Source organism: Salicola sp. AFF1 (assembly GCF_056783195.1).
Genome location: NZ_JBXAYL010000005.1, coordinates 112908 through 170578, shown reverse-complemented (window position 1 = coordinate 170578; position 57671 = coordinate 112908). Strand labels below are relative to the sequence as shown.

Below are 57671 nucleotides of genomic sequence, written 5' to 3'. Positions count from 1 at the left end.
GAGGGCATGAAGCTGGGTTATCAGGACGTTGGCTCCTGGACCTTCTTCGACTCCACGCCCAAGAAACGTCGCCTGGCGGCCTGGCTCTACGCCCAGTTCACCACCGCCAAGTCCGTTTCGCTTGAAAAGACCGTCGCGGGCCTGACACCCATTCGCGAGTCCGACATTGAATCCGATGTCATGACCGAAATGGCACCGCGGCTGGGTGGCCTGGTGGAATTCTACCGCAGCCCGGCCCGGGTTCAGTGGACGCCCACCGGCACCAATATCCCGGACTATCCCAAGATGGCCAACCTGTGGTGGCAGTATGTCTCGCAGGCGGCCAGTGGCGAGAAGACGCCCCAGCAGGCCCTGGACGGTCTGGCCAAGGCCCAGGACAGCATCATGAACCGCCTCGAGCGCGCCCAGGTTATGGAAACCTGTGGACCCAAGCTGAACGAGACGCGTGATCCCCAGTACTGGCTCGACCAGCCGGGCTCGCCCAAGCCCAAGCTCGAGAATGAAAAGGTGCAGGGCAAGACCGTTCCCTACAAGGAACTGCTGAAGACCTGGGAGCAGGCCCGCTAGGGCTGGCTTCCACGGGCCCGGCGTCGCGGCCCAACCCGTGACGGCCAGGGCCCGGTTTTCCGCTGGGTCTGGTTGCCGCCGGATTGCTCCCCCTTTCCCTCCCAACTAGGCTCCAGTACAGGCCAAGCGCCGCCCCTTTTCGCCAATGGCGCGCGTCACGCCTACTCCTGTCCACACGGAAAACGGGCCAGAACAATGACAAGAATCTCTGTAATCCATCGCCTGTACGCCGGTTTTGGGGTGCTTTGCCTGATCATTGTGGGATGGGGGCTGTTCAACCTGTCGGTGTTAACGGCCTTTTCGGACACCACAAACAGGCTGGCAACAGACGTCTTCCCCCTGGATGGCCTGATCAAGGATCTACGGACCAACCGAGGGGAAGCCAAGACCCAATCGCTGGCGGTTGTGGCGGCATCCAGTGAGGAGCAGCTCAGCCAAAGGCTGGCAAGCCTCAACAGCGCGATCGATAACCTCCAAGCCCGCACCAAGGCGCTCAACACCCGGTTTGAGGCGGACGGGACCGGTGACCTTCAAACCACCCTCGAGAAGCTCCGCGCCAGGGTTAAGCGCCTGAGCCAGGTTGCCGAGCGCATCGCCACCTCCAAAAAACGTGTGCTCGCGGTTTCCGGCGCAGTTGACGAGGGTCTCTCGGCCTTTCTTGCCAACAACGGCGAGATGAAGCGGTTACTGATCCGCGAGGGGACCGCGCCCGCCGGCGACGACATCTACATCCGTGACCTCTTTACCACCGTCATGAACGGGCTCACCAACATAGAGCTCCAGATTATGCGGCTGGTGCAGACCGAAGACCCGGAAGAACTGAAAAAAGTGGTGGAAGACCTGCGCTTCAGTACCAGCACCTGGGTTCCCGACATCAACGCACTGGTGGCCGAGGTGCCGAGGCTGGAACCGCTTCCGCCCCTGGTCACCACCTTCAAGCAGTCCGTTAATTCGCAAGACGGCGTCATCAGCCAGTACCAGAGTTTCCAAACCGCTCGCCAGCAGCTCAGGGACTCCACAGCGGAGGCCGACCAGTTGCTGGCCTCCATTGGCGAACAACTGGACCAACTCGACCAGTCTCTCAGCCAGGAGGCTACCGGCATTGTGGAGGCGCTGGCCCAGAGCGTGCGCCGGTCGGAGCAGCTCATCTACGTGCTGCTGCCGCTGGTCGTGCTGCTGTCCATCGCCGCCTCATTCTGGCTGGGCCGCATGATCAGCACCCCACTCCAGGCAACACTGAGACACCTGGCAACGATGGCGGCGGGTGACTATTCCAGAAGACTCGAATTCAGGGCCTCGGGGGAATTCACCGATCTCAAGTCATCGGTCAACCAGTTGGCGGACACGATGGCAACCGTACTCGACCAGCTCCAGGAATCGGGTCACGGCATGGCCGTTATTGCCTCGGACAATGCCAGGTTCGCACGGGATTTCAACGAGCGAATACAGAAGCAATCCGATGAGCTCAGCTCCATTGCCAGCTCCATGAGCGAAATGGAGGCGTCGGGACGGGAGGTAGCCGAGTCGGTGCGGGAAACCCACTCCCTTGTTGAGAATGCCAATCGCCAGATCAACGACAACCTCGAGTCTTCAGATCAGGCGCGACGCTGTGTCGATGACCTGGAAGCGCAAGCGAAACAAACCTCCGAAAAGCTGAAGCAGCTGGAAACCGCCTCCATGGACATCAGCCGGATCACCGAGACAATCGACGACATTGCTGGCCAGACCAACCTGCTGGCATTGAATGCGGCCATTGAATCCGCCAGGGCGGGGGAGGCAGGACGCGGTTTCGCTGTTGTCGCGGATGAGGTTCGTGGTCTCGCCCGCAAGACGACGGAGAGCACCGATACGATCCGGAACCTGGTGACCAGACTCCAAGCGGAGGCGTCGGAATCGGTGACTTCCATGGACGCCAGCTTCGAGCAACTGGCGTCGGTCAAGAACCTGATGATCAACCTCTCCGAGGGGGCCGGGCACATCCAGACCGCCATTTCGGAGATCCAGCAGCGCGCCGAGCAGGTCCGGGCGGGCATGGATGAGCAGGAAGGTGTCAGCCAGATGGTGTCAGGCCAAGTCAACGAGATCAGCTCCGCCGCCACGCAAAGCCGAGAGGCAATCAACCAGCTGGTCACAACCTGTGACCGTCTTTCAGAGTCGGTGAACGATATCGAGCAACTGATGGGCAAGTTCCAAACCCATTAATGCTGCCAGCGTGATTCGTTTGGGCTCTGGAGGCCTAACCAACAGAGGAGCAAAACAATGAGACAACCTGCCTTGATCGGCAACTGGAAAATGAATGGCAGCCTGCAGGCAAACCAGGAGTTGCTCCTGCGGATTATCCCGGGTCTGAGGCCCTTTGCGACCGGGATGGACATCGCGGTCTGTCCGCCTGCGCCCTACCTTTTCCAGATCCGGGAATCGCTCAGCCAAACCGGACTCCAGATGGGCGCCCAGAATGTCTCGGGTTTCCGCGCGGGCGCACACACCGGTGAAATGAGCGCGCCCATGCTCCAGGAGCTGGGCTGTCATTACGTACTGGTCGGGCACTCCGAGCGCCGCCTGGAGCACGCGGAATCCAATAGAGCGGTCGCCGCCAAGTTTGCCGCCGTCCTGGAGGCCGGCATGACCCCGGTTCTCTGTGTGGGCGAGACCCTGGAGGAACGGCAGGCGGGCAATACCGACCACGTGATCCAGCAGCAGCTCCAGGCAGCCGTCGACAAGGTAGCCCTGTCGGGCCTCGGTCAAGGGCTTGTCGCCTATGAACCAGTATGGGCCATCGGCACGGGCGAGGTTGCAACGCCGTCCCAGATTTCAGACGTACACCAGTCCATCCGCGCCTTCCTGGCTGCCAGCGACCCCACAGGCTCGGCGGGCAGCCAACTGCGGATCCTTTACGGGGGCAGCGTCAAGGCGGGCAATGCGCTTGAGATTTTCAGCCTGGCCGATGTGGATGGTGGGCTGATCGGTGGCGCGTCGCTACATGCGGACGACTTCGTCGCTATTGGCCGCTCACTGGCTGAATCGGCGGGTCTCCAGGCGAAGAAAGGATAACCCTGTCACGCCCATCCGCTCCCGGTGTTAAACTGCGAGCCCCGGATTATTCGCATCAGGACCTGGCATGGGCAGCACGGTTCCGCTTTACCTGAAAATTGAAAATCACCTTCTCGACAGGATCCGCAGTGGGGAATGGCCCCCCAGCCACCAGATCCCGCCGGAAGAACAGCTGGCCCGGGATTTCAATGTCAGCCGGATGACCGCCAACCGCGCGATCCGCAATCTCGTCCAGCAGGGCTACCTTACCCGCCAGATCGGGCTGGGGACCTTTGTGACCGATCCCCGGGCGGAATCGTCCCTGATGGAGGTGCACAACATCGCCACGGAGGTCACCAGCCGCGGCCATGCCTATGCCTGCCAGGTGCTGCGGGCGGAAGCAATCGAAGCGGGTGACGAGGTGTCCATGCGCCTGGGCGTGCGCCTGGGCGCGCGCGTGTTCCACACCCTGATCATCCACTACGAGGACGACGTGGCGATCCAGCTTGAGGACCGTTACGTGAACCCGCGCAGCGTCCCGGATTACCTGGATCACGACTTCCAGTCCCGGACCCCCCATGACGTCCTGGTCGCTGCCTGCCCCATCAGTGACGTGGAGCATGTCGTTGAGGCCGTCCTCGTGGACTCCGACACCGCCAAGCGGCTCCAGATCACGGAGCAGCAGCCCTGCCTGCGAATGATCCGCCGTACCTGGTCGGACGAACACCTGGTCAGTTACGCCCGGCTGATCCATCCCGGCCACCGCTACAAGCTGCGCTCCGCCCTTCACCGGGCCTGACGCCGGGCAGGCCGGGCTGCGCGGCTTTCGGCCTTTTTGTATAGACAATCAACTGAACCGCCCCGGAGAACCCCAGTGACCTGTTACAAATCCAATCCAACCCAATTTTTCTGCTGTAACAGGGGCCTGCAAAACAAACCCTGAAACCTCCGAATCCCCATACAGCTTCATTTCTTGACAGAGCCCCTATCGTCGGCCAACTTTTGAGCTAAATTGTATATACAAATAGCACAACAAGAGGGGGCCTATGACCAATACCGAAAGCCCCCGCCTTCTATGGCGGGATGTCACGGTCTTTGACGGGATCACGACCCGGGATGAGCCCATGGCCGTCCTGGTCGAGGGCAACCACGTTGCCCGCCTGCTTCCAATGCCAGAGCTGGACGGCATGGATACCACCGGCTGTCGTGAGATGGGGCGAGGCGGGGTGCTGACCCCCGGGCTGATTGACTGTCACACCCACCTGGTGTTCGGCGGTCAGCGGGCCGGCGAGTTCGAGGCACGCCTGGAAGGCGTGAGCTATGAAACCATCGCCCGCCAGGGCGGCGGCATCCTGAGTTCAGTGCGGGCCACGCGTGAAGCCGACGAGGACACCCTCTTCAATGCCGCCCAGCGTCGCCTGCAAGCAATGATGGCGGATGGCGTCACCTCGGTGGAAATCAAGTCCGGCTATGGCCTGAGCGTGGCGGACGAACTCAAGATGCTGCGCGTCGCGCGGCGGCTGGGCGAGACGCTGCCGGTGCGCGTGACCACGACACTGCTTGGCGCCCACGCCCTGCCAACAGAATACCGCGACGACAGCGATGCCTACATCGACCTGGTCTGCAACCAGATGATTCCCGAAGCCGCCGCCCAGGGCCTGGCCGATGCCGTCGACGTCTTCTGCGAGACCATCGCCTTCTCCGTGGCGCAATGCGAACGCGTCTTCCAGGCGGCACTGGACCATGGCCTGGCCATCAAGGCGCACGCCGAGCAGCTCTCCAACCAGGGCGGCGCGGCCCTGGCGGCCCGTTACGGTGCCTTGTCGGCCGACCACATCGAGTTCCTGGACCAGCCCGGCATCACCGCCATGAAAGACCATGGCACCGTGGGCGTACTCCTGCCCGGGGCCTTCCACACGTTGCGGGAGACTCAGCTGCCACCGGTACAGGCACTGCGGGACGCTGGCGTTCCCATGGCGGTCGCCACCGACGGCAATCCAGGCACCTCGCCGCTGTTCATGCCCACCCTCATGCTCAACATGGCCTGCACCCTGTTCCGGCTGACCCCCCGTGAGGCCCTGGCCGGAATGACGGCCCATGCCGCCGACGCGCTGGGCCGGAGTGACCTGGGCCGTATTGAGGAAGGCGCGCCAGCGGACCTGTGCCTCTGGGATGTGGCAACCCCCGCCGAGCTCAGCTATGCCGTACAGCCCGGCCGGCTGCGCCAGCGGATCTGCAACGGGGAGGTGCATCATGCCGACTGAACGCCCCTTCGACGCCGCCCTCTGGCAGGGCCGGACCGATCCGGAACCGGACAGCGACCGTTGGCACCAGCGGATCCAGCCACTTGAGGCCAGCTCGGCACCAGGGACCGCGCTCCTGGGTTTTGAAACCGACGCCGGCGTGGCCCGCAACAAGGGGCGCACGGGCGCCGCCCAGGGGCCGGATGCCATCCGCCAGGCCCTGGCACCACTGGCCTGGCACCGCGACGCCCCGGTCTATGACGGCGGCAACCTGGCCTGCGAGGGCGATGAGCTGGAAGCCGCCCAGGATGCCATGGCCGCACGGGTCGCAGGCACACTCGATGCCGGCCACCAACCGGTTGTCCTTGGCGGCGGCCATGAAATCGCCTACGCCAGCTGGTCTGGACTGGCGCAACACCTCGAAGGCAGCGAGCAACCGCCACGGGTCGGCATCATCAACCTGGACGCCCACTTCGACCTGCGCAATCCGGACCACGGCCGCTCTTCCGGCACCCCCTTCGCCCAGATGGCCCGGGACTGTCAGTCACGGGGCTGGTCCTTCCAGTACGCCTGCCTGGGTGTCAGCCGGGCATCCAACACCCGGGCCCTTTTCGATCAGGCACAGGCCCTGAATGTGCAGATCCACGAGGACCGGGCGTTCCAGGGCGCCAACATGGAACGGATCATCCGCGAACTGGAACGCTTCATCGTCCAGTGCCGCCACCTTTACCTGAGCATTGACCTGGATGTATTGCCGGCGGCGGAAGCCCCCGGCGTCAGTGCCCCGGCGGCGCGTGGCGTACCGCTGGCCATGCTGGAGCCCATCATTGATCGGGTGCGCGACAGCGGCCGGCTGCGGGTGGCCGACATTGCCGAGCTCAACCCTGCGTTCGACATCGATAAACGGACCGCCCGTGTTGCGGCACGGCTGGTCCATCAACTCACCCTGACTGGCGATGCCGCCGGCCACTGATCAAGCGAGGATTGACCGATGACCAACAACGACAAGCGTCACGACCCCGACCGGGCGATCGGTGCCCCCACCGGCAGCGAACGCTCCTGCAGGAGCTGGCTGACCGAGGCGCCGCTGCGCATGCTGATGAACAACCTCCACCCCGACGTGGCCGAACGCCCTGAAGACCTGGTGGTCTACGGCGGGATCGGTCGTGCCGCCCGGGACTGGGAATGCTACGACACGATCGTCGAGACCCTCCAGCGTCTGGAAGACAATCAGTCGCTGCTGATCCAGTCCGGCAAGCCGGTCGGAGTATTCGAGACCCATGAGAACGCCCCACGGGTTCTCATCGCCAACTCCAACCTGGTACCGGCCTGGGCGAACTGGGAACACTTCAACGAACTGGACCGCCAGGGACTGATGATGTTCGGCCAGATGACGGCCGGCTCCTGGATCTACATCGGCTCCCAGGGCATCGTCCAGGGCACCTATGAAACCTTTGTCGAGGCCGGCCGCCAGCACTACGAGGGCAAACTGGCCGGTCGCTGGATCCTGACCGCCGGTCTGGGCGGCATGGGCGGGGCCCAACCGCTGGCGGCCACCCTCGCCGGCGCCTGCTCGCTGACCATCGAGTGCCAGCAATCACGCATTGATTTCCGCCTGCGCACCCGCTACCTCGACGAGCAGGCGCAGGACCTGGACGACGCCCTGGCCCGCATCGACCACTACACCCAGCAAGGCCAGGCGGTTTCCATTGGTCTGTGCGCCAACGCCGCCGATGTACTGTCGGAGCTGGTGCGCCGTGGCGTGCGGCCGGACATGGTGACCGACCAGACCAGTGCCCACGACCCGCTTAACGGCTATCTGCCCTCGGGCTGGACCTGGGACGAGTACCGCCTGCGTGCCGACAGCGAGCCGGACACCACCAGCCGGGCAGCCAAGCAGTCCATGGCGACCCACGTCCGGGCCATGCTGGATTTCCAGGCAATGGGCGTCCCTACCTTCGACTATGGCAATAACATCCGCCAGATGGCCCAGGAGGAAGGCGTTGATAACGCCTTTGACTTCCCAGGCTTTGTCCCGGCCTATATCCGGCCCCTGTTCTGCCAGGGCATTGGCCCCTTCCGCTGGGCGGCGCTGTCCGGTGACCCGGAAGACATCTACAAGACCGATGCCAAGGTCAAGGAACTGATCCCGGACGATCCCCACCTGCACAACTGGCTCGACATGGCCCGGGAGCGCATCAGCTTCCAGGGGCTGCCGGCGCGCATCTGCTGGCTGGGCCTGAAGGACCGGGCGCGGCTGGGGCAGGCGTTCAACGAGATGGTCCACAACGGCGAGCTGAAGGCGCCGGTGGTCATCGGTCGCGATCACCTTGATTCCGGTTCAGTCGCCAGCCCCAACCGCGAAACCGAGTCCATGATGGATGGCAGCGATGCGGTATCCGACTGGCCCCTGCTCAACGCCCTTCTGAACACCGCGGGCGGTGCTACCTGGGTCTCCCTGCATCACGGCGGTGGTGTTGGCATGGGCTACTCCCAGCATGCCGGCGTGGTCATTGTGGCGGACGGAACCGACGAGGCCCACGCGCGCCTGGGCCGGGTCCTGCACAACGACCCGGGGAGCGGTGTCATGCGCCATGCCGATGCCGGCTATGACATCGCCCGGCGCTGCGCCGCCGACAACGGTCTCGATCTGCCGATGGTCGGCGATCATGAATCATCCAACCAGTGAGGTCCGCCATGAGTGAACTAACCATTCGCGCCGGGGAGATGACGCTGCAGCAGGCACGCCATCTGTACCAGTCGCCGGTCCGGGTAACCCTGCCCGACGCCGCCAATGCCAACGTCCAGGCAGCCGTGGACTGCGTGAACCGCGTGGTGGCCGAGGACCGGACCGTCTACGGCATCAACACAGGCTTCGGCCTGCTGGCCCAGACCCGCATCGAACGCGACCAGCTGGAGAACCTGCAGCGCTCACTCGTGCTGTCCCATGCCACCGGCGTGGGTGAGGCGCTGAGCGATGACCTGGTCCGGCTGATCATGGTCCTGAAGGTCAACTCGCTGGCCCGGGGCTATTCCGGCACCCGCCGGGAGGTACTGGATGCCCTGACCGCCCTGGTGAACGCCGGGGTCTACCCGCATATCCCGGTCAAGGGCTCGGTGGGTGCCTCCGGCGATCTCGCGCCGCTGGCCCATATGAGTGTGGTGCTTCTGGGCGAGGGCAGCGCCCGCCACCGTGGCGAATGGCTCTCCGGGGCCGAAGCATTGAAAGTGGCAGGGCTTGAGCCCCTGTCCCTGGCGCCCAAGGAGGGCCTGGCCCTGCTGAACGGCACCCAGGTCTCCACCGCCTACGCCCTGAAGGGGCTGTTCGAGGCCGAGGACCTCTTTGCCGCCGCCACGGTGTGCGGCTCACTGACGGTGGAGGCGACGCTGAGCTCGCGCGCGCCCTTTGATGCCCGCATCCACGAGGTGCGCGGCCAGCCGGGCCAGATTGACGCGGCGGCCGCCTACCGGGATCTGCTGGGCGAACGCAGCGCGGTGAGCGATTCGCACATCAACTGCGGCAAGGTCCAGGACCCCTACTCACTGCGCTGCCAGCCCCAGGTCATGGGCGCCGCCCTCACCCAGATCCGCCAGGCCGCCGAGGTACTGGCCATTGAGATCAACGCCGTCTCGGACAATCCCCTGGTGTTCGCCGCCGAGGACGACGTCATTTCCGGGGGGAACTTCCATGCCGAGCCGGTCGCCATGGCCGCGGATAACATCGCCCTCGCCATTGCCGAGATCGGGTCGCTCACCGAGCGCCGGATCTCGTTGATGATGGACCAGAACATGTCCCAGCTGCCGCCGTTTCTGGTGGAAAACGGGGGCATGAACTCCGGATTCATGATTGCCCAGGTGACAGCGGCGGGTCTGGCCAGCGAAAATAAGGCGCTTTCGCACCCCCACAGCGTGGACAGCCTGCCGACATCCGCCAATCAGGAGGATCACGTCTCCATGGCGCCCGCGGCCGGCAAGCGCTTGTGGGAAATGGCGGATAATGCCCGGTCCGTGCTGGCCATTGAATGGCTGGCCGCCTGCCAGGGCCTGGATTTCAGGGAGGGATTGACCACCACCGAGGTGCTGGAGAAGGCGCGCCATACGCTGCGTGCCAGGGTGACGTATTACGATCGTGACCGTTTCTTCGCCCCCGACATCCAGGCGGCAACCGAGCTGTTGCAACAACGCACGCTCAATGACCTCGTGGCAAGGAGGCTGTTGCCCAGCCTCTGAGCCAGATGCTGCCCCCGGTCACATTCCGGGGGCCCGGGGAAATACCAAAAACAAGTACTCACCTCCAGGAGCCTATCCAATGAACGCTGTTGTCCTGGCCATCCTCGTGATGGTTTCCCTCAGTCTTGCCCGTGTTTCCGTTGTCTTCGCCCTCATCGTGGCCACCCTGGTGGGCGGTCTCTGGGCCGGCATGCCCATTAACGATATCCTGAGCGCGTTCAATGACGGACTGGGCGGGGGCGCCAAGGTGGCCCTGTCCTACGCCGTGCTCGGGGCCTTCGCCGTGGCGCTGTCCCGTTCAGGGATCACCCAGCTGCTGTCGCGCAAGGCGATTGATAAACTGCATCTTGATGAAGGGATTCCGCACCGCCAACGCATCATCCTGATGGTGCTCGGGGTCCTGCTCGCCGCCGCCGTGAGCTCACAGAACCTGATCCCCGTGCATATTGCCTTCATCCCGGTCCTGGTCCCGCCCCTGCTGAAGTTCATGAACCACCTGCAGCTGGACCGCCGGGCCGTCGCCTGTGTCATCACCTTTGGCATTACAGCGCCCTATATGCTGCTGCCCGTGGGCTTCGGCTCCATCTTCCTCCACGACCTGCTGCTGGCGAACATCAACGAAAGCGGCGCGGACATGGGCCTGACGGTCACCGAGGACATGGTTCCCCTGGCTATGGGCATCCCCATCAGCGGCATGGCCATTGGTCTGATCGTGGCGGTGTTCTTCACTTATCGCGGCAAGCGTGACTACGAGGACCGGGACCTGGCCCATGGTGAGGAAACGCCGGAGGAAGCAGCCAGCCACCTGAAGCTGTGGCAGAAGGGGGTGTTGGCCCTATCACTGATCGGGACGGTCGCCGTCCAGCTGCTCAGTGGCTCCATGGTGGTTGGCGGAATCTTCGGCTTCGCGATCCTGTCTGTGAGCGGCGTGTTCCGCTGGCGCGAACAGGATACGGTCTTCACTGAGGGCATGCGCATGATGGCCCTGGTGGGCTTCATCATGATTTCCGCTTCCGGCTTTGCCAGCGTTATGGAAGCCAGTGGCGCCGTGGAATCGCTGGTCACCAGCTCCACCGAGGTCATTGGTGACAACCCCGGGCTGGCTGCCCTGGTGATGCTGGTGGTGGGCCTGTTCATCACCATGGGAATCGGGTCGTCGTTCTCAACGATCCCCATCATCGCCTCGCTCTACGTGCCCCTGGCGCTGAACTTCGGCTTCTCTCCCATGGCCACGGTGGCACTGGTGGGAACAGCAGCAGCCCTGGGGGATGCGGGGTCACCAGCATCCGACTCCACGCTGGGCCCTACTGCCGGGCTGAACGCCGACGGCCAGCACGACCACATCTGGGACAGCGTGGTTCCAACCTTTATCCACTATAACGTGCCGCTGATTGCGTTTGGCTGGATTGCCGCCATGACCCTCTAACGGCCGCTGAAGCGCGCCCCGGCCCTCCCTGCGGGCCGGGGCCACGGCCCCTACATCAGCAACTCACGCAGGTCCCCAAGAACCCGGGACAACAGGGTGGTAAAACGGGCGGCGTCCGCGCCGTTGATGGCCCGGTGGTCGTAGGACAGCGACAGCGGCAGCATCAGCCGCGGCTCAAACTGTGCGCCATCCCAGACCGGTTCCATGGCCGCCTTGGAAGCACCAAGGATCGCCACCTCAGGCGAATTCACAATGGGCGTAAACGCGGTTCCCCCAATACCTCCCAGGCTGGTGATGGTGAAACAGGCCCCGCTCATGTCGTTATTCGTGAGCTTTTTGTCCCGTGCCTTGCCAGCGAGCTCCTGGGCCTCTTCAGCCAACTGCCAGATGCTCTTGCGGTCCACATCCCGGACCACGGGCACCACCAGCCCATTGGGCGTATCCACCGCAATGCCGATATGGCAGTAGTGCTTCTGGATGATCTGCTCGTTCGCCATGTCCAGTGACACGTTGAACTGCGGATAGGTCCTCAGGGCGTGGGCGCAGGCCTTCATCAGGAAGGGCAGCATCGTCATCTTCACACCCCGCTTCTCGCCTTCCGTCTTGTGGCTCTTGCGGAAGTCTTCGAGGTCGGTGATGTCCGCCTTGTCGAACTGGGTCACGTGCGGCACGTTCAGCCAGCTCCGGTGCATGCCGTAAGCGGTCACCCGCTGGATCTTGGTCATCGACTGGCGCTCGATCTCGCCGAACTGGCTGAAATCGGGCAATGCCACCTCGGGGATGCCGGCCCCACCACTGGCGGGCTTAGTGCCACCGGATTGGAGCTGGCTGCGCACCCACGCCTGGACGTCTTCCTTGAGGATACGCCCCTTGGGCCCACTGCCCTGGATCCGCTGGAGGTCCGCGCCGAACTCGCGCGCGATGCGGCGCACGGCGGGCCCGGCGTGGACGCGCTTGGCCGGGGCCGGCTGGGTTGTTTCAGCCGGGACGCTGGCGGCACTGGCTGAGCTGGCCTGGCTCCGGGGCGAATCGCCAGCGGAACCCGCGCCTTCAGAAGCACCCTGCGCTTCGCCACTCGAACCTTGCGCCTCGTTCCCTACTCCTTGCGCCTCACTCCCCGTTGCCTGCTCCTTACCGCCTTCAGCTCCAGAGCCGCTGCCTGCGACTTCCAGCATTCCAACGACATCCCCTTCCTTGAGGGTATCGCCCTCCTTAACGTCGAGACGGGTAATTCTCCCTGCAGCCGGGGCCGGCATTTCCACGGTGGCTTTGTCGGACTCCAGCTCCAGCAGTGGATCCTCAGCGTTCACCGAATCACCAACACTGACGAGGACGCCGACGATTTCCACCGAATCGGCACCCCCCAGTTCGGGCACATGGATCGTCTGCTCACCACCGGACGGCGCCTGGTCCTGCTGCGGAGCCGTTTCCTCAGCGGGGGCATCCGGCGCCTGATCGTCATCACCAGCTGGCGCCGCTTCGTGCTCCTCGCTCCCTGCAGCTCCTTCCTGGCTTTCCCCAACCTCCATCATGCCCACGAGGTCGCCTTCCTTCAGCGCATCCCCCTCATTCACATCGAGTCGGGTGATCTTTCCGGTTGCCGGTGCCGGCAGTTCCACGGTGGCCTTGTCGGACTCCAGTTCCAGCAGCGGGTCCTCGGCATTCACCGAATCACCCACGCTGACCAGAACACCGACAATCTCAACCGAGTCCGCGCCACCCAGCTCGGGAACCCGGATCGCCTGTTCACTCATAATGCGGTATCTCCTTGTACTACCAGATCAGCTGGACGCCGGATTGGGTTTGTCGCGGTCAATGCCGTATTGGTTCATGGCTTCGATAACGGTGCCACGTTCCACGGTTCCCTCTTCGGCCAGCGCGTTCAGCGCGGCAGCGACCACGTGGTAGCGGTCCACCTCAAAGAAGGCCCTCAGGTTCCAGCGGGTATCCGAGCGCCCGAAACCGTCAGTCCCCAGCACATGGTAGGCTCCCGGCACATAGGCACGGATCTGCTCGGACTGAAGCCGGATGTAGTCCGTGGAGGCAATCACCGGCCCCACCTGTCCCTTGAGCTGATCGTGCACCCAGGAGGTCCGGGGCTTCTTGTCCGGGTGGAGACGGTTCCAGCGCGCCACATGCTGGCCATCACGGGCCAGTTCGCCGAAGCTGGTCACGCTCCACACGTCCGAACCGATCTTGAACTCCTCCTTCAACATCTGGGCCGCCGCCCTGACCTCATTGAGGATGGCGCCACTGCCCAGAAGCTGGACGCGCGGGGCCTTGTCCTTCGCCTTGCCCGCCACGTTCACGGACTCCAGCTGGTAGAGGCCCCGGATGATGCCCTCTTCAACCCCATTCGGCATGGGCGGGTGCTGGTAGTTCTCGTTCAGCAGGGTGATGTAGTAGTAAACGCTTTCGTTTTCCTGGTACATCCGCCGCATGCCGTCCTGGATGATCACGGCCACCTCGTAGGCATAGGTCGGATCATAGGTCAGGCAGTTGGGCACCACGTTGTGCAGGATCAGCCCATGGCCGTCCTGGTGCTGCAGCCCCTCGCCATTGAGGGTGGTCCGGCCGGAGGTGCCGCCGAGCAGGAAACCCCGGGCGCGCATGTCGCCCGCCGCCCAGCACAGATCGCCCACCCGCTGGTAGCCGAACATGGAGTAGAAGATGTAGAACGGCAGCAACGGGTAGTCGTGATTGCTGTAAGCCGTTGCCGCCCCAATCCAGGCGGACATGGCACCGGCCTCGTTGATGCCTTCCTGGAGGATCTGGCCCTTCTTGTCCTCCCGGTAGTACATGATCTGGTCCCGGTCCTCGGGCGTGTACTTCTGGCCCTCGGAGGTATAGATCCCGGTCTGGCGGAACAGGCCCTCGATCCCGAAGGTCCGTGCCTCGTCCGGCACAATGGGCACCACCCGTTGGCCCACCTGCTTGTCCTTCATCAGGGTGGTGAGCATGCGCACGAACGCCATGGTCGTGGACATTTCGCGGTCACCGGTGCCCTCAAGCAGCTTGTCGAAGGTCTTGAGCTCCGGGATCTGGAGCGGACTCGAATCCCGGCGCCGGCGCGGCAGGTGGCCGCCAAGCTCGCGCCGGCGCTTCTGCATGTACAGCATCTCGGGGCTGTCCGCCGCCGGCCGGTAATACGGCAGCTGATCCAGTTCATCATCATTGACCGGTACCGCAAAGCGATCCCGGAACGCCTTGAGTGCCTCGTGATCCAGCTTCTTCAGTTGGTGGGCAATATTCTGGCCTTCGCCACCCTCACCAAACCCATAGCCCTTGATGGTATGCGCCAGAATGACTGTGGGCTGCCCCTTGTGGTGGACCGCCTCGTGGTAAGCCGCGTAGACCTTGTAGGGGTCGTGCCCACCGCGATTGAGCTGCAGGATGTCCTCATCGGAGAGACTCTTCGCCAGCTCGGCCAGCTCCGGCGTCTGCCCGAAGAAATGCTTACGGGTATAGGCCGGGCCCTGACTCAGGTAGTTCTGGAGCTCCCCGTCACAGGTGCGATCCAGTGCTTCCTGCAGCACCCCTTCGGTATCCTTCTCGAACAGCGTATCCCAATGGCGGCCCCAGACCACCTTGATCACGTTCCAGCCAGCCCCCCGGAAGATCCCTTCCAGCTCCTGGATGATCTTACCGTTACCACGCACCGGCCCATCGAGCCGCTGGAGGTTGCAGTTGACCACGAAGATGAGGTTGTCCAGGTTTTCGCGCCCGGCCAACCCAATGGAGCCCAGGGTCTCGGGTTCGTCACATTCGCCGTCGCCCACAAAGCACCAGACCTTGCGATCACCGCTTTCAACAAGCTCGCGATTGTGCAGGTACTTCATGATGTGAGCCTGATAGATGGCCTGGATCGGGCCCAGCCCCATGGAGACGGTGGGGAACTGCCAATAGTCCGGCATCAGCCAGGGGTGCGGATAGGACGAGATGCCGTTTTCCAGGGTATCCTGGCGATAGTGGTCCAGCTGCTCCTCGCTCAGCCTCCCTTCCAGGAAGGAGCGGGCGTAAATCCCCGGTGCGGCATGGCCCTGGAAGTAGACCAGATCCGGCTCGCGGTGCTCATCCCCGCCATGGAAGAAATAGTTGAAGCCGACATCGTAGAGGGTGGCGGCGGATGAAAAGGTGGAGATATGGCCGCCCAGGTCCCCGGGTTTCATGTTGGCGCGCATCACCATCACCAGCGCGTTCCAGCGGATCAGCGAGCGGATTCGGCGTTCCATGAACATATCGCCCGGCATCCGCGCCTCGTCGATGGGCTGGATGCTATTGCGAAAGGGCGTGGTGATGGCATAGGGCATGGGCGTGCCCGCCCGGGTCGCCCTGTCTGAGAGTTTCGAGAGCAGGTATTCCGCCCGCTCAATGCCTTCGTACTCGATTACGGATTCCAGTGCTTCCAGCCATTCCCGGGTTTCGACTGGATCCTCGTCTTCCCGCATTGGGGCCCTCCTGTGTCGCGTTTCACATCTCAAAAGGTAAGCATAGTTCATTGCAGCCAATTTGCGTGGAATGAATCACAGTTCAAAAGCAAATCCTGGACACAAAGGTGAACAGATTTTGATCTTTTTTGACGTTACATTACAATCCATATAGGAAGTTGTTTAAATGGAACCCAGACGGAGCCCGCAATGCGTATCAAGCCCCGAACAGTGGGAGCCGCCCTGCTGAGCGCCCTTATGGCCAGCTCCGTCCAGGCAGTGGAGTTGATGGACGAATCCGCCCTCGGGGGCGTCCATATCAACGCGGGTAACGTCCTCAACATCGTGGGGCCCACCGCCGCTGGTGGCGATGCGCCCCCCATCCAGCAGACCGCGGGCGAGCAGGCCAGCCTGAGCATGGCGCTGGGGCTCAGGGCCAGTGATTCCAATCGTCCCACCCGTCAGGTCGACGATGAGCGCAGCATCTTCTCCCTGGTGTTCCCGCAGCCGCAAACCTCAGCACCCCGCGAGCGTTCCGTGCCCAGCCCAGCCAGTGATGGCCAAACTGTAATGGTCATTAACCCGCGCGATCACAACATCCAGAGCTTCGTGCAGATGGTTCAGGGTCGACCCGCGGTGAATCTGGGCTTTGATATCCGGATTGAAGAACTCCAGTGGCAGGGGGTACGCTTTCCCGAACAGGCAATTTCCACCGATGGTTTCAACCAAACACTGTACGGCCTTGAGTTCAAGGGCCAAGGGCGCATGATGCGCAGTCTGGAGTAACACGCCCGTAACCCGACCGATGTGAGTACCAAACCCACCAGACCGTCCCATTGCGAACTCTGTGGGCGCGGGGTCGAGGACCTGACCCAACACCACCTTATTCCAAGGCGCCTGCACCGGAAAAAGCGATTCCGCAAACACTTCTCGCGTGCCGAGCTGGAAAGCCGCGTCTGCTGGGTGTGTCGCCCCTGCCACAACATGATCCATTACCTGCGCAGCGAACAGGCGTTGGGCCTGTACCACAACACCCGTGAATCGTTGCTGGCCATTCCCGAACTGGCGGCATTCACGCAGTGGCTCAGCACCAAGCCAGCGGCGTTTGTCCCCAAAAAACGGCGCCGGCGCCGTTAGGAGCAGTCCTTCCCCATGAAATCGAGCAGCCGGCGGCGAACATCCGTGGCCCGCGTGCTCTGGATGTGCCCGCCCTTCAGGCGCTGGAAGGTCTTGGGTTCGGCCGCTGCCTCATAAAGCTTCCTGCCATGCTCAAACGGAATAATCCCATCCTCAATGCTGTGCATGACCAGCAGTGGCCGTGGCGCGATGCCGGCCACCCGGTCAATCGGCTCGGCCGCCTCTGGCATCAACGGCGCCACCACGAAACGCAAGGGCGAGAGCACCCAGCTCTGCCTCATGAGATCCCGGGTGATGGCCTGATAGCTGGTGAAGGGCGCCTCCAGGATGACGCAATCCCCCTTGCCGGCATTGGCCTCACGCCCCATTACGCCGGTAGTCAGCGCCGCCCCCAGGCTTTGTCCGAACACGACCAACGGTGGCGTCACACGACCCGATGCGTAGAGCCAGTCGAGCCCCAGCTGAACGTCCTCCCTCGCCCCCGCCAGATCCGGCTCCCCCTCGGAAAGGCCAAAGCCGCGATAGTCGATCAGCAGCACCTGGTAGCCCTTGGCCGGGAGCCAGGCCACGTTCATCAAATGGGTACTGATGTTCTCGGCATTGCCATGGAGATGGTACACGGTGCCCCGCACCTCATCTGTGGCCGATGGCAGCCACCAGCCATGGATGCGCTGGCCATCCGGATGGATGAGCACAATGTCCTCATAGGCAAGCCCCTGACGCGCCGGATTCTGCACCCACTCGCTCATGGGCTGGAAAAAGAGGCCACTGCAGCCACCCAGCCCCAGTAGCATCACCAACGGGATCAGTCGAAATAATAGCGCCATGACAGTTGGAACTCCGTTTCAGCCCGCTCTCGCCCACCATCCCTCTCAAGACGGGCGCGAAGGGCATGGTTGCGCCCCATCGGAATATTCAGCGTCGCCGAGGGCCGATAGCGGCGGTCGTCATTGTGAAAGTACAGCCCCTCCACCTCCAGGCCCAGCTGGAAGCCATCGCCATACCAGAGCACACCGGCGCGCGCTCCGGCCGCCGCCGAGACCAGAGTCTGATGCGCGCTGTTGTTCTCGGCCCTTGCCATGGCATACCCATAGGCGATGCTGGCGCCCCGCTCCCACGCCAGGCCAGGCCCACCCTGGATGTGGCGCGTCAGATGCCGTTTGTGGCCAATGAAGCGCCGGTCCAGCCCCCCGTTCACGAACCACGAAACCGGTTTACGGAAGCGGTTGCGCGGCGCCAGTGACTTGATGTTGACCACATCCAGCTGCTCCAGCGCCAGGTCATCCCCCTCGACCCGGCGAATGCGCGCGTTGAAGGCCTCGATCGCCGCCCCGTTCAGGTACCCCTCCGGGTTGTCCAGCCAGTCGTGATAGCTGAAACGCGCCTGGAATTCACCAAAGCCTTGCGAGCCCAGCCTACCGGCGCTGGCGGCCAGCATCTTGGTTCGGTGCCCTTTTTCGGGCGAAACAGGTCGCTCCGGCTCAACCCCGGAGACCGTAGGCGTGCGGTTGACCACACGCAGAAGCGCCAGGCCGCGTTTGGAAGCGGCTTCAGACCGCTCGCCCTCACGGTGCTGCAACCGCAGCTGGGCATAGGCGGTACGGGCCACCAGGTTGCGGCGCCGGGGTGACAGCGCCCGGAAATCCTGTTCTCCGGCCACAGAGGCATCCCTTGCCAGGGCCAGGGCCAGATCCCGCTCGTCAGCACTGAGCCGGGCAACCAGCTCATCCAGCTCATTCGCCTTGGACGGTCGGTACTCAACCCTTTCGACAAAACCAGCCCGGTTCAGGGAACGCACCGTGTTGGCGGGGACCTCCGCCAAGCGGAAATCCGCCATCAGCCCCGTATCCGGCCGCGCCAGGTTGATCAGCTCCAACAGGCGGAAGGAGCAATTCTCGTCCATGAACAGGTAATCGAACTCAATATCCTCAAGCTCCCAGAGATGCGCCAGAAGCCACTCGCGCTCGCTCTGGGTGAGGTTCAGCTGATACTCCCACATGTCCCGGTTTTCAAGATGGGCGTAATCACGGATCTTGTTCATATAGGGTACATTGCTGAAATACCCCGGATAGCCACCAAAAAGCCCCCGGTAGACATACAGGAGGGAGTTCTCCTGCCCCTGGACCGTCGCGCCAAAGTTGATGGCGCGGGAAAGCCAGACCCCGTCCTCATCATTCCCCCGGTCAATCCGCAGCAGGGTATGACCGAACATGGACGACGGGCTGTTGAGATAGGAAGCGGGAAAGATCAGGGCTACCCGTTCACCGGGCATGGCCTCCCGCCATTGTTGATAGTCGTTGCAGTGGCTGAGACCACCATCATCCGGCCAATCCAGCTGCTGGCTCAGGAAGCGATAACGGGCGGGGAACTCACAGCGTACCTCGCTCGCAGCCGGTCTCAACTGCTCAATGCTGGCCTGCAACTCGGCGGCTGGGTCCGTGGCACCGGAGTCATGGAGGAAGAAATCCGGATCATCAATGTAGCTGCGGCCCTGATAGCGCCAGGTCGTGCCCTGATTGATGTGCAGCAGTGCCTGCCAACGGGGATGGTCAGCCAGTTGCTCATTGCTGGCCTGCGCCCACAACGGCGCTATTGCCAGCACCAGTAATAGCGCCAGTTCTCTCAATGTCATCAGTGGCTTGCTTTTGGGGAGGGAAACCCGCCCGGCCTGAAGCCGGGCGGTGGTAAAGCCTGCCAATCAGCTGAGGCTGGCCAGCTTCTGGTCCTGATCCATCACGCTGTGGATGTTGCCCATAACCTCTTCGGCAGTCACATCCTCGCTGGGGAAGATCGCGTTGAAGTTCTCGTGCATGGTCTGCTTGAAGTGGTCACGCTTGTCGGCCGGAACCCCCATGGAAACAGAAAGGGCTGTCAGAGCTTCACCGTCACCAACGGCCATGTCCTGGGCTACTTCTTCCATCACGCCAGCCTGGGCCAACAGGTTCTGGCCGTGGTACTGCAGCGTGCCACTGGTATCGCAGCCGTTCGTACCAGAGGTAATCCCAAAGGTCCGGTTACCGGAAGTCCCATTCACGGAGGATGCCACAAGGTGCATCGGCTTACCGCTGCTGCCTTCAAACAGCATATTGCCCCAGCCGCAACCCGAACCGCCGGGTGCCGCTGCCTGGGCGCCAAAGGAAGTTGTGACGAGCACCGCTGCCAACAGTGTCTTTTTCATGGTTAATCTCCACTCATCTTGTGATACGTCCTTGAATTACAGCCATGAGGATGACTGATCAGCCCAATTCTCTAAGGCCTCTACGAAGATAATACCAATGGCAACCACAAACAAGTAGCACCTTCCCGAAAGCCTCGAAAATGAGGATTATTGACATCCTACTCCCTCTATCGCTGAACTGAGGCCTGACAACGAAGCAACCAGACTGCCCCTCGCAACTCGAACGCCTGAATTCAGAGAATCCAGATCTGATCCATGCCCCTAGATAATGCAAAATTTCCATTTTCAAGCCCAGAAAAAGGATTGCCTATTCTTAATGTTACTGATAGTTTCTCGCGGCGGACTAGATGCCGCAACTTAATCTTTTCGACTACTTCTGAGGTATTTTAAATGGAACTAAAAAAAGTTGTTCTCACTTTGGTCGCAATCAGCACAGTCTTGGTTTCAGGATGTTCAACAACCACAACCAAGAAGAACATTCAAGCTATAGGTCCTAGTGGAGAAAAAGATGCTGTAATCTATAACGAAGTAGAGGTTACTCAAAGGACGGGTATCTTATCCATACTCACAGGCCCCTCTCTCCAAACAGAAGTGAAAGACCAGCGTGTCGCGTTCTGTGACAAGCAGAACGGAATATACGATTGCAAATCGTTGCCTATTCAAATTGATGGTGAGGCGATGACTGTTCAGAAACAAAATGGCATCCTCGCCCAATAAGCCAATCACCAACAACTGGGCCGTTAGACCACAGCGGCCCAGATCGATACAGTGTCATCCTTGCTACCCCGGGCTTCAAAAAGGCTCCAGGCGCAATCTGATGCCTTGCAGCTGGGCCAATTCTTTCTTCTCGGAAACCTCGGAAGAACATTCTAGCCGGTGCCCATCAGGGGCTGGAAGCTATTTGGCCAATATTCCATTTCGCGGGCTCATCGGATTGCTTATTGTTATCCGAATCACTAAGTCGTGAGCATTACGACACTACAGGTAGCGGGCGGGTGTGGGGAGGCAGACTTTTGCAACACTGGTATCAGAGGGTTCATCGATTCCCAGCCGCCCCTCAGTTGGCGGCTGGGACCGCTTGAGCGGACGCTTAACGGGGCAGCATCTTGGTTGCCACGTTCTTAACGCGCTTCTTGATGTGAGGCATCGCCTCTTCTTCGGACATGTTCATCTGGTTGGCCCAGACCGAGAGACGGATGCCATGAGGGAAATAATTGGTGGTCTTGGTCGTTGTTGCAGACTGGGAGTTCGAGCGCTGCGTGCCGCCTCCAGATGCCATACGACTGTTCCCGGTTCCAGCTCCGGAAGCAGCCGCGCTGCTCTTATCGGTGCTGACTTCGACCTCAATCTCTCCATCCTGGCGCTCTTCCAGAACCACATCCATGATGAGCGCCCACTCACGTGGTGTGGAAGCATTGGACATGCCCGCAGCAATCAGGCCGCCACTGCCCAGGCCGGCAGCCACACCAGCGGCATTGCTATCAGTGGCGCTCGCGGTGGCGGCGCCAACCCCGACACCTGCCGCCGCGCCAGCGATAACGCCCATATTGCGTGCGGCACTGGCACCCCCGGAGTCCGGGTCAACTTCGCCGAAGTAGCGGGTCGAGGCGCGCAGCCGGTAATGGGCTTGCTGGGGGCGGTTAACCACTTCCCAGCCATTCTTCTTGGCTGATTTGATCAGAAGCGGGCGCAGATTGAGTTGTGCGTCACTGATGTTCCGGTAAGAGATATAGACCGTGCGCTCATCCGCACGCGGCGGCTCAAGCTGGGGCGGCGGCACGACCCAGACGGTGCCACTGCGCGGCTCCGCGAACTTGTTGGCGGTCAGTTTGCCCAGGTTCCGCGACATCGTTGTACAACCGGCCATGAGAGCGACTGCAATCAAGGCAACCAGCGAGTGTTTGGCGAGATTTCCCATTGGATCGTCATTCCCTAAGTCTATGGTTTTTGGCTCCGAGCTTCCTTTATCGCCCTCGTACCTGTTTCCAGGGCAATACGAGGCACGGGAAGGCCATCTAAACTTAAACCACAGGTCAGGATGACGCAATGTCACCGGGCGGATAGGGGTGGGCGGGCTGATTGATCGATTCTATAAACAACGCCACGGTGCGAATGCAACAGCCCACCGCCAAAGCCACCGTCTGCGGATCAGTACATCATCGCGAAAAGCCGCCGCCGATACTGGCGCACCAGCTGATTCTCGTTGCCCAGCAGATCAAAAAGCTTGATGAGCGTATTCTTGGCGGCGCCGTCTTCGAAATCCTTCTCAGTCTGCACCGATTTCAGAAGCAGCTCCATGGCAGCCTCATAGTCGCCGGCCAGGATGCCATGGGTCGCCAGCTGGTTCATCGCGGCCACGTCTGACGGATCCTCTTTCAGGCGATCCTGAAGCGCCGCCACCGGCGGAATATCCCGGGCCTGCTCCTCGAATTCAAACCGCGCTTCCAGCTGCTTGGCGCCTGGCTTGAGGCGCTCTTCCCCGGGCAGGCTTTCATAGATCGCACGCGCTTCCTCAATCTGCCCCTGTTCCAGACGCAGGCGAGCCAGGTCAATCAGCACGTCGTAATCCTGGGGGTTCTGCTGATTCATCCGTATCAGCACGGCCTCGGCTTGCTCAAGCTGACCCTCGGACCACAGGCGCTTAGCCTTCTCCTGGTCGCTCTCCGGCGGCGCATCCACCACCTGGTCCAGTTTCTCGCGGATTTCGCCCTCGGGCAGAGCCCCGTTGAACTCATCCATCAACTGGCCCTGCTTCACGATCTTGACGCTGGGCAGGCTCTGCACGCCCAGATGCCCGGCCAGCTCCTGCTGCTCCTCAGCGTTGACCTTGGCAAGCACGAAGGCGCCACGGTATTCCTCCGCCAGGCGCTCAAGAATGGGAGTAAGCTGCTTGCAGGGCTGGCACCAGTCCGCCCACACATCAATGACGACGGTGGTGGACATGGACGCCTCAAGCACTTTCTGCTGGAAGTTCTCCAGCGTGGCGTCGAAGATGATCTCGGAATTGCTCATAGCGGTGAATCCTGTGTTGGCGCTCGTCCGTACTGTGGCTTTAAATGGGGATCCGGAAGGGGTGGTTCAACCCGCTGTCCCCCTTGATTTGCGGGATACTGACATCATGTTGACGGAAGCAACACTCTTTGGCGAATGGACGGGGGATCATGACGGACAGCGACGCGACCGAGTACATCGGACGGGACGACACCAGCGAGAATCAGGAAACTGAGGGCCGGGGCCTTGCCCTGCCCGATCAGGTCCTGCCCAAGCGGCTCTACCTCATGCCGCTGTCGGGCCGACCCTTCCTGCCGGCACAGGTGCAGCCAGTAGTGCTGAACCAGGATCCGTGGGATGAGACCCTGCAGCGGCTGGACAACACCAGCCACATGACCGTGGGCCTGTGCTTCGTGGAGAACGAAAGCGGCGAAGGCGAGCAGGAGGACAACCTGCCGGCGCCGGAACAGCTCGCCACCATGGGCTGCGCGGTACGGGTGCATAATGTCCATCGCGAGGACGGCAAGGTGCAGTTCATCGCCCAGGGCGTGCGGCGGTTCCGGATCGATCACTGGCTGCGTCGGGAACCGCCCTACCTTGTCGAGGTCAGTTACCCCGATGAACCCTCGGAAGACCACGAACAGGTCAAGGCCTACACCCAGGCCATCATCAGTTCCATCAAGGAGCTGTTGCGCACCAACCCACTCTACGGCGAAGAGGTGAAACACTACCTGTCGCGGTTCGGGCCGGATGACAGCTCACCACTGGCCGACTTCGGCGCCGCCATCACCAGCGCCCGTGGGCCGGAGCTCCAGGATGTCCTGAATACCGTCCCGCTGCTCAACCGCATGGAAAAGGTGCTGCTGCTGCTGCGCAAGGAACACGAGGTGGCGCAGATGCAGGCGGAGATCACCGAAGAGGTGAACGAGCGGGTGCAGAAACACCAGCGCGAATTCTTCCTGCGCGAGCAGCTCAAGATCATCCAGCGCGAACTCGGCATCGCCAAGGACGACAAAACGGCGGACGTGGACATGTTCCGCGAGCGCATGGCGGCGAAAGCACCGCCCCAGAACGTGCAGGAACGCTTTGACGACGAGATCGAGAAATTCCAGGTCCTGGAACAGGGCTCGCCGGAATACGGCACCACGCGCAACTACCTGGACTGGCTGACGCAGATGCCCTGGGGCCAGCACTCCCAGGACAAGCTGGACCTTAAGGAAGCGCGGCGGGTGCTCAATCGCGACCATGACGGCCTGGACGATATCAAGGATCGCATCCTCGAGTTCCTGGCCGAAGGCACCTTCAAGGGCGAGATCTCAGGCTCCATACTGCTTCTGGTGGGTCCCCCCGGCGTTGGCAAGACCTCCATCGGCAAGTCCGTGGCGAGCGCGCTGGGCCGTGAGTTCTACCGCTTCTCCCTGGGCGGCATGCGCGACGAAGCCGAAATCAAGGGCCACCGCCGCACCTACATCGGTGCCATGCCGGGCAAGTTCGTGCAGGCCCTGAAGGAGGCAGGGACCAACAACCCGGTGGTCATGCTCGACGAAATCGACAAGATCGGTAACTCCTTCATGGGCGATCCCGCCTCCGCCCTGCTGGAAAGCCTGGACCCGGAACAGAACAGCGAATTTCTGGACCACTACCTGGATCTCCGGGTCGATCTCTCGAAGGTCCTGTTCATCTGTACCGCCAACCAGCTGGATACCATCCCACAGGCACTGCTGGACCGTATGGACACCATACGGCTGTCCGGCTACATCACCGACGAGAAGGTGGACATCGCCAAGCACCACCTGCTGCCCAAGCTGCTGAAACGCGCCGGCCTCAAAAAGAAGCAACTGGACATCACCGATGGGGCCATCCGGCAGGTGGTCGAGGGCTACGCCCGCGAAGCCGGGGTGCGCAACCTCGAGAAACAGCTGCACAAGATCGTGCGCAAGGGCATCGTCCGGATGGTCGAGGACGACGGGGAACAGAGCCCAATCCGCGTGGGCGTCAAGGACCTGCCCGATTATCTGGGCCAGCCGCTGTTCCGCAAGGAAAAGGCACTGCGCGGCGTGGGGGTGGTGACCGGCCTGGCCTGGACCGCCATGGGCGGCGCCACCCTGGGCGTGGAAGCCTCACGCATCCACAGCCAGGATCGCGGCTTCACGCTGACGGGCCAGCTTGGTGACGTAATGAAGGAATCCGCCTCGATCGCGCACAGCTTTATCGCCTCACACCTGAAACAGTACAAGGGCGACCCGGAGTTCTTTGACCGCTCTTACATTCACCTTCATGTACCGGAAGGGGCCACCCCCAAGGACGGCCCCAGCGCCGGCGTGACCATGGCCACGGCCCTGCTGTCACTGGCCCGCAACGAGGCACCGCACAAGGCGCTGGCAATGACGGGCGAGCTGACGTTGACCGGGCAGGTTCTGGCTGTGGGTGGCATCCGCGAAAAGATCATCGCGGCCCGACGCCAGAAGATCAGCACGGTGATTCTGCCAGAAGCGAACCGGGGGGATTACGACGAGTTGCCGGATTACCTGAAGGAGGGCATGGAAGTGCACTTCGCGAAAGAGTACACCGATGTGTACCGGGTGTGCTTTGACGATTCCCCCCGTCTCAAGGCGCACTGAAGCGTAAGTGTAAACCGCTATGGCACGCTGAGCTGTGAGAACTATACTGTGAAGTATCGGTTGCGGCGCATCCGATCCTCAGAATTCCTGTCATCTGAGTAGAGCCCATTTGGCCACCCTAGCGGTGGCCTTTTTTATGCGCGGTTGATGGCCACGCACAAAAAAAGGTGGCCGCAGCCACCCTTTTCAGTCCTCCATGCCGGCCAGCGCTCAGTCCTCGCCGGGCAGGCGGAAGTCAACCGGCTCTTCGTCCCCGGACACTTCCTTCATACTGAGCTTGACGCGGCCACGCTGGTCCACATCCAGCACCTTGACCAGCACCTCCTGGCCTTCGGTGAGCTCCTCGCGCACGCTCTCGATGCGGCGGTCGGCAATCTGGCTGATGTGCACCAGGCCGTCCTTACCGGGCAACAGGTTAACAAAGGCACCGAAGTCAACGATGCGCTCAACGCGGCCCCGGTAAACCCGGTCAACCTCCACATCCGCGGTCAACTCCATAATGCGGAAGGTCGCTTTCTCGACCTGCTCGGAGTTCTCCGCGTAGATCTTAACGGCCCCATCATCCTCAATGTCGATGGACGCACCGGTTTCTTCGCACAGGGACCGGATCGTAGCGCCTCCCTTGCCGATCACATCGCGGATTTTCTCCGAGTCGATGTGCATGGTGTGCATCTTGGGCGCATTGTTCGCGACATCGGAACGCGGCTCCGAGATCACTTTCGCCATCTCGCCAAGGATACGCTGGCGGGCCTCGTAAGCTCGCTGCAGGGCGATCTCCATGATCTCCTCAGTGATACCGGCGATCTTGATGTCCATCTGCAGGGCGGTTACCGCCTCGGGCGTCCCCGCCACCTTGAAGTCCATGTCCCCAAGATGGTCCTCATCACCCAGGATGTCGGTCAGCACGGCAAAGTCATCACCTTCCTTCACCAGGCCCATGGCAATGCCGCCCACGGGCGATTTCACCGGCACACCCGCATCCATCAGCGCCAGACTGCTGCCGCACACCGACGCCATGGAGCTGGAGCCATTGGACTCCGTAATCTCGGAAACACAACGGATGGTGTAGGGGAAATCATCATGCTCGGGCATGATTGCCTGAACACCACGGCGCGCCAACCGGCCATGGCCGATTTCACGCCGCCCAGGCGGGCCCATGCGGCCCGTCTCGCCCACTGAGTAGGACGGGAAGTTGTAGTGGAACAGGAACGGGTCCCGGCTTTCCCCCTTGAGCGAATCCACGATCTTGGCATCGCGGGCGGTGCCAAGGGTGGTCGTCACAATCGCCTGGGTCTCACCGCGGGTGAACAGCGCCGAGCCGTGGGCGTTCGGCAACAGCCCCACTTCCACACTGATCGGGCGCACCGTATGGTTGTCGCGACCGTCGATACGAGGCTCGTTACGCAGGACCTTACCGCGCACAATCTCTTTCTCGACCTTACCGAAGTATTCCTTCACATCGTCCTCGGTGGGTTCGACGCCTTCCTCACCGGAAGCCAGCGTTTCCACCACGCGGTTCTTGAGCTCGCCCAGCTGGTCCTGACGCTCCAGCTTGTCCTTGACCTGATAGGCCGCCTCGATCTCGCTGCCGAACTGCTCATGGATACGGTTCTTGAGCTCGGTCTTCTCGGGCTCGGGCTCCCAGTTCCAGGAGGTCGGATTGACCTCCTGGACAAATTCGTTGATCCCCTGGATGGCCGTCTGCATCTCATTGTGAGCAAACAGAACGGCACCCAGCATCTGATCCTCAGTCAACCGATCCGCCTCGGATTCCACCATCAGAACGGCGTCCTGAGTGCCCGCCACGACCATGTTGAGACGACTCGCTTCAAGCTTCTCGTAGGTCGGGTTCAGGAAATAACCCTCGTCCTCTGTAAAGCCAACGCGTGCCCCGCCAATCGGCCCTTCAAAGGGCAGCCCGGAAATGGACAGCGCCGCCGAGGCGCCGATCATTGCTGGAATGTCCGGATCCACGTTCCGGTTCGAGGACATGACGGTGCAGATGACCTGCGTCTCATGCTTGAAGCCGTCCTTGAACAGCGGCCGGATCGGCCGGTCAATCAGGCGTGACGTGAGGGTTTCCTTTTCGGAAAGCGGCCCTTCACGCTTGAGGAAACCGCCCGGAATCTTGCCCACGGCGTAGGTCTTTTCCACATAATGGACCGACAGGGGGAAGAACGGCAGCGAGGCCGGTTCCTTGTCCGCCATCACGGTCACCAGCACGGACGTGTCGTCCATGGTGACCAGCACGGAACTTGTGGCCTGCCGCGCGATACGGCCGGTCTCGAGGGTAACGGTGGACCCTGCGAATTCGAAGGTTTTCTTGACTGGATTCACAGTTGCTCCTTTCCAGAGGTTCGTTATTCAGAACCAAGACGGCCAGACCCGGAGGTCTGGCCGACATTGTTTTGACCGTTAGCGCCTGAGTTCAAGGCTGCGGATTATCTCAACGTAGCGATCCGCATTCTTGCGCTTGAGATAATCCAGCAGCTTGCGGCGCTGGTTAACCATCCGGATCAGCCCGCGGCGCGAGTGGTGATCCTGCTTGTTCTCCTTGAAGTGGCTCTGAAGCTTGACGATGTTGTGCGTCAGCAGCGCGATCTGTACCTCTGGGGACCCCGTGTCGCCCTCGGCGCGCTGGTACTGCTTGACGATGTCCTGCTTCTCTTCGTTGGTCAGTGCCATGTGGTTTTTACTCCCGAATATGCTTTGAATGAAAACGGCCCGGACCGCGCATATTTACAGCCCGACCGTCTGGTTGTTTCACGCCCCGGTACGCATCAGCCGCCGGGGTTTGACCGCATCCCCCACCTTTTCCGCAAGGCCAAGGAAGCGCCCCTCCGGATTATAGATCCGGCAAAGTCCGTCGACCGGGGCTTCAGAGGGCGACATGGTAACAGCCTGGCCGTTCGAAATCGACACGGCCCGAGGCTGGTCCAGGACCGTTTCAGGCAGGTCCGACAGAAGCTCATCTGTTGCCCACAGCTGGCCCCGGGCCGCCTCCCGCCCCATGGCTTCAAGCTGATCCAGTGTTATGGCCTGCCCAAGATCAAAGGGGCCGGCCTCTTCACGGCGCAGCTCGGCCACATGTGCCCCACACCCCAGGGCCTCGCCAATGTCGTCCACCAGGGTCCGGATATAGGTGCCCTTGCTGCAGCGCACGCGCAGTGCCAGCTCATCGCCGTCAAGACGCAGCACTGTCAGTTCCTTGATGCGGATGGCGCGCGCCTCACGAGGGACTGTCTGCCCTTCCCGGGCGTATTCATAGAGCGGCCGCCCCTGGTACTTGAGCGCGGAATACATCGAAGGGACCTGCTCAATCGCCCCCCGGAACCGCGCCAGAACCGCTTCAACGCTCGCGCCATCCAGCGCCTCCGGCACGGCGCGCTGCTGCACTGTCTCGCCATCCGCGTCACTGGTGGTGGTGCGCTCACCGAGCCTGGCCACGGTGCAATAGGTCTTGTCCGCCTCCAGAAGGCGCTGTGCAAACTTGGTTGCTTCCCCGAAGCACAGCGGCAGCACGCCCGTGGCAAGGGGATCCAATGCACCGGTATGGCCGGCACGAGCGGCGTTGAGAAGGCGCCGGACCTGCTGGAGGGCAGCGTTGGACGTTACCCCCGCCGGCTTATCAAGCACCAGAACGCCGTTGATGTCGTCCCCACGACGCTTCCGGCCCACTATTCGCCTCCGCCCTCCGGCTCCTCGCCGCCATTACGGCGCTGGTCACTGGCTACCGCTTCACGGATCAGCGACTCCATGTGGCGACTCTGACCGGCCAGCCGATCAAACCGGAAGCGCAGCTGGGGCACCATACGCATCCGCATGGACTTGCCCAGATGCCCGCGCAGGAACCCGGACGCACGCTGGAGAACCTCCAGACTCGTCTGAACCTCGTCACTGCTCTCGTCCAGTTCCACGGTGCTGAGCAGCGTGAAGTAGATATCCGCGTAGCCGAAGTCCCGGGTCACCCGCACTTCACTGATGTTGATCATCCCCAGGCGGGGGTCCTTGACCTCCCGCTGGATCAACTGCGCCAGCTCCCGCTGGATCTGGTCGGCAACCCGGTCGGCCCGACTGAATTCACGCGGCATGCGTACTCCCGATCAATTGAGCTTGCGCTCGACCTGGATCCGGTCAAAGACCTCGATCTGGTCGCCTACTTTCACGTCATATCCCTTCACGCCGATACCGCATTCCATGCCGTTGCGCACTTCGTTCACGTCATCCTTGAACCGGCGCAGGGACTGGAGCTCACCCTCGAAGATCACCACGTTGTCACGCAGTACCCGGATCGGCTTGTTCCGGTACACATGGCCTTCGGTCACCATGCAGCCGGCAACCTGGCCAAAGCGAGGTGACCGGAAGGTATCACGGACCTCCGCGATACCGAGGATCTCCTCACGGTACTCGGGCTTGAGCATACCGGTCAGCGCTCCCTTGACGTCATCAATCAGGTTATAGATGACGCTGTAGTAGCGCAGATCCACGTCTTCCTGCTCCGCCAGTTTCTTGGCGGCCGGTGTCGCGCGGACATTAAAGCCGAAGACCACGGACTCGCTGGTGATCGCAAGGTTGATGTCGGACTCGGAAATGCCACCAACACCGCTGGAGACCACCTGGACCTCGACTTCCTCGTTGCCCAGGTCCTGGAGAGCGCCGGTGATCGCTTCCAGCGACCCCTGCACGTCCGCCTTGACGATGACATTGAGGCTCTTGACCTCCTCCTTGCCCATATTCTCGAACAGGTTTTCGAGCTTGGCGGCCTGCTGGCGATGGAGGCGCTGCTCACGCTCTTTCTCCTGGCGGTACTCTGCCAGCTCCTTCGCCTTTTTCTCGTCCGCCACACGGACAAACTCGTCACCAGCGCTGGGGGTACCGTTGAGCCCCAGCACCTCCACCGGAATGGAGGGTCCGGCGGTCTCTACATGGGCCCCGGTCTCATCCACCATGGCACGGATACGGCCAAAGTACATGCCGGCAACGATCACATCCCCCTTGTGCAATGTGCCGTTCTGGACCAACAGTGTGGCCACGGAGCCACGGCCTTTCTCCATGCTGGACTCCACCACGGTCCCCTTGGCGGGCCCTTTCGGCACTGCGGACAGCTCCTGGATTTCCGCCTGCAGCAGGATCGCTTCCAGCAGATTGTCAATGCCTTCGCCGCTATGGGCCGAAACGTGCACGAACTGGGTTTCACCGCCCCACTCTTCCGGCACCACTTCAAGGCCGACCAGCTCGTTCTTGACCCGGTCCGGGTCCGCATCGGGCTTGTCCACCTTGTTGACGGCAATCACCAGCGGTACGCCGGCAGCCCGCGCGTGCTGGACCGCCTCCTTGGTCTGCGGCATGACGCCGTCGTCAGCCGCAACCACCAGGATGACGATGTCCGTGGAATGAGCACCACGGGCACGCATCTCGGAAAACGCAGCGTGTCCGGGCGTGTCCAGGAAGGTGATCATCCCGTGCCCGGTTTCAACGTGGTAGGCACCAATGTGCTGGGTAATGCCACCGGATTCACCACTGGCAACCTTCGTCTTGCGGATGTAGTCGAGCAGTGAGGTTTTGCCGTGGTCAACGTGGCCCATGACACTGATCACCGGCGCACGGGCTTCGGCCTCGCCCTCGTATTCGATATCGCTGAGCACTTCCTCTTCGATCTCGTCCTCACGGACCGACTTGGCCTTATGGCCCATTTCCTCGACCACCAGGATCGCGGTTTCCTGATCCAGGGCCTGATTGATGGTGGCCATGACACCCATGCCCATCAGGGTCTTGATCACCTCGCCTGCCTTGACGGCCATGCGCTGGGCGAGATCAGCGACCGTGATGGTTTCCGGAATTTCCACTTCATTCACCTTGGGCTTGGTCGGCTTCTCGAAAACATGACGCTTCTGGCGCTGCTGCTGCTTCTTCCGCCGGGACGAGCGCAACGGCTTGCGCGGCGGCTCTTCCTCGGCGGGGGCCGCTTCGGCCTCTTCCCCACCTTCCGGCGATGTATCGAGTTCAGCCAGTTCTTCTTCAACACGCGGCTTCTTGGCCCCTTTCTGGGCCGCTGCCTTGCCGCCTTTGTTCTTCTGCTTGCCGTCGTCGTCCTCGCGCTCCGGCTTACCCTTCTTCTTCTTGGTATGCTTGCGCGTATCCTCCTTCGCCGGCTCGGGGGCAACCGCCGGCTCTTCCTCCGGAGCCTGAGCTTCCGGTTCGCCATCAGCCGACTCATCAGACGTCGCTACCTCAGCATCGGCGCCTTCCACCTCGGCCGGACTTTCGGTGGACGACTCACTGTGCTCGCCTGTGCCGGGCTGGGCCGCTTCACCGGCCGCCTGGGCCTGCTGCTCAGCCGCCTCGGCACTTTCTTCCCCTTCGGGTTGTTCTTCGGCTTCCCGAGCCTGCGCGGCAGCCTCTTCCGCCTGCTGCTGCGAGGCATCGCCCTCGGACTGGCCCTGGGCCTCCGAGCGCTTGACATAGGTCCGCTTCTTGCGCACCTCCACATTCACGGTCTTGCCACTGCTGCCGCGGCTGCCGCCGCCAGTGCGCAGCTGGGTTGTGGTCCGGCGCTTGAGCGTTACCTTGCTCGGTCCGCCGCTTTCAGTCCCACTCTGGTTACGGCGCAGATACGCCAGCAGCGTCTGCTTTTCATCGTCCGTCACCACGTCGTCTTCCGCCCGCTTGCTCAAGCCGGCTTCCTCAAATTGACGGAGCAAGCGATCAACGGGAGCGCCTACGTCTTCGGCCAATTGCTTAACGGTTACTTCGGCCATACTGGTCCTCCTCTCCCGATTATTCCTGGCCCTCGAACCAGGGTGCGCGCGCGGTCATGATGAGCTGACCCGCCCGATCTTCATCCATACCCTCAATGTCGAGTAGCTCATCCACGGACTGCTCCGCCAGGTCTTCCATGCTGTAGATGCCCTTGCCAGCAAGCGCCTGTGCCAGCTCCGGATCCATGCCGTCCATACCGACCAGATCCTCCTGGGGTTCACCACCGCCCTGCTGGCTTTCGGTTCCGGAGGCAAGCGCCTCGTTCAGCATTCCGTCGCGGGCACGCTCTCGCAGTTGCTCAACCAGGTCCTCATCAAAGCCTTCAATGGCCAGCATTTCGTCACGCGGCACATAGGCAATCTCCTCAAGCGTGGTAAAGCCTTCCTCCACCAGCACCTGAGCCAATTCCTCGTCCGCATCCAGGAAGCGCTGGAAGTGTTCCACCAACCGCTGCGCTTCCTTTTCCTGTTTCTCCTCGGCCTCGCTCTCGGTCATCACGTTGAGCTCCCATCCGGTAAGCTCACTCGCAAGGCGTACGTTCTGCCCCCCACGACCAATGGCCTGCGCCAGATTGTCCTCGGCTACGGCCACTTCCATGGAGCTTGTATCCTCATCAATCACGATGGAGACCACTTCGGCCGGCGCCATGGCATTGATCACCAGCTGGGCCGGATTGTCGTCAAACGTGACGATGTCCACGCGCTCGCCGCCAAGTTCATTGGAAACCGCCTGGACACGGGCACCCCGCATGCCCACACAGGCACCGACCGGATCAATACGCCCATCGTTGGTCTTGACCGCGATCTTGGCACGGGACCCGGGATCGCGTGCCGCGCCCTTGATGTTGATGAGCTCCTCGGCAATCTCGGGAACCTCAATGCGGAACAGCTCGATGAGCATCTGAGGACTGGTCCGGCTCAGGATCAGCTGCTGGCCCCTGTGGTCGCTGCGGATGTCTTTAAGCAGCGCCCGCACCCGATCCCCCATGCGGAACGTTTCGCGCGGGATCAGCTGATCACGCGGCAACAGGGCTTCGGCGTTGCTGCCCAGATCCACGATAACGTTATCCCGGGTTACCTTCTTGACCGAGCCGGAAATCAGCTCGCCCACATGCTCGCGGTAACTGTCGACCACCCGGGCACGCTCCGCTTCGCGCACCTTCTGGAAAATGATCTGCTTGGCGGCCTGGGCACCGATACGGCCAAAGGAAACAGACTCGACCTGTTCCTCGTGCACATCTCCGGGCTGCAGGGAGGCATCAAGCTGCTGAGCTTCCTCAAGGGTCAACTCCGTACCCAGAGCCGGTACGGCATCATTGTCCACGATGGTCCAGCGGCGGTAGGTCTCGTAGTCCCCGGTCTTACGGTCCACGCTGACGCGCAGATCCGCCTCCTCGTCCTCATACCGTTTCTTGGCCGCTGTCGCCAACGCCATCTCGATTGCTTCGAAGATCACGTCCTTATCGACGTCCTTCTCGTTCGAGACGGCTTCGACCACCATCAGGATTTCTTTATTCATTGAACAGCCCTGCCTTTCCTGTAAGCCTGATACTGCAAATCACTCGAATACCGGAACGATGCGCGCGCTCTCGATGGACTCGAACGGCAGCTGGAGTTCGTACTCGCCCACCACGAGGCAGATATCCTCACCCTCAACCGCACGCAGAATGCCTTCGTATTTGCGGCGCCCTTCGAACGGCGCGCTCAGCCGGACACTTAACCTGGCCCCAATAAACTCGCGATACTGATCCAGCCGGAATAACGGCCGGTCCATGCCGGGAGAGGAAACCTCGAGGGTATAACCGGTTCCAATCGGATCCTCGACATCCAGCACACCACTGACCTGGCGACTGACCTGCTCGCAGTCATCCACGGTGATGCCCTCGCCGTGATCGATGTAGACCCTTAACGTGGTGTGCTTGCCCTGGGCCAGGTATTCAATCCCCCAGAACACAAATCCCAGCCCTTCAATCACCGGGGCCAGCATTTCCTCAAGCTTGCGAACTTTCGCGGACAATGCGCCTCCGCTGTCTTGCAACCAACCAGCCCCGCCGGTTTTGGCAGGGCCAGAAACAAAAAAAGGGCTCTAACCAGCCCCTTTTCAAAACGTGGCCTCCGGTCTGCGGAGCCACCGAACGAAAAGCCAGCCGTCTTCTGACGGCCTGGCACCTCTCTGGGTGCCGCGGGCTGGTGCTGCCACCCCGCGCATTGCCTCGGCGCCTGCCAAAACAATGCATTGGCAACGCACACTGCGCGCCAAACAGGGGCGAAAGTATAAGCATCACCCCATAATTGGTCAAGCATTGACCAAAAAAAACGGCTTGGCCGAGGAAAGCAGCGTCACCCCTTCCAAGCCGTTCCATTGTTTGGTGCCGAAGGCCGGACTTGAACCGGCACGGCTTGCGCCACTAACCCCTCAAGCTAGCGTGTCTACCATTTCCACCACTTCGGCATGTCGTTTGCGGGGCGTATAGTAACGAACAACCCCGCATTTTCCAATACCCTTTACGGGTTTATTCGATGGACGGGACGCCGTCGTCCTTCCCGTCGCTGTCCTGCCCTTCTCCAGAACCAGAGCCAGCCTCGCTCGCACCAGCGTTGGTGCCAATATCCGGTGCCTGCTCGCCACCAGCCTCCGGCTCGCCCTGCTGCCCGGATTCCTGAGCGGATTCTTCCACCGTCGGAACACCTTCCGCAGCGCCGACCTCAGCCCGCTGCTTGGCGTACATGGCCAGCGCAAAACTGGTTACGAAAAACAATGCCGCGAGCACCGCCGTGAGCTTAACCATAAAGCCCACGCCACCAGAGCTCCCGAACACCGTCTGGGAGGAACCGCCACCAAAGGCGGCGCCAGCGTCGGCTCCCTTGCCCTGCTGCACCAGCACCAGCACCACCAGCGCCACGGCAACAGCCACGTGTACCAGCAGAATGCCTGTTTCAACCCAATCCATAAATCCGTCTCTCAACCGGCCCGACAGATAGCGGCAAAATCGCTCGCATCCAGGGATGCGCCGCCGATAAGGCCGCCGTCAATATCGGGCTGTGCAAACAGTTCGCCAGCCGTCTCAGGCTTGACGCTGCCCCCGTAAATCACGGGCGCCTCGGCCGCGGCCGGATCCAACTCCCCGAGAAGTCCCCGGATGTACGCATGCACCGCCTGTGCCTGCTCCGCCGTGGCGCTCCGCCCTGTTCCAATGGCCCACACCGGCTCGTAGGCAATGCAGATATGGCGCCAATCGGAGTCGGGCACATCCGCCAGCCCTGCCCGGATCTGGCGGGCAACCACGGCTTCGGTCTCGCCAGCCTCGCGCTCCGCTTCGGTCTCACCAACGCAGAGAACGGGATCAAGTCCGGCGCCCAGCGCCTGGAGCAGCTTGGCATTGATGCGCTCGTCCGACTCAGCCCAGTACTGGCGCCGCTCCGAATGGCCGACAATCGCAAAACTGGCATGCTGATCCGCGGCCATGGAGGCAGCGATCTCGCCCGTATGCGCGCCCGACTCCCACGGGGAGACGTCCTGCACACCAACCATGACCCGCCGACTGCTGTTTTCAGTAAGCGCCTCACGCAACGCCGGAACCAGAATGGCCGGCGGCATGACCGCCACTTCCACGGCCGGGTCCAGCCCTTCGAGCGCGGGCACCAACCCGCCCGCATACGCCGCGGCGAAAGCGCCCGCCCCATTGAGTTTCCAGTTTGCTGCTATCAGCCGACGTCGCATACAAGAAGCCGTTTTTCAGGGACGCGGCACTATACCCAAGATCCCGGGGCAGCGCAAGGAAGCTCAGGGCGCCTCACGCTGCACCACGTCTGCCAACTGGCGGACCAGCCGTCCAATGTAGTCCGCATCCTCACCTTCCGCCATAACCCGTATCACGGGCTCGGTTCCCGAGGGCCGCAGCAGGATCCGGCCGCGCTCGCCCAACTCGGATTCCGCCTCACTGACCGCCGCCCGGATCCCCTCAACGTGCTCCGGGTTGAAGCGTTGCCCTACACGCACATTAACCGTTTCCTGGGGCAACCGCGTGACATCGGACAGCAGCGTTGCCAGGCCGCATTCACGTCGATTCATCGCCACCAGCACCTGCAGGGCGGAGACGATGCCGTCGCCGGTGGTGGTCCGGTCCCGGCAAACGATATGACCCGAGCCCTCGCCACCAATCAGCCACTGGCGGCGGATCAACTCCTCCATAACATAGCGGTCGCCAACCCGCGCCCTTGCAAAGGGAATGCCCCGCCGCCCCAGGGCCTGTTCAATCCCCAGGTTCGTCATCAGCGTTCCGACCACGCCACCCTGCAGGCCGCCACCATCCAAACGCTCCCGAGCAATGATGTAGAGCAGCTCATCACCATCCACTTCACGGCCGGCGTGGTCGACCATGATGACCCGATCACCGTCGCCATCGAAGGCGACCCCCAGATCGGCCCCGGTTTCCAGCACCCGCTGGCGCATAGCCTCGGGCGAGGTGGAACCACAGCCGTCATTGATGTTGAGCCCGTCGGGCGTCATGCCCATGGGGGTGACCCGGGCACCCAGCTCCCGGAATACGGCGGGCGCTACGTGGTAGGTTGCACCATGGGCGCAATCCACCACCAGGTGCAGCCCTTCAAGACTGAACTGGCCAGGCACCGTGCTCTTGCAGAACTCAATGTAGCGCCCCGGGGCATCATCAATACGCGCTGCCTTGCCGAGCTCGCCCGCGGACACCACCGCCAGCTCCGCATCAATCCACTGCTCAATACGGGCCTCCAGGGCATCGTCCAGCTTGGTGCCATCGGCCGAGAAGAACTTGATCCCGTTATCGCCATGCGGATTATGCGAAGCGCTGATCACGATACCCGCCGCCGCCCGGAAGGTGCGCGTCAGATAGGCAATGGCGGGCGTCGGCATGGGGCCCAGAAGACGTACATCCATGCCGGCGGCGGAAAGGCCAGCCTGCAGTGCGGATTCGAACATATAGCCCGAGAGGCGCGTGTCCTTGCCAATCAGCATGGTATTGGCCTGACCTTCCCGCCGGAAGGCCCGCCCGGCCGCCCAGCCCAGCTTCAGGATGAAATCCGGGGAGATCGGGCTCACTCCCACCTGCCCGCGAATACCATCCGTTCCAAAATACTTGCGTTCACCCATGAGCTGATTCCTTAACCGTTATACCCGGAGGCCACCCTGATCCCACGCTGCACGCACCATGCGGGCGGCGTCCACGGTTTCTGGTACATCGTGCACCCGCACCACCGCCGCCCCCTTCATCATGGCCATGGTCGCCGCGGCCAGGCTGCCCGGCATCCGCTCTTCCACCGGACGCCCCGTCACCTCACCGATCATCCGCTTACGCGACATGCCCACCAGCACCGGCCACCCATGGGCGACAATCGCCTCCAGGTTTTCCAGCAGAATGAGATTGTGCGTCAGGGTCTTGCCAAAACCAAAGCCGGGGTCATAAAGGAGCCTGTCCCCCGTGATGCCCGCCGCCTCAAGCTCGGCGGCGCGACGCGCCAGATACCCCTGCACTTCCTCCAGGACATTGCTGTACTCAGGCCGATCCTGCATGCTGTCCGGCTCCCCCTGGCGGTGCATGATGCAAACCGGAAGCCCTGAATCCCGCGCGGCATCCACGGCCCCATCACGCTCCAGCGAGCGCACGTCGTTGATCATCCCAACGCCCAGACGCGCCCCTTCCCGCATCACCTCAGGGGCGCTGGTATCCAGAGACACCGGCACACCCAGTTCATGCCGGATCAACTCAATAACGGGACAGACCCGGTCCAGTTCCTCCTGCAAGGGCACCGGTTTGGCGCCAGGGCGGGTGGACTCACCGCCCACATCCACCCAGTCAACGCCAGCCTCAACCATCGCCCTCGCCTGCGCGAGCGCGCGTTCGGGAGCGTTGAAACGCCCCCCATCGGAAAACGAATCCGGCGTGGCATTGATCACGCCCATAACGGCTGGTGACGGCATCTGATCAGGCCGGATGCTCATAATCAGTCTCCACAACGAAAAACGCTCCCGGGCAAAGGCCGGGAGCGTTCAGACTGCCAGGGGCCTGGCAGTCAGTGTTCACCGGCAGGCTCGCCCTTGCCCTCATCATCACCGGCGTTCGAGCCGGAACCGGCATTAACATCGGCTACCACTGTGTCCCCACCCTGGTCATCGTCATCCCAGCCACTGGGCGGGCGCGGCACCTTGCCGGCCATGATGTCGTCGATCTGGCCTCCATCAATGGTTTCGTACTTCATGAGTGCGTCCGCCATCAGGTGCAGCTTCTCCATGTTATCCACCAGGATCTGCTTGGCGGTTTCATAGCACTCATCAATGATGCGGCGCACCTCTTCATCAATGGCCTGGGCCGTGGGCCCGGACATGCCCTTGCCGCCGGATCCGGAATCGTAGCCGGCAAACGGCTCGCTGCGGTCCTCGTCGTACATCAGCGGACCGAGCTTTTCGGACAGCCCCCATTTCGTCACCATGTTGTGCGCCAGCTCGGTGGCACGCTTGATGTCATTCTGGGCGCCAGTGGTCACACCATCCTTGCCCAGCGTCAGCTCCTCGGCGATGCGACCGCCAAAGAGGCTGCAGATCTGGCTGATGATGTAGCGCCGGCTGTGACTGTACTTGTCCTCCTCCGGGAGGAACATGGTCACGCCCAGAGCCCGCCCCCGGGGAATGATGCTGACCTTGTAGACCGGGTCATGCTCGGGCATCAAGCGCCCGACAATGGCGTGGCCGGACTCATGATTGGCCGTGTTGAGCTTTTCCTTCTCGGACATGACCATGGACTTGCGCTCCGAGCCCATCATGATCTTGTCCTTGGCCATTTCCAGCTCGTCCATGGAGACCAGCCGCTTGTTGCGCCGCGCCGCGAACAGGGCCGCCTCGTTGACCAGGTTCTCCAGGTCCGCACCGGAGAAGCCGGGCGTACCTCGCGCAATGTCCCTGGGCTCAACACCGTCCGCCAACGGCACCTTCGACAGGTGAACCTTGAGCACCTGCTCGCGACCCCGGATATCGGGAAGGGGCACCGTTACCTGACGGTCAAAGCGACCGGGACGCAGAAGCGCCGGGTCCAGAACGTCCGGGCGGTTGGTGGCGGCGATCACGATCACGCCCTCGTTGCCCTCAAAACCGTCCATCTCGACCAGCATCTGGTTCAGGGTCTGCTCGCGCTCATCGTGGCCACCGCCCATGCCGGCCCCACGGTGGCGGCCCACGGCATCCAGCTCGTCAATAAAGATGATGCAGGGGCTCTGCTTCTTGGCCTGCTCGAACATGTCCCGCACACGGGAGGCGCCCACGCCCACGAACATCTCCACAAAATCCGAACCGGAAATGGTGAAGAAGGGCACCTTGGCCTCGCCCGCAATGGCCTTGGCCAGCAGCGTCTTACCCGTACCGGGCGGGCCAACCATGAGCACCCCTTTAGGGATATGCCCGCCCAGGCGCTGGAACTTGCTGGGATCCTTGAGGAAGTCCACCAGCTCCCTCACGTCCTCCTTGGCCTCGTCAACGCCGGCCACGTCGCCAAAGCCGGTCTTGACCTGCTCCTCACTCATCAGGCGGGCCTTGCTCTTGCCAAAGGACATGGGTCCCTTGCCGCCTCCGCCGCCGCCCTGCATCTGGCGCATGAAGAAGATGAAGATGGCGATGATGATCAGGATCGGAAAGGAGGCCACCAGCAACTGGGTCCAGATGCTCTGGCCGGAGGACTCCTTCCCGGTCACCTCCACATTGTTATTGTAGAGGTCATCCATGAGGTTGGGATCCTCAACCGCCGGCCGGATGGTGGTGAAGTCGTTCCCGTTCTGCCGTGTTCCGGTGATGGTCTGGCCCTCGATGGTCACTTCCTCGACCTGACCGCCGCGCACCATCTCGATGAACTCGGAATAATTGAGCTTCTGCTGCTGCGGTTCCGGACTGAAGTTCTGGAATACCATCAGCAGCACGGCTGCGATGACCAGCCACAGAACCAGATTTTTTGCCATATCGTTCAAGATCACTCACCCATACTGTCTGCCCGCTCTGAACTCGAACGGTCCTGAAACAAACCTTACACTAATGCGCCCGGCTGCCGCCATAGGCCCTCCAGCCCTTACAGGCGCTTAATGCCCCCGAAATCCCGTGCACACCTGGTACTGCTCGCGCGAACGCGCCCTGGAGGCATCCGGCTTACGGCTGGCCACCCGCCGGAAGTCCTGCTTCATGGTCCGCAGCAGGTCATCAAAGCCTTCCCCCTGGAACACCTTGGTCACAAAGGCACCCCCCGGGCGCAGCACCTCGCGGGCCATTTCGAGTCCCAGCTCCACCAGGTGCATGGCGCTGGGAATATCGATGGCGGCCACACCACTCATATTGGGCGCCATATCCGAAATGACAAGGTCAACGGGGCGTCCTTCCAGCCTGGCCAGCAATTCATCCAGAACGGCCTGCTCCGTAAAGTCACCCTGAACAAAGGTCACATCCGGCACTGGATCCATGGCCAGGATATCACTGGCCAACACCATGCCGCCGGGGCCGACCTTCTCGGCCGCCACCTGGGACCAGCCACCGGGGGCGGCGCCCAGATCGACCACCGTCTGGCCACTGCGGAACAGGCTGTCCTTCTGGTCAATCTCGATCAGTTTGTAACTGGCCCGGGAGCGATACCCGTCCTCCCGGGACTGGTTCACGTAGTGGTCCTGGTGATGCTCGCGCAACCACCGGTCACTGCTCTTGGAACGTGCCAAACCTGCCTCCGAAACGGTGCAACCGGGCTGTGCCGGCTGGTATCATGCCTGCTATCCAATCCATACGATCAAGAGACGCCATCATGTCACTATCCGCCGAACAGCGCCGCCAATACCGGGCTATTGCCCATGACCTCAAACCGGTCGTACAAGTCGGCGACAACGGCATTTCCGATGGGCTGCAGCAGGAGCTGGAGCGAGCCCTGGATGACCACGAGCTCATCAAGATCAAGGTAGCCTCCACGGACCGCGACGAACGACGGGAGCTGATCGATGCGGCCTGTGAGGTCACGGGTGCGGAACTGGTGCAGGTGATCGGCAAGATGGCCGTGCTGCTGCGTCGCACGGCCGAGCCCAATACCAAGCTCTCCAACCTGCGTCAGCGCTAGATGTGCATGACTTCGTTGATCTCGTATTCCACGGTGCCGGAAGGCACCTCAACCGATACTTCGTCGCCCTCCTCCTTCCCGATCAGCGCCCGGGCGATCGGTGAGGAGACCGAGATCCGGCCTTCCTTGATGTCCGCCTCGTCGTCACCCACGATCTGGTAGGTGACCTCCTCCTCGGTCTCCACATTGATCAGGCGCAGGGTGGTGCCAAAGATCACCTTGCCGGTTTTCTCGATCGTGGTGACATCGATCACCTGAGCGGCGGCCAGCTTGCTCTCGAGCTCCTGGATCCGGCCTTCGACAAAGCTCTGCTGCTCGCGCGCCGCGTGGTACTCGGCGTTTTCCTTCAGATCCCCGTGCTCACGTGCTTCCGAGATCGCCGCGATAACCCTGGGGCGCTCCTCGGATTTGAGCCGGTACAGTTCGTCACGCAGGGCCTGCTCGCCCCGTTTGGTCATGGGAACACGGTTGTTGCTCATTGTTGATACCCCGCATGCAGATCCTGGAGGCGGCGCACCTGGCGCTCAGAGCCGAAACGGATGGCGCGGCAGAATGCCTCGCCGCCAGTTAGTGTGGTGGCGTAGGTGACCTTGCGCTGAAGGGCTGACTGGCGGATCTGCGCCGAATCCGCGATGGCCTTGCGCCCCTCGGTGGTGTTCACGATCAGGTCAACCTGGCCGTTCTTGATGGCGTCCACGATGTGCGGCCGACCCTCGCGGACCTTGTTCACTTTCTCAACCTCGAGCCCTGCCTCGGACAGAACCCTGGCTGTTCCCCCAGTGGCGGTAAGCCGGAAGCCCACGTCCAGCAGGTCGCGCGCCAGGCGCACCACGTCCGGCTTGTCGGCATTACGCACACTGATGAAAGCGGTGCCGGAGCTGGGCAGCGTTTCGCCCGAGCCCAGCGCGGCCTTGGAAAAAGCTTCGTCGAAACTGTCGCCAAGGCCCATCACCTCGCCGGTGGACTTCATTTCCGGCCCGAGGATCGGATCCACGGACGGGAATTTCGGGAAGGGGAAGACCGATTCCTTCACCGAGTAGTACTGGGGCACGGACTCCGTGGTGATGCCCTGCTCCTCGAGACTGACGCCCACCATACAGCGGGCGGCAATGCGCGCCAGCGACCGGCCCACGGCCTTGGAGACAAAGGGCACGGTCCGCGAGGCCCGGGGATTCACCTCGATCACATAGATCTCGCCGTTCTGCCAGGCCAGCTGCACGTTCATGAGCCCGACCACGTTCAGCTCCAGCGCCATGCGCTTGACCATGTCGCGCATCTGGTCCTGGACGTTTTCCGGCAGTGTGTACGGTGGCAGCGAACAGGCGGAATCACCGGAATGCACCCCGGCCTGCTCAATGTGCTGCATGATGCCGCCGATCACCGCGGTCTGACCGTCGCACACGGCGTCGATATCAATCTCGATGGCGGAATTCAGGAAGTGGTCCAGCAGCACCGGGCTGTCGTTCGAGACCCGAACGGCGCTGCGCATGTACTCCTTGAGCTCCTCCTCAGTGTAGACGATCTCCATGGCACGGCCACCCAGCACATAGGAGGGACGCACCACCAGCGGGTAGCCAATGTCACGCGCCACCAGGATGCCTTCCTCCAGGCTGCGCACCGTGGCGTTGGCCGGCTGCTTGAGCCCCAGCCGGTTGATCATCTGCTGGAAGCGCTCCCGGTCCTCCGCCCGGTCGATGGCATCCGGGCTGGTGCCGATGATGGGCACGCCCGCCGCCTCCAGGCCGCGCGCCAGCTTGAGCGGCGTCTGGCCGCCGTACTGGATGATCACCCCGTCCGGATTCTCGGACTGAACGATCTCCAGCACATCCTCCAGGGTTATGGGCTCAAAATAGAGCCGGTCGGAGGTGTCGTAGTCCGTGGAGACCGTTTCCGGGTTGCAGTTGATCATGATGGTCTCATAGCCATCATCGCGCATTGCCAGCACGGCGTGCACGCAGCAGTAATCAAACTCAATGCCCTGGCCGATGCGGTTGGGGCCGCCCCCAATCACCACGATTTTCTTGCGGTCACTGACGTTCGCCTCACACTCTTCCTCATAGCTGGAGTACATGTAGGCGGTGGACGACTCGAACTCAGCGGCACAGGTGTCCACGCGCTTGTACACCGGCCGTACACCCAGATCGTGGCGCAGCTTGCGGAAGCTCTGCTCGGAAACCCCCAACAGGCTCGCCAGGCGCGTATCGGAGAAGCCCTTGCGCTTGAGCCGGAAGACCGTCCTGTAATCAAGGTCCGCCATGCCCGTGGACTGGAGCTGCTTCTCCTCCTCGATCAGATCCTGGATCTGGACCAGGTACCAGCGGTCAATGAAGGTATACTCAAAGACCTCCTCCAGGCTCATTCCCCGGCGGAAGGCCTCACCGATGTACCAGCTGCGGCTGGCGCCGGGCACCTTGAGCTCATGGATGAGCGTATCCTGGGCGTCCTCGGTATTCTCCAGGATCGGGTCCAGACCGGAGGCGCCGGTTTCCAGCCCACGCAGCGCCTTCTGATAGGACTCCTGGAAGGTACGACCGATGGCCATCACCTCGCCCACGGACTTCATCTGGGTCGTAAGCCGGGGATCGGCCTGCGGGAACTTCTCAAAGGTGAAGCGCGGGATCTTGGTGACCACATAGTCAATGGACGGCTCAAACGAAGCCGGCGTAATGCCGCCGGTGATGTCGTTGCTCAGTTCGTCCAGCGTGAAGCCCACCGCCAGCTTGGCCGCCACCTTGGCGATGGGGAAGCCGGTGGCCTTGGACGCCAGCGCCGAGGAGCGCGACACCCGCGGGTTCATCTCGATCACCACCATGCGCCCGTTGGCCGGGTTGATGCCGAACTGGACGTTCGAGCCGCCGGTCTCGACCCCCACCTCGCGCAGCACCGCCAGCGAGGCATCGCGCATGATCTGCCATTCCTTGTCCGTCAGCGTCTGCGACGGCGCCACGGTAATGGAGTCCCCGGTATGCACGCCCATCGAGTCCATGTTCTCGATGGTGCACACAATGATGCAGTTATCGTTCTTATCCCGCACCACCTCGGTTTCGTATTCCTTCCAGCCAATGAGCGACTCATCAATCAGCAGCTCATTAGTGGGCGACAGGGCCAGGCCCCGCTCACAGATCTCGTGGAACTCCTCCCGGTTGTAGGCAATACCGCCACCGGAGCCGCCCATGGTGAACGAGGGCCGGATGATGCAGGGCAGCCCGATGTAGTCCAGAACCTGGTAGGCCTCTTCCATGCTGTGGGCCATGGAAGCACGCGGGGTCTCCAGGCCGATGTTGTGCACCGCCTTGTCAAAGCGGTCGCGGTCCTCGGCCTTATCAATGGTATCCGCGTTGGCGCCAATCATCTCCACGCCGTGCTTCTGCAGGATGCCGTGGCGCTCCATGTCCAGGGCGCAGTTCAGCGCCGTCTGGCCACCCATGGTCGGCAGCAGCGCATCCGGCTGCTCCTGCTCGATGATCTTTTCAATGGTGCGCCAGGTGATGGGCTCAATGTAGGTGGCATCCGCCATCACCGGATCGGTCATGATGGTCGCCGGATTGGAGTTCACCAGGATAACCCGGAACCCTTCCTCGTGCAGCGCCTTGCAGGCCTGGGCGCCGGAATAGTCAAACTCACACGCCTGGCCGATCACAATGGGACCGGCGCCAAGAATCAGAATGCTTTGGATATCGTCTCGTTTCGGCATTGAACCCTTACCCTGTTCGTGTCGAGCCGGAATGCTGATGGTCGTCCATCAGGCGGGTAAACGCATCGAACAGCGGGATCACGTCCCGCGGCCCGGGGCTGGCCTCCGGGTGGCCCTGGAAGCTGAACACCGGTGCGTCACGCAGGCGCATGCCCTGCAGCGTGCCATCAAAGAGCGAGCGATGGGTTACCTCCACGTTATCCGGCAATGACGTCTCGTCCACCGCAAAGCCATGGTTCTGGCTGGTGATCACCACGGTTCCGTCGGTTACCTGCTCCACCGGATGGTTGGCGCCATGATGGCCGAATTTCATCTTTTCACTGCGCCCGCCCACGGCCAGTCCCAGCAGCTGGTGCCCCAGACAGATGCCAAAGGTCGGGATCTGGCGCTCGATGCAGCCCTTCAGGGCCTCGATCGCGTAATCACAGGGCTCGGGGTCGCCCGGGCCATTGGAGAAGAAGACGCCATCCGGCTCGTAGGCCATGACCTCATCAAGCGGTGTCCGGGCCGGAACCAGGGTGACGTCGCACCCACGCGAGACCAGCAGCCGCAGGATGTTGTACTTGATGCCGTAGTCGTAGGCGACCACGCGATAGCGCTTCTCCGGCCCCTCGCCATAGCCCTCGTCCAGGGTCCAGGCGGACTGGGTCCAGGTGCGTGCCTCCCGGCAGCCGGCCTCGGAGGCCAGATCCATGCCCTTGATGCCCGGGAAGTCCCGCGCCAGCCGCAGCGCCTGTTCCTCGGTGGCGTTGGCGCCGGCCACAATGGCGCCGCCAAGCGCCCCCTGGTCGCGGAGCAGCCGGGTCAGGCGGCGGGTGTCCACGCCGGCAATGGCCACCACATTCTCACGCCGGAGATACTCCGGCAGGGACTCATTGTGGCGCCAGTTGCTGGCGAGCAACGGCAGATCACGGATGATCAGGCCCGCAGCGCGCACGCGGTCGGATTCCATGTCTTCCGGGTTGGTACCGGTGTTGCCAATGTGCGGATAGGTCAGCGTGACCATCTGGCGGGTGTAGGATGGATCGGTCAGTATTTCCTGGTAGCCGGTCATGGCCGTATTGAACACCACCTCACCGCTGGTGGCGCCGTCGGCCCCTATGGCCTCACCGCGGAAGATACTGCCATCTGCAAGCGCAAGGATTGCCGGGTTAGTCAATGCCATGCCCCTCATAGCGTGTCTGGCGGGAATCAGCGCGCCGCATGCACCGGGTCCACACGCAAAAAACGGGACGGTAATCCGGATTCCGTCCCGCTTTCAGGGAATCGTCCGGCCTTGCTTAAAAGCCGGCCAGCTTTTGCGATGGTCAAGCCGCTGATGGGCGCGTTTGGAACGCGGGTATTATAAGCGCCGGCGCCCCCGATTGTCCATTGAGCGCCCGGGGCCGGGGTCTTCAGAACCTCAGCACATCATCCCCGTCATCTTCACCAAAGAGCGCATCCAGGTCCACCTCGGGCTTGCGGGTGCGCTGCTCAATCTCATCGTGCAGCTGGTACAGCTTGCGCAGCCCCTTCAGGCGATGCTCCGAGATCAGCTGCGTGTACGCCACCGACAATACCCCGGAACGGGCCAGTTGCCCCAGAACCTGAGGGTCCAGCGTGCGTAGTGCCTGCTCGTCAACGTGATAGAGGCCCTGAACAGCCACCGGGTCGGTGTTGGCGTCTGACTGCACCTTCACCGGCCATTCCGTGATCAGGCCATTCTCTGCGAGCGCGTTGACCGCCTGCTGGGTCTTGAGCCGGCTGGCTTCCAGGGTTTGATGGAAGTTGCTGAACCCACTCAGTGTCTGCGAGGGCTCGCCTTGCGGTGTGAACAGCGGCTCATCCTCGGGTTCGGCCTGCACATGGAACCGGTCACTGTCCGCATCCACGCACAATACCCTGCGGTTATTGCCCTCCACTTGCATCAACCGGAAGGGATAGCCCCGATAATAGGCGGGCACATAGCCCCCAATCCAGCGGCCATCTGGGTGCACATAGAGGTTACGGCCCGGTTGCAGGGCCTGGACCGCTACAAGCTGGTAAACGCCAGAATCATCGTTATGAATGAAGCCGAGTGCCATGGTGGGCACCAGGTGCGGCAGCTCGTCCAGCACCACAGGCACCACCGCATCCTTCTGCGCCACCGGAAAGCCCTGGCGCGGCGCCAACCCTGCCTGCTGGTGTTTTTCCCTGTTGATCGGAATAATCTCGGTCATCGACTGTTCTCATCTTTAGCTGTGGCCTACAATAGCGCGCAGTTAATCAGCACCCCTGCCTGCTGTCAAAGTCCCTTATACTCCTGAGTGAGCACGCGCCAGCCCAATGCATCACGCTGCCCCCAACGCCGCTACTGAAACCGGCATGATCGCCTATGACTTTCTCTACTGTCGCGGTGGAGCGGAATACGTAACCCTGGCACTGGCACGCAACCTTCCCCGGGCCAGCGTCTGTGTGGATTTCCGGCAACCAGAGGCGTTCCCGGATGCCGCACTGGAAGGGATCCCCCTGCACCAACTGGGCCAGCCACCACGGGTCAGGGCGGCAGGCTGGCGCACCCTTCGGGGCATGCATCAATTCCACCACCGCGCCACGCTGGTCGCGCAGCCGGACTGGGTTGTGTTCAGCGGTGCCAACGCGCCACTGGCAGTACGCCACCGTCAGCGCGGTCGCAACCTGTATTACTGCCACACACCACCGCGCTTTGCCTACGACCTGTACCACTGGTACCTGTGGCAACTGCCGCGCTGGCAGCGGCCCGCTTTCCGTGCCCTGAGCGCCCGTGTCCGCCACCAGTATGAACGCGCCCTGGCGCGCATGGACGTCATCCTGGCCAACTCCGCCAACGTTCAGCAGCGGCTCCACGACCATACTGGCGTGTGCGCTGAAGTCGTGCCACCACCCTGCGACACCGAGGGCTTTCGCTGGTCAGGATCGGAAGGGTATTATCTGTCAACCGCACGCCTTGAGCCCTACAAACGGGTCGACCTGCTGGTGGCGGCATTCCGACGCATGCCCGAGCGGCGTTTGATCATTGCCTCAGGGGGGAGTGAGCAGGCGCGGCTCCAGCGCATGGCCGAGGACGCGCCCAATATTGAGTTCACAGGCTGGCTCAGCGACGCGAAGATGCGCGAGCTGGTCGGTCGCGCGACCGCCACCCTCTACATGGCGCGGGATGAGGACTTCGGCCTTTCGCCGGTGGAATCCATGGCGGCAGGCAAGCCTGTGATCGCAACAGCTGAAGGTGGACCACTGGAAACCGTCAGCCATGGCCAGACCGGTCTGCTGATCCCACCTGACGCTGGACCAGAGGCCATCGTGAACGCCGTTCACCAGCTGCCACCCGAAGTAGCCGCCGGGATGCGCAGCGAGTGCGAACAACAGGCGCGGGCATTCAGCACTGATCAATTTCTGGCGCGGATGCAGGCCGCCATTGACCGCACCCGCCCGGGCACGGACTGAGTATGCGGGTACTGCACGTTTACAAGAGTTACTTCCCCGAGACCCAGGGCGGCCTGGAAGAAACGATCCGCCAGATCTGCCACAGCACCAGCCACCAGGGGGTTACCAACGAGATTTTCACTCTGGGCCCCAGACAAGGAGCCCACCGCATTGAACGCGAGGAAGCCACGGTGCGACGCTGGCCGCGGGACCTGGAGATCGCTTCCTGCGGCATGTCCGCCAGCGCGCTCGCCCAGTTCCGGGCGGCGGCACAGGACGTGGACCTGCTCCACTACCACTACCCCTGGCCCTTTGCGGACCTGATGCACCTGACCAGTGGCACGAATACCCCATCGGTGCTCACCTACCACTCGGATGTGGTACGCCAACGGCTGCTGCAAAGCCTGTACCGGCCCCTGCGGGATCGGTTCCTGAAGCAACTCTCGCGAATTGTCTGCACCTCGCCCAACTATCTGGCCAGCAGCCCAGTACTGGCAACCGTGGCGCAACAGCGCCCGGAGCGCCCCCCAGTGGATATCATCCCCATTGGCCTCGACCCGAAAACCTACCCGGAACCGGATACCGCAACCCTCCATGAGACAGAGCAGCGCTGGGGGCGGGATTTTTTTCTTTTCGTGGGGATGCTGCGGTATTACAAGGGACTGCACATACTGCTGGAAGCGGCGGCACACTCCCCCCTGCCTGTCGTCATCACCGGCAGCGGCCCTGAAGAAGCGGCGCTCAAGGCACAGGCCCACCGTGCCGGGCTGGGCAATGTACACTTTACCGGCTATGTGTCCGACACAGACAAGGCCGCCCTTTACCGGCTCAGCCGTGGTGTGGTCTTTCCCTCCCATCTGCGCTCGGAAGCCTTTGGTGTCAGCCTTGTGGAAGGGGCCATGTACGGCAAGCCACTGATCTCCACGGACATCGGCACCGGCACCAGCTACGTGAACGCGCACCGGGAAAGCGGCCTCGTGGTGCCGCCCAATGACGCCACCGCCCTGCACCACGCCATGTCACAGCTGTACCAGGACGAGGCGCTCAGCCGCCGGCTCGGCCAGGGCGCCCGGCAGCGTTACGAAGCGCTCTTTACCGCCGAGCGCATGGGGACCAGCTACATGGCCCTTTATAACGAGGTGCTTGGCCGCAAGCCGGAGGCACCTCAATCAACCGTCACCGGGACCAGAGCGGTGCTCTCGCAGTCCCGGTCACCCGGGGAGCCATCGCAGAACTGAATGGCGTAATCCACGTCATCACGCAGTTCCCCCACCATCATGCGCTGACTGTCGGTGGCCGCAACCTCGCGGCCCTGCGCCAGGGTCAGCGCATCACCCACGGCCACTTCAAACAAAACCACCTGCTCGCGTGGCGGCGCCTCGCTCAGGCGCAGCTCCCTCAACACCTCCGGCTCCCCGGCGAGTCCACCCTCCGCCAGGGCTGTATTGATCGCCGCACGCAGCGCGGGTGAACGCCCCCCCTCAAGGGGCGGGCCCAGGGTAGCGCCCCGGGGGTCGGTGCGAGCGCCCACGAGGTGTTCCAGGGTTCCGAGTGCATTGACTATCCCGGCCCCAAAATCCGATGCCTCGATTCCCGCTGAACGCGAACCTGCGCTCAGCGATGGCGGATGGGCGCTGCGCAGCAACGCGTTCTCCAGCTCATCCACGCCAACGCCGGGCACATTAGCCCGGGCGAGCGCCGCCGCAGCCGTCACGATGGGAGTCGAAAAGGAGGTACCGTTGGCGCCCCAGCGCCCGGAACGGTCGTCCTCCACGGCAACCCCAAAGCCCTGCGCAGCCAGATCCGCGCCGGGGCCCACACTGACTCCGTCAACTACATGGTCGCCAGCGGCATCGAGGGCCGTCACGGACAATACATGATCACAGTTGGCGGGCGCCGTCTCTCCCGGTTCACGGTCCGGATCATTACCCGCAGCGGCCACCACCAGCACACCGCGGCTCCGCGCACGGTCAATGGCCTCCTGCTCAAAAGGTGCGCACTGATCCTCGGCCCCCAGTGAGATATTGATGACATCCATGGGTTCCGCCGGCGGGGTTACCCCTGGCCGCTCGGGATCAATGCCCGCAGCCCACAGAATGCCGTCCACCACATCGGAGCGCCCACCCTGGCCCTCGCAGTCCAGCACCCGCGCCGCAAAGAGCTCCATTGCCGGCAGAACCCCCGCGATGCCGTAGCCATTGTCCTGGGGGGCGGCGAGAATGGCGCCGATCTGGCTCCCGTGGCGGGCCGGGCCCGTATCACAGCGGCCGCCAAAGTCCGGCAGGACCTGCCACTCACTGGGCGGGCGGCTGGCGCCACTGCCCGCCTCCTCGGAAACCAGGTTGACACCACCGGCCCAACGAGCGCCCTCAGGGTAGTCCGCCACGCCGGAATCCAATACGGCGACGCGGGGCGGTTCCGCCACGCGCGTGGCCTTGAGCGCTTCTCCCAACGCCGAGGCACCCGCGCGCTCCGGCTGCTGTTCAGGGGCCGCCCAATAGTGCTGATGTCGGAAGGCGGGATCACTGAACAGCGGATCACCGGAGGCATCCCGCGCCGGGGGAGGGGCAACGGCAAGCGCGTTTACCTCCCCCGTAGCCGGCTCCGGCTCCCGAAACTCTACCTCTGGCACAGGCGACGCCGCATCCTTCACGACACTGCGCACGCCGGGGCGGCGCCGCAGGTCCTCACGGACGGCTGCCACGGCATCAGCAGGCACACGGATGAACTGCAGGTCCCGCCGCTGCCCCACGACCTCGGCGTAGCCCAGGGTATCCCCAAGCTTCACGGCGCCAGGCTGATACTGGACCACAAGACGCACACCAGCCTCTTCCGCCGCGATTCCCAAGGGTGCCAGCAACAAGAAGGCGCTAAAGAACAGAACGATCGTCCAGAGCCTGGTCCCCTGCATCAACGACGCCCCTCACATTCCGGCAGCTGCCCGGAACCCATCACGCCTGCCAGATGCGCCCAGGAGGCGTCCAGGCGCCAGCGGCTCCCGTTGCGGGTGCCGAGACGGGTGTTGCCAATGATCGAGGAAACCCGGCCGGAGGCTGCGTCATAGTGGAGGTTGCGCTCAGGGGGTGATTGCAGGGGCAATGGGTCATAGGCTTCATTCACCGGCCCGTTGCCATGGGCATCCTGGTGGCTTCGTGCGGCATGGGCCACAGCGTCCACGGCCTGCTCCAATGAGGCGGCATTGATGGCACCGCGCCGGTATTGATCCAACGCACTGGCAAGCCCACTGTAAGCCTCGGTGAGCACCGGCGCGTCACCGGTAAAGGGCAGCCCCCATTCCGCCCGGAGCGCGGCGTAGTCCGCGTATCCCTGATCCTGGCGTACATAGGCGGCGCCCGCTGCCACCTCGGCAATGGCGCAATCCTCCGCCAGCGTGAGGACCCTCTTCCGTGCGTTCAGCCAGGCACCAGCACGCTCCCGGATGGGCACGCCGTCTGTATTCACCAGATTGACCCGGAATTCGCCCAGGCGCTCCCCCGCTTCATTGAGGAGGGCCACCGTGACGGTACGGGGACGGTCGACATCACTGGGGGTGAGAACCACGGCCTGGACCGCGAGTGATGCCTCGAGCATGCCGGGGTTGCCGGTCATAACGCGAGTGGCCTGCCCGGCCAGATTGGCACTCAGGGCGCGCTCCCGGGAGGCAACCGAATCCTCCAGCGTGAAGGGGGTCAGCTCCCGGAATCCGGGGGCTGTGCCGCGCTCGTTCAGTGGCTCATTGGACGTGGCTTCGTTGCGCCCGTTGTCACCGTCGCCGGACGAACCGCCAAGGCACCCTGCAAGGAGCAGACACAGGGCTGGAACCAGGACTGCTTTATGTTGGCTCACGTGGTGCTCCGCAACTGACGCTTTCAGTCCAGTTTAGCGGTGATGCCCACACAGGCCAAATCCCATGACCCAATCCCCGGACACAAAAAAGCCCCACTTCCGAGGAAGTGGGGCTTAATCGAGCTATCGAGAAAGTGGGTCAGAACCACCGAGGGAGCTGCCGACCCACCAGAGCGCTATTAGGCGTTACCCAACCAGCGCATCTGCCATCTCGATGTTGGCACCGAAGTCAGCAACGCCAACAAGGTTCGCATCGGTGAAGTCCGAGCCATCCTGAGCGGATGTCATCTCGAAGATCTTGTACTCACCTTCGTCAGTGTGGTTTTCGACCATGACGATGTGCTTACCATCACTGCTCTGATCGGTAATGGTATTCACAGTCTGGTTGCCCAGATTGCCATAGCTGTTGCCATTGTCCTGGAACGCATCGAGCAGATCCGAGGCACTCATGTTACCCCAGCCTTCGTCAGAGGAAGGACTAAAGTCAGTGATTTCGGCAACATCGTTGGCCGTGAAGGATGTACCACCACCGGCGGACACGTCATTGCTCCCCGTTGCGGGCGCAGTCTCGGCAGACTCACTGGAACCGGAGTTGTTGATCTCGGTTGTGAGGAATGCAGAGAAGTCCAGCGCGTCGGTGGAGTTGTCAGCGGTCGTATCGTCGAAGTTGACGATGGTGTTGTGACCCTGCTGGGTACCACTGAAGACAACGGTTTCGTTGCTGTCAGAGCCTGTACCAAGCACCAGCACGTCTTCGTTGGAGCCAACGTCAACGATGTTGTCGCTGGTCTCTGTGCTGTCAGCCCCGCTTACAGGCTTATTCCCGCTGTCGTTACCGAGCACCATCTCAGTCCCATCGGCGGACTCAGTGAGACCTTGGAAGTTGTCTGAGATGCTCGTCACCGACTCATCCAGAATATCTTGAGCAGATTTCGAATTAGTCGAATCAGTCACTTTTTCATATTCATTCACAATGCTGGCGGCATCCAGACTGCTGTTATTGGCAACATCGGCAGACGCCAGATCAATCCGCAGGTCCTCACCCGCAAAAGTGCCGTCAATCTTGGACTTGACCACGAGCGTGTTATCCGGGCCGTCAGTCGCAACCAGCAGCTTGCTCAGTGTCGCGTCGTCGTTGATGGCGTCCTTGATCGCCTGGTTGATGTTGCGCTCATCACCCTGGAAATCCTGGGTCGGCACGGTCACGGTCGACTCAAACGCATTCACGTTTGCCTCCGCAGCGCCTTCGGTAACACCTGCGGATTTCGCAGCTCCTGAGAAGGAAACGGTCAGCTGGGCGCCCGCAAGGAAAGTAACCGCCTTCTGAGTGGGATCAGTTGGGTTTTCCGAAACCGCCGAACCCTGCAGGTCGGTCAGGTCCTGGTTCTCGGCGTTCAGCACCCATTGTGCTTTGGAGCTGACATTACCGATGGTGCCATCTTCCTGAAGCAGCTCATAGGTCGCTGAGCCAGCGTTGTCGGTGTAGACCGTATCGTTACCAGCGCCGGTTTCGATGGTCAGGTCACCGCTGCCAACGGTCTTGATCATGTCGTTGCCGCTGCCGGATTCAACACTGGCGTTCTTGAGGTCCGACTGGTCGTTGTACCAGTTGTCTGTCAGGCCTGCATCAGTGGCCACAAAGTTTGTGGTCAGCACGTTGTTGCCGCCGCCCAGGTTGATATCAAGCACAGCATCTTCGTGCGCGATTGCTTCCTGGGAGAACGTCAGCAGCAGCTGATCATCACCACCGCCGAGGTTGTAACCGTAAGTGACGTTATCGGCGGCCGCGTTGTCGCCGAAGTCTTCCTGATCCAGGTCACGGTCAATCACTGCGGAGGTCACGCTCGCGTCAAGCGCGATTTTGCCAGCGAAGCCAGAGGCGTTGAACTCACGAACGTCGTTGATCCCGGCATCAGCGCTTGCGGTAATGCTTTCACGGCCGCCCGGCTCGCCAACCTGCTCGCCAATCAGGAAATGACCAACGTTGCCTTCGAGGTTGATCACCTCAAGCGCATCGTGGGTCTGGTTCTTCAGCGGGTTGGAAGCCAGTGACGTCAACCATACGGAGTCGTAGTTGCCTTCGTTGGCAGTCACGTCAAACTGCTGAACGCCAACCTTGGTGTTGGACTGGCCAGAGAGGTTCACGCTGCCGCCCTGGGAGCCGTAGCCCACGTTTTCCAGTTCCAGGTTGGTGCGGATCAGTTCTTCGCGCACGGACGTGTCCGTCTCGGTCTGGAGCTCGGCCGTGTCGATGTTGCCGCCTTCAACCGGGCTGGTGCTGAAGCCGCCAGTTGTCAGCTCGCCGCCGTCTGTTGCGGTCAGCACGATCTGCGTGCCCACCACGTTCTTGCCAGTGGTCTGCTGGGTTTCTTCATCGGTCTGCTGGCGCTCAAAGTCGTTGCCGGTGCTGACCTCAATCTGACCCAGTTCCGGACGATCTTCCGCCATGGCGTTCAGCTCGGCAGCCGCCGCGTCCGCCAGCTCCTGATAGGTCTCGGCGCTGGCCATGTCTTCAGAGAACACCTCAACGGCTTCGCCATCAAGGAAGAAGCTGAAGCCTTCAATACGAACGGAGGACAGCGAGTCCTGCTTGTCGTTCGCGTCAGCGTGGCGGTCGATCACTTCCAGGATCAGCTCGTTGCCCTGCTGCTCAACGACGTTGTCCAGCGTCGGGGAGAGGAAATAGCCTTCATAATGACCCTGCTCACCCAGCTGGTCGCTCAGGTCAAAGGTGTAATCCTTGCTGATGGTCGTAGAGCCCTGGTCGATAGCCGACTTACCCAGATTGAAGATCTTGTGGGTCTGGGACTCATAATCAGACGTAGCGCCGTTATTAGCCTTATGAGTATGCTCGTCCAGAACGGCTTCGTTTTGATCGGTATTGAAGGTGATGTCGGTTTCGACTTCCGGCTGTTCGCCGTTGCCGTTGCCGTTGTCGTCGTCTTCGACATAGTTGCCGTCAACGCTTTCCAGGTCCAGACTCTCTTCAGCTTCAGCGGCTGTCAGGTCTTCCCCATTCTCGGCCGCCGCCTGGATGAAGAACTGGGTGACCTGGCTCGCGCTGTACTCGGTCAGGCCGCTTTCGGAGCCGGTCATTTCACCGACCCAGTACTCGACACCAGTCTGGTCCGCTTCGCTTTCTTGCGGATCACGGCCCAGAAGGTTCTGATAGAGACTGGTCACGAAATCCTCAACGTTGGATTCGTCGTTTGCATCGTACCCGAGGTTGCTCACGAGCGATTCAGCCAGATTCTGGCCGCTGGTCTGATTATTCAGAGCCTGCTCAAGTTCCTGCTGGCTCGGCAGCTCACCAGTCACCGCTTTATAGGTGCGGATGACATTCAACTCGTCGTTGGTAAACGCCATGTTTTAACTCTCCGTTATGTAGCGAATGTATCGTTACAGATGGTTTCGGTGCGTGCCACGCTCGCTCACTGAGCGCGATGCAACGCCGCCCTCCTGATGAGTATAGGCGAACTATACTGCTACAGGATTCTAGACTGGGCCTCCATAGGTGTCAAAAGGTTTCATAACTTTCTGGCAGAGCCCTGCTTGGAGGGGACTTTCCCTGTGCTGCAGGCTGGCCATGGAAGCGCCATACCATATTGGGTGACGCTAGCGCGAGTGGCGGCCTTATTGCAACTCTGGGCACCCCGGCGGCCACTTTCAGGCCCCACATGAGGGGTGGTAGGATTCGCCTGCCTGTTCACCCGACCAACCCGGTAACCACGGCGGACCCCAGATCTATGACCAATGACTTTTACCGTGCCTTTGAGGACAGCCTGCGCGGCTCGGAGGCGGCGGTTCTGGAGCGGCTTTCCTTTTATCGCCCCTTTCTGCGGGCGCTGGCCGGCACACTCAGCGCGCCGGCGCTGGACCTTGGCTGCGGGCGGGGCGAATGGTTGTCGCTGCTGGCGGAAGAAGGCCTGGCAGGCCGCGGCGTGGATCTGGATGACGGCATGCTGGAAGGTTGCCGCGCCCGTGGCGTGGATGGGGTTTACGGCGACGCACTGGCGGCGTTGGAGCAGGCGGCAACAGACTCACTGGGCCTCGTAACAGCCTTTCACCTGGTCGAACACCTGCCGTTTGCCACGCTGCTGGCGCTGGTGTCCGAGGCGCAGCGCGCGCTGGCTCCGGGCGGATTGCTGATCCTGGAGACGCCGAACCCGGAAAACCTGCTGGTAGGCAGCTGTTACTTCCATACCGACCCCACCCACGAAAAGCCGCTGCCGCCGGGGCTGCTGCGCTTTGTGGCCGAGTACACCGGACTGGCGCCAGCAGTGGTGCAGCGGCTCAACGAGGATCCGGACTGGGCGCCCGGCGCCGATGCTGGCTTCATGGGGGTATTGAAGGGCGTAAGCCCGGATTATGCCGTACTGGCCCAGAAGCCCGGCCATGAGGAAGCGACCTCGGCACTGGCCCCCCTGCTGGCGGCCACCCCCGGGGTAGCCCCGGACCAGGCTGTGGCGGACTGGGAGGGGCAGCGCGAGCGCGAACAGGGTGCGCTTCTGCAACGGATGCAGCAGGAGCTGCGGCTGGTGCAGACGGAGCTGGAGCGCCAGAAACACGAATGCGAACACGCCATGCACCTGCGCGAGGCGGCCCTCCGGGAAGAACTGGAGCGCGTTGATCGGCTGACCCGACGGCTGCAGCGGTTCCAGCAGCGCCAGGATGCGGTGCTTGACTGGTTGCGCACGGTAGCGGCGGCGGCCAGGCACTGGGGATTCTGGCGCCGCCAGATAGGCCGGATTCTGGATCTCATGGGGCTTGGTGGCCCCGTACGGCGATACCTGCGCCAGCGCGCCGGCGGCAACAGCGGCACTCCCTGGCTGGGCCCAGAGGATGAAGCCACGGGCCCCCTGGGCCCGATGCCACCCCCCGCCCAGGTGCGCCAGCAGTTCCTTGCCGAACACCAGCTGGCACCCGCATTGAACCAGCCCCTGCGGGTACGCTTTGAGGGCCACCTCAGCGGCACCTACAGCCTGGCGGCGGTCAA

Annotated in this window: 44 protein-coding genes and 1 tRNA gene (2 of these 45 cut by a window edge); 17 read left to right on the top strand and 28 right to left on the bottom strand. The window is 62.3% G+C overall.

What is annotated here, in order from left to right; all coding sequences use genetic code 11:
* The 9 genes from AC1RQI_RS05210 to AC1RQI_RS05170 all read left to right on the top strand — a co-directional run.
* Positions 1–567 carry the 3' portion of an ABC transporter substrate-binding protein gene (locus AC1RQI_RS05210; RefSeq protein WP_481903942.1) on the top strand. The gene continues 1110 nt to the left of window position 1, outside the view, so only the last 567 of its 1677 coding nucleotides appear in the window; its start codon lies beyond the left edge, outside the window; the stop codon is at positions 565–567.
* Positions 568–762: 195 nt separating this feature from the next.
* A complete protein-coding gene (locus AC1RQI_RS05205) occupies positions 763–2769 on the top strand; it encodes a methyl-accepting chemotaxis protein (RefSeq protein WP_481903941.1) in 2007 nt (668 codons plus the stop codon).
* A 57-nt stretch (positions 2770–2826) separates the two neighbouring features.
* Positions 2827–3618 (top strand): triose-phosphate isomerase, encoded by a 792-nt coding sequence (gene tpiA / locus AC1RQI_RS05200; RefSeq protein ID WP_481903939.1) that lies wholly within the window; start codon positions 2827–2829, stop codon positions 3616–3618.
* 67 nt (positions 3619–3685) lie between these two features.
* Positions 3686–4396, top strand: a complete 711-nt coding sequence (gene hutC / locus AC1RQI_RS05195; protein WP_481903938.1) for a histidine utilization repressor — start codon at positions 3686–3688, stop codon at positions 4394–4396.
* A 247-nt stretch (positions 4397–4643) separates the two neighbouring features.
* Positions 4644–5861, top strand: a complete 1218-nt coding sequence (hutI, locus tag AC1RQI_RS05190; protein ID WP_416633421.1) for an imidazolonepropionase — start codon at positions 4644–4646, stop codon at positions 5859–5861.
* A complete protein-coding gene (hutG, locus tag AC1RQI_RS05185) occupies positions 5851–6813 on the top strand; it encodes a formimidoylglutamase (RefSeq protein ID WP_481903937.1) in 963 nt (320 codons plus the stop codon). Before hutI ends, hutG begins: the two co-directional genes overlap by 11 nt.
* A gap of 18 nt (positions 6814–6831) precedes the next feature.
* On the top strand, positions 6832–8529 hold the full coding sequence (gene hutU, locus AC1RQI_RS05180) for a urocanate hydratase (RefSeq protein WP_481903936.1): 1698 nt from the start codon (positions 6832–6834) through the stop codon (positions 8527–8529).
* An 8-nt stretch (positions 8530–8537) separates the two neighbouring features.
* The gene (gene hutH / locus AC1RQI_RS05175; RefSeq protein WP_481903935.1) at positions 8538–10070 is read left to right on the top strand and encodes a histidine ammonia-lyase; all 1533 of its coding nucleotides are present in this window, start codon (positions 8538–8540) and stop codon (positions 10068–10070) included.
* A gap of 79 nt (positions 10071–10149) precedes the next feature.
* Positions 10150–11496, top strand: a complete 1347-nt coding sequence (locus AC1RQI_RS05170; protein WP_481903934.1) for a Na+/H+ antiporter family protein — start codon at positions 10150–10152, stop codon at positions 11494–11496.
* Positions 11497–11546: 50 nt separating this feature from the next.
* Here the strand turns inward: AC1RQI_RS05170 and aceF are convergent, their stop codons facing one another.
* Complete coding sequence (gene aceF / locus AC1RQI_RS05165) at positions 11547–13250, bottom strand: dihydrolipoyllysine-residue acetyltransferase (protein WP_481903933.1); 1704 nt, start codon at positions 13248–13250, stop codon at positions 11547–11549.
* A 27-nt stretch (positions 13251–13277) separates the two neighbouring features.
* Positions 13278–15944 carry a pyruvate dehydrogenase (acetyl-transferring), homodimeric type gene (aceE, locus tag AC1RQI_RS05160; protein ID WP_481903932.1) on the bottom strand — a complete coding sequence of 889 codons (2667 nt, stop codon included), beginning with the start codon at positions 15942–15944 and terminating at the stop codon, positions 13278–13280.
* Between the two features lie 189 nt (positions 15945–16133).
* On the opposite strand from aceE, the gene AC1RQI_RS05155 reads away from it, so the two are divergent.
* Both AC1RQI_RS05155 and AC1RQI_RS05150 read left to right on the top strand, forming a co-directional pair.
* Entirely contained in the window at positions 16134–16709 is a 576-nt protein-coding gene (locus AC1RQI_RS05155) for a hypothetical protein (RefSeq protein WP_481903931.1), read from the top strand.
* 21 nt (positions 16710–16730) lie between these two features.
* On the top strand, positions 16731–17060 hold the full coding sequence (locus tag AC1RQI_RS05150) for a hypothetical protein (protein WP_481903930.1): 330 nt from the start codon (positions 16731–16733) through the stop codon (positions 17058–17060).
* Here the strand turns inward: AC1RQI_RS05150 and AC1RQI_RS05145 are convergent.
* The 3 genes from AC1RQI_RS05145 to AC1RQI_RS05135 form a co-directional block, all read right to left on the bottom strand.
* Positions 17057–17887, bottom strand: coding sequence for an alpha/beta hydrolase (locus tag AC1RQI_RS05145; RefSeq protein ID WP_481903929.1), 831 nt, complete (start codon positions 17885–17887; stop codon positions 17057–17059). The genes AC1RQI_RS05150 and AC1RQI_RS05145 overlap by 4 nt on opposite strands.
* Entirely contained in the window at positions 17866–19692 is a 1827-nt protein-coding gene (locus AC1RQI_RS05140) for an Lnb N-terminal periplasmic domain-containing protein (RefSeq protein ID WP_481903928.1), read from the bottom strand. The genes AC1RQI_RS05145 and AC1RQI_RS05140 overlap by 22 nt, the downstream gene beginning before the upstream one ends.
* A 66-nt stretch (positions 19693–19758) precedes the next feature.
* Positions 19759–20238 (bottom strand): DUF3015 domain-containing protein, encoded by a 480-nt coding sequence (locus AC1RQI_RS05135; protein ID WP_481903927.1) that lies wholly within the window; start codon positions 20236–20238, stop codon positions 19759–19761.
* 390 nt (positions 20239–20628) lie between these two features.
* Here AC1RQI_RS05135 and AC1RQI_RS05130 point away from each other — a divergent pair, with 390 nt between their 5' ends.
* The gene (locus AC1RQI_RS05130) at positions 20629–20955 is read left to right on the top strand and encodes a hypothetical protein (protein WP_416633409.1); all 327 of its coding nucleotides are present in this window, start codon (positions 20629–20631) and stop codon (positions 20953–20955) included.
* 373 nt (positions 20956–21328) lie between these two features.
* On the opposite strand, the gene traT is transcribed toward AC1RQI_RS05130, so the two are convergent.
* Positions 21329–22087, bottom strand: coding sequence for a complement resistance protein TraT (traT, locus tag AC1RQI_RS05125; protein WP_481903926.1), 759 nt, complete (start codon positions 22085–22087; stop codon positions 21329–21331).
* Between the two features lie 299 nt (positions 22088–22386).
* Entirely contained in the window at positions 22387–23250 is an 864-nt protein-coding gene (locus AC1RQI_RS05120) for a tetratricopeptide repeat protein (RefSeq protein ID WP_481903925.1), read from the bottom strand.
* A gap of 149 nt (positions 23251–23399) precedes the next feature.
* Here AC1RQI_RS05120 and lon point away from each other — a divergent pair, with 149 nt between their 5' ends.
* On the top strand, positions 23400–25850 hold the full coding sequence (lon, locus tag AC1RQI_RS05115; RefSeq protein ID WP_481903924.1) for an endopeptidase La: 2451 nt from the start codon (positions 23400–23402) through the stop codon (positions 25848–25850).
* A 210-nt stretch (positions 25851–26060) separates the two neighbouring features.
* Here the strand turns inward: lon and pnp are convergent, their stop codons facing one another.
* From pnp to rlmE, 14 genes are all read right to left on the bottom strand, one after another.
* On the bottom strand, positions 26061–28187 hold the full coding sequence (gene pnp, locus AC1RQI_RS05110) for a polyribonucleotide nucleotidyltransferase (RefSeq protein WP_481903923.1): 2127 nt from the start codon (positions 28185–28187) through the stop codon (positions 26061–26063).
* A gap of 78 nt (positions 28188–28265) precedes the next feature.
* Positions 28266–28535, bottom strand: coding sequence for a 30S ribosomal protein S15 (gene rpsO, locus AC1RQI_RS05105; RefSeq protein WP_416633404.1), 270 nt, complete (start codon positions 28533–28535; stop codon positions 28266–28268).
* A gap of 78 nt (positions 28536–28613) precedes the next feature.
* A complete protein-coding gene (gene truB / locus AC1RQI_RS05100; protein WP_481903922.1) occupies positions 28614–29528 on the bottom strand; it encodes a tRNA pseudouridine(55) synthase TruB in 915 nt (304 codons plus the stop codon).
* Positions 29528–29941, bottom strand: coding sequence for a 30S ribosome-binding factor RbfA (rbfA, locus tag AC1RQI_RS05095; protein WP_481903921.1), 414 nt, complete (start codon positions 29939–29941; stop codon positions 29528–29530). The genes truB and rbfA overlap by 1 nt, the downstream gene beginning before the upstream one ends.
* Positions 29942–29953: 12 nt before the next feature.
* Positions 29954–32608, bottom strand: coding sequence for a translation initiation factor IF-2 (gene infB, locus AC1RQI_RS05090; RefSeq protein ID WP_481903920.1), 2655 nt, complete (start codon positions 32606–32608; stop codon positions 29954–29956).
* 19 nt (positions 32609–32627) lie between these two features.
* Positions 32628–34127 carry a transcription termination factor NusA gene (nusA, locus tag AC1RQI_RS05085; RefSeq protein WP_481903919.1) on the bottom strand — a complete coding sequence of 500 codons (1500 nt, stop codon included), beginning with the start codon at positions 34125–34127 and terminating at the stop codon, positions 32628–32630.
* Between the two features lie 39 nt (positions 34128–34166).
* On the bottom strand, positions 34167–34625 hold the full coding sequence (gene rimP, locus AC1RQI_RS05080) for a ribosome maturation factor RimP (protein ID WP_416633400.1): 459 nt from the start codon (positions 34623–34625) through the stop codon (positions 34167–34169).
* Between the two features lie 350 nt (positions 34626–34975).
* Positions 34976–35060: transfer RNA gene (locus AC1RQI_RS05075), tRNA-Leu, on the bottom strand.
* 61 nt (positions 35061–35121) lie between these two features.
* Complete coding sequence (gene secG / locus AC1RQI_RS05070) at positions 35122–35559, bottom strand: preprotein translocase subunit SecG (protein ID WP_481903918.1); 438 nt, start codon at positions 35557–35559, stop codon at positions 35122–35124.
* 11 nt (positions 35560–35570) lie between these two features.
* Positions 35571–36329 carry a triose-phosphate isomerase gene (gene tpiA / locus AC1RQI_RS05065; protein WP_416633398.1) on the bottom strand — a complete coding sequence of 253 codons (759 nt, stop codon included), beginning with the start codon at positions 36327–36329 and terminating at the stop codon, positions 35571–35573.
* A 63-nt stretch (positions 36330–36392) separates the two neighbouring features.
* Positions 36393–37736, bottom strand: coding sequence for a phosphoglucosamine mutase (glmM, locus tag AC1RQI_RS05060; RefSeq protein WP_481903917.1), 1344 nt, complete (start codon positions 37734–37736; stop codon positions 36393–36395).
* An 18-nt stretch (positions 37737–37754) separates the two neighbouring features.
* A complete protein-coding gene (folP, locus tag AC1RQI_RS05055) occupies positions 37755–38585 on the bottom strand; it encodes a dihydropteroate synthase (protein ID WP_481903916.1) in 831 nt (276 codons plus the stop codon).
* A gap of 71 nt (positions 38586–38656) precedes the next feature.
* Positions 38657–40594, bottom strand: coding sequence for an ATP-dependent zinc metalloprotease FtsH (gene ftsH, locus AC1RQI_RS05050; RefSeq protein ID WP_481903915.1), 1938 nt, complete (start codon positions 40592–40594; stop codon positions 38657–38659).
* A gap of 108 nt (positions 40595–40702) precedes the next feature.
* Positions 40703–41326, bottom strand: coding sequence for a 23S rRNA (uridine(2552)-2'-O)-methyltransferase RlmE (rlmE, locus tag AC1RQI_RS05045; protein WP_481903914.1), 624 nt, complete (start codon positions 41324–41326; stop codon positions 40703–40705).
* A gap of 83 nt (positions 41327–41409) precedes the next feature.
* Between rlmE and yhbY the strand changes: the two genes are divergently transcribed.
* Positions 41410–41715, top strand: a complete 306-nt coding sequence (yhbY, locus tag AC1RQI_RS05040) for a ribosome assembly RNA-binding protein YhbY (RefSeq protein ID WP_481903913.1) — start codon at positions 41410–41412, stop codon at positions 41713–41715.
* On the opposite strand, the gene greA is transcribed toward yhbY, so the two are convergent.
* From greA to AC1RQI_RS05020, 4 genes are all read right to left on the bottom strand, one after another.
* Positions 41712–42194: a transcription elongation factor GreA gene (gene greA / locus AC1RQI_RS05035; RefSeq protein ID WP_481903912.1), complete on the bottom strand. Its 483-nt coding sequence runs from the start codon at positions 42192–42194 to the stop codon at positions 41712–41714. The genes yhbY and greA overlap by 4 nt on opposite strands.
* A complete protein-coding gene (gene carB, locus AC1RQI_RS05030) occupies positions 42191–45409 on the bottom strand; it encodes a carbamoyl-phosphate synthase large subunit (RefSeq protein WP_481903911.1) in 3219 nt (1072 codons plus the stop codon). Before carB ends, greA begins: the two co-directional genes overlap by 4 nt.
* A 7-nt stretch (positions 45410–45416) precedes the next feature.
* The gene (gene carA, locus AC1RQI_RS05025) at positions 45417–46568 is read right to left on the bottom strand and encodes a glutamine-hydrolyzing carbamoyl-phosphate synthase small subunit (protein WP_481903952.1); all 1152 of its coding nucleotides are present in this window, start codon (positions 46566–46568) and stop codon (positions 45417–45419) included.
* Between the two features lie 235 nt (positions 46569–46803).
* Entirely contained in the window at positions 46804–47607 is an 804-nt protein-coding gene (locus AC1RQI_RS05020; RefSeq protein ID WP_481903910.1) for a SapC family protein, read from the bottom strand.
* Positions 47608–47713: 106 nt separating this feature from the next.
* Between AC1RQI_RS05020 and AC1RQI_RS05015 the strand changes: the two genes are divergently transcribed.
* Together AC1RQI_RS05015 and AC1RQI_RS05010 are read left to right on the top strand one after the other, a co-directional pair.
* On the top strand, positions 47714–48850 hold the full coding sequence (locus AC1RQI_RS05015; RefSeq protein ID WP_481903909.1) for a glycosyltransferase: 1137 nt from the start codon (positions 47714–47716) through the stop codon (positions 48848–48850).
* Positions 48851–48852: 2 nt separating this feature from the next.
* Positions 48853–50067, top strand: coding sequence for a glycosyltransferase (locus AC1RQI_RS05010; protein ID WP_481903908.1), 1215 nt, complete (start codon positions 48853–48855; stop codon positions 50065–50067).
* Here the strand turns inward: AC1RQI_RS05010 and AC1RQI_RS05005 are convergent.
* The 3 genes from AC1RQI_RS05005 to AC1RQI_RS04995 all read right to left on the bottom strand — a co-directional run bounded on the left by AC1RQI_RS05005 (position 49995) and on the right by AC1RQI_RS04995 (position 56041).
* Complete coding sequence (locus tag AC1RQI_RS05005) at positions 49995–51740, bottom strand: S8 family serine peptidase (protein ID WP_481903907.1); 1746 nt, start codon at positions 51738–51740, stop codon at positions 49995–49997. The genes AC1RQI_RS05010 and AC1RQI_RS05005 overlap by 73 nt on opposite strands.
* A complete protein-coding gene (locus tag AC1RQI_RS05000) occupies positions 51740–52675 on the bottom strand; it encodes a hypothetical protein (RefSeq protein ID WP_481903906.1) in 936 nt (311 codons plus the stop codon). Before AC1RQI_RS05000 ends, AC1RQI_RS05005 begins: the two co-directional genes overlap by 1 nt.
* A 186-nt stretch (positions 52676–52861) precedes the next feature.
* A complete protein-coding gene (locus AC1RQI_RS04995) occupies positions 52862–56041 on the bottom strand; it encodes a DUF4214 domain-containing protein (RefSeq protein ID WP_481903905.1) in 3180 nt (1059 codons plus the stop codon).
* Positions 56042–56421: 380 nt separating this feature from the next.
* On the opposite strand from AC1RQI_RS04995, the gene AC1RQI_RS04990 reads away from it, so the two are divergent.
* Positions 56422–57671, top strand: the 5' end (the start) of a protein-coding gene (locus AC1RQI_RS04990) for a glycosyltransferase (RefSeq protein ID WP_481903904.1). It continues 2215 nt past the right edge of the window; only the first 1250 of its 3465 coding nucleotides appear in the window; its start codon is at positions 56422–56424; its stop codon lies beyond the right edge, outside the window.

Coding starts and splice junctions, on each gene's coding strand:
- AC1RQI_RS05205 (WP_481903941.1), top strand. CDS start 763: ATGACAAGAATCTCTGTAATCCATCGCCTGTACGCCGGTTTTGGGGTG.
- tpiA (WP_481903939.1), top strand. CDS start 2,827: ATGAGACAACCTGCCTTGATCGGCAACTGGAAAATGAATGGCAGCCTG.
- hutC (WP_481903938.1), top strand. CDS start 3,686: ATGGGCAGCACGGTTCCGCTTTACCTGAAAATTGAAAATCACCTTCTC.
- hutI (WP_416633421.1), top strand. CDS start 4,644: ATGACCAATACCGAAAGCCCCCGCCTTCTATGGCGGGATGTCACGGTC.
- hutG (WP_481903937.1), top strand. CDS start 5,851: ATGCCGACTGAACGCCCCTTCGACGCCGCCCTCTGGCAGGGCCGGACC.
- hutU (WP_481903936.1), top strand. CDS start 6,832: ATGACCAACAACGACAAGCGTCACGACCCCGACCGGGCGATCGGTGCC.
- hutH (WP_481903935.1), top strand. CDS start 8,538: ATGAGTGAACTAACCATTCGCGCCGGGGAGATGACGCTGCAGCAGGCA.
- AC1RQI_RS05170 (WP_481903934.1), top strand. CDS start 10,150: ATGAACGCTGTTGTCCTGGCCATCCTCGTGATGGTTTCCCTCAGTCTT.
- aceF (WP_481903933.1), bottom strand. CDS start 13,250: ATGAGTGAACAGGCGATCCGGGTTCCCGAGCTGGGTGGCGCGGACTCG.
- aceE (WP_481903932.1), bottom strand. CDS start 15,944: ATGCGGGAAGACGAGGATCCAGTCGAAACCCGGGAATGGCTGGAAGCA.
- AC1RQI_RS05155 (WP_481903931.1), top strand. CDS start 16,134: ATGCGTATCAAGCCCCGAACAGTGGGAGCCGCCCTGCTGAGCGCCCTT.
- AC1RQI_RS05145 (WP_481903929.1), bottom strand. CDS start 17,887: ATGGCGCTATTATTTCGACTGATCCCGTTGGTGATGCTACTGGGGCTG.
- AC1RQI_RS05140 (WP_481903928.1), bottom strand. CDS start 19,692: ATGACATTGAGAGAACTGGCGCTATTACTGGTGCTGGCAATAGCGCCG.
- AC1RQI_RS05135 (WP_481903927.1), bottom strand. CDS start 20,238: ATGAAAAAGACACTGTTGGCAGCGGTGCTCGTCACAACTTCCTTTGGC.
- AC1RQI_RS05130 (WP_416633409.1), top strand. CDS start 20,629: ATGGAACTAAAAAAAGTTGTTCTCACTTTGGTCGCAATCAGCACAGTC.
- traT (WP_481903926.1), bottom strand. CDS start 22,087: ATGTCGCGGAACCTGGGCAAACTGACCGCCAACAAGTTCGCGGAGCCG.
- AC1RQI_RS05120 (WP_481903925.1), bottom strand. CDS start 23,250: ATGAGCAATTCCGAGATCATCTTCGACGCCACGCTGGAGAACTTCCAG.
- lon (WP_481903924.1), top strand. CDS start 23,400: ATGACGGACAGCGACGCGACCGAGTACATCGGACGGGACGACACCAGC.
- rpsO (WP_416633404.1), bottom strand. CDS start 28,535: ATGGCACTGACCAACGAAGAGAAGCAGGACATCGTCAAGCAGTACCAG.
- rbfA (WP_481903921.1), bottom strand. CDS start 29,941: ATGCCGCGTGAATTCAGTCGGGCCGACCGGGTTGCCGACCAGATCCAG.
- infB (WP_481903920.1), bottom strand. CDS start 32,608: ATGGCCGAAGTAACCGTTAAGCAATTGGCCGAAGACGTAGGCGCTCCC.
- nusA (WP_481903919.1), bottom strand. CDS start 34,127: ATGAATAAAGAAATCCTGATGGTGGTCGAAGCCGTCTCGAACGAGAAG.
- secG (WP_481903918.1), bottom strand. CDS start 35,559: ATGGATTGGGTTGAAACAGGCATTCTGCTGGTACACGTGGCTGTTGCC.
- tpiA (WP_416633398.1), bottom strand. CDS start 36,329: ATGCGACGTCGGCTGATAGCAGCAAACTGGAAACTCAATGGGGCGGGC.
- glmM (WP_481903917.1), bottom strand. CDS start 37,736: ATGGGTGAACGCAAGTATTTTGGAACGGATGGTATTCGCGGGCAGGTG.
- folP (WP_481903916.1), bottom strand. CDS start 38,585: ATGAGCATCCGGCCTGATCAGATGCCGTCACCAGCCGTTATGGGCGTG.
- yhbY (WP_481903913.1), top strand. CDS start 41,410: ATGTCACTATCCGCCGAACAGCGCCGCCAATACCGGGCTATTGCCCAT.
- greA (WP_481903912.1), bottom strand. CDS start 42,194: ATGAGCAACAACCGTGTTCCCATGACCAAACGGGGCGAGCAGGCCCTG.
- carB (WP_481903911.1), bottom strand. CDS start 45,409: ATGCCGAAACGAGACGATATCCAAAGCATTCTGATTCTTGGCGCCGGT.
- AC1RQI_RS05020 (WP_481903910.1), bottom strand. CDS start 47,607: ATGACCGAGATTATTCCGATCAACAGGGAAAAACACCAGCAGGCAGGG.
- AC1RQI_RS05015 (WP_481903909.1), top strand. CDS start 47,714: ATGCATCACGCTGCCCCCAACGCCGCTACTGAAACCGGCATGATCGCC.
- AC1RQI_RS05010 (WP_481903908.1), top strand. CDS start 48,853: ATGCGGGTACTGCACGTTTACAAGAGTTACTTCCCCGAGACCCAGGGC.
- AC1RQI_RS05005 (WP_481903907.1), bottom strand. CDS start 51,740: ATGCAGGGGACCAGGCTCTGGACGATCGTTCTGTTCTTTAGCGCCTTC.
- AC1RQI_RS04995 (WP_481903905.1), bottom strand. CDS start 56,041: ATGGCGTTTACCAACGACGAGTTGAATGTCATCCGCACCTATAAAGCG.